Annotated in this window: 36 protein-coding genes, 1 tRNA gene, 1 pseudogene and 1 CRISPR repeat array (1 of these 39 cut by a window edge); of the genes and pseudogenes, 22 read left to right on the top strand and 16 right to left on the bottom strand. The window is 41.8% G+C overall.

Annotation, left to right across the window (positions count from 1 at the left end; all coding sequences use genetic code 11):
* Positions 1–122: 122 nt before the first annotated feature.
* Positions 123–3,883: a CRISPR direct-repeat array (repeat unit 46 nt; unit sequence GTTGTGGTAAATATCAGTAATTCAAAGAATGAAAGCAAATCACAAC).
* Between the two features lie 245 nt (positions 3,884–4,128).
* Positions 4,129–4,398, bottom strand: a pseudogene (locus V5804_RS07950) (hypothetical protein); the annotation flags it as partial.
* A gap of 463 nt (positions 4,399–4,861) precedes the next feature.
* Between V5804_RS07950 and V5804_RS07945 the strand changes: the two are divergent.
* Positions 4,862–5,080 carry a hypothetical protein gene (locus V5804_RS07945; RefSeq protein ID WP_369590849.1) on the top strand — a complete coding sequence of 73 codons (219 nt, stop codon included), beginning with the start codon at positions 4,862–4,864 and terminating at the stop codon, positions 5,078–5,080.
* A 31-nt stretch (positions 5,081–5,111) separates the two neighbouring features.
* Here the strand turns inward: V5804_RS07945 and V5804_RS07940 are convergent, their stop codons facing one another.
* The 3 genes from V5804_RS07940 to V5804_RS07930 all read right to left on the bottom strand — a co-directional run bounded on the left by V5804_RS07940 (position 5,112) and on the right by V5804_RS07930 (position 7,474).
* Positions 5,112–5,948: a sugar phosphate isomerase/epimerase family protein gene (locus tag V5804_RS07940; protein ID WP_369590848.1), complete on the bottom strand. Its 837-nt coding sequence runs from the start codon at positions 5,946–5,948 to the stop codon at positions 5,112–5,114.
* A gap of 235 nt (positions 5,949–6,183) precedes the next feature.
* Complete coding sequence (locus V5804_RS07935) at positions 6,184–6,654, bottom strand: CYTH domain-containing protein (protein ID WP_369590847.1); 471 nt, start codon at positions 6,652–6,654, stop codon at positions 6,184–6,186.
* Between the two features lie 10 nt (positions 6,655–6,664).
* A complete protein-coding gene (locus V5804_RS07930) occupies positions 6,665–7,474 on the bottom strand; it encodes a CHAD domain-containing protein (protein ID WP_369590846.1) in 810 nt (269 codons plus the stop codon).
* Between the two features lie 213 nt (positions 7,475–7,687).
* Here V5804_RS07930 and V5804_RS07925 point away from each other — a divergent pair, with 213 nt between their 5' ends.
* Together V5804_RS07925 and V5804_RS07920 are read left to right on the top strand one after the other, a co-directional pair.
* The gene (locus V5804_RS07925) at positions 7,688–9,670 is read left to right on the top strand and encodes a DUF1800 domain-containing protein (RefSeq protein ID WP_369590845.1); all 1,983 of its coding nucleotides are present in this window, start codon (positions 7,688–7,690) and stop codon (positions 9,668–9,670) included.
* A gap of 32 nt (positions 9,671–9,702) precedes the next feature.
* Positions 9,703–10,971: a DUF1501 domain-containing protein gene (locus tag V5804_RS07920; protein WP_369590844.1), complete on the top strand. Its 1,269-nt coding sequence runs from the start codon at positions 9,703–9,705 to the stop codon at positions 10,969–10,971.
* Positions 10,972–10,998: 27 nt separating this feature from the next.
* Here the strand turns inward: V5804_RS07920 and V5804_RS07915 are convergent, their stop codons facing one another.
* Both V5804_RS07915 and V5804_RS07910 read right to left on the bottom strand, forming a co-directional pair.
* Positions 10,999–11,691 carry a nucleotidyl transferase AbiEii/AbiGii toxin family protein gene (locus V5804_RS07915; RefSeq protein WP_369590843.1) on the bottom strand — a complete coding sequence of 231 codons (693 nt, stop codon included), beginning with the start codon at positions 11,689–11,691 and terminating at the stop codon, positions 10,999–11,001.
* A complete protein-coding gene (locus V5804_RS07910; RefSeq protein WP_369590842.1) occupies positions 11,681–12,205 on the bottom strand; it encodes a hypothetical protein in 525 nt (174 codons plus the stop codon). Before V5804_RS07910 ends, V5804_RS07915 begins: the two co-directional genes overlap by 11 nt.
* A gap of 267 nt (positions 12,206–12,472) precedes the next feature.
* On the opposite strand from V5804_RS07910, the gene V5804_RS07905 reads away from it, so the two are divergent.
* Positions 12,473–12,850, top strand: a complete 378-nt coding sequence (locus V5804_RS07905; protein ID WP_369590841.1) for a transmembrane 220 family protein — start codon at positions 12,473–12,475, stop codon at positions 12,848–12,850.
* Between the two features lie 72 nt (positions 12,851–12,922).
* On the opposite strand, the gene V5804_RS07900 is transcribed toward V5804_RS07905, so the two are convergent.
* Entirely contained in the window at positions 12,923–14,752 is a 1,830-nt protein-coding gene (locus V5804_RS07900; protein ID WP_369590840.1) for an ABC transporter ATP-binding protein, read from the bottom strand.
* A gap of 444 nt (positions 14,753–15,196) precedes the next feature.
* Positions 15,197–17,032 (bottom strand): ABC transporter ATP-binding protein, encoded by a 1,836-nt coding sequence (locus V5804_RS07895; RefSeq protein ID WP_369590839.1) that lies wholly within the window; start codon positions 17,030–17,032, stop codon positions 15,197–15,199.
* A 242-nt stretch (positions 17,033–17,274) separates the two neighbouring features.
* Here V5804_RS07895 and V5804_RS07890 point away from each other — a divergent pair, with 242 nt between their 5' ends.
* The 3 genes from V5804_RS07890 (at position 17,275) to V5804_RS07880 (ending at position 20,158) form a co-directional block, all read left to right on the top strand.
* On the top strand, positions 17,275–18,897 hold the full coding sequence (locus V5804_RS07890; protein WP_369590838.1) for a catalase: 1,623 nt from the start codon (positions 17,275–17,277) through the stop codon (positions 18,895–18,897).
* Between the two features lie 112 nt (positions 18,898–19,009).
* Positions 19,010–19,486: an ankyrin repeat domain-containing protein gene (locus V5804_RS07885; RefSeq protein WP_369590837.1), complete on the top strand. Its 477-nt coding sequence runs from the start codon at positions 19,010–19,012 to the stop codon at positions 19,484–19,486.
* 126 nt (positions 19,487–19,612) lie between these two features.
* Positions 19,613–20,158 (top strand): transposase, encoded by a 546-nt coding sequence (locus V5804_RS07880; RefSeq protein WP_369590836.1) that lies wholly within the window; start codon positions 19,613–19,615, stop codon positions 20,156–20,158.
* 339 nt (positions 20,159–20,497) lie between these two features.
* Here V5804_RS07880 and V5804_RS07875 read toward each other — a convergent pair whose 3' ends face one another.
* Positions 20,498–21,076, bottom strand: coding sequence for a hypothetical protein (locus V5804_RS07875; RefSeq protein ID WP_369590835.1), 579 nt, complete (start codon positions 21,074–21,076; stop codon positions 20,498–20,500).
* 707 nt (positions 21,077–21,783) lie between these two features.
* A complete protein-coding gene (locus tag V5804_RS07870; protein WP_369590834.1) occupies positions 21,784–24,951 on the bottom strand; it encodes a DUF2723 domain-containing protein in 3,168 nt (1,055 codons plus the stop codon).
* A gap of 215 nt (positions 24,952–25,166) precedes the next feature.
* Between V5804_RS07870 and V5804_RS07865 the strand changes: the two genes are divergently transcribed.
* The 4 genes from V5804_RS07865 (at position 25,167) to pth (ending at position 27,604) form a co-directional block, all read left to right on the top strand.
* Positions 25,167–25,237, top strand: a tRNA-Gln gene (locus tag V5804_RS07865).
* 77 nt (positions 25,238–25,314) lie between these two features.
* Positions 25,315–26,259 (top strand): ribose-phosphate pyrophosphokinase, encoded by a 945-nt coding sequence (locus V5804_RS07860; RefSeq protein ID WP_369590833.1) that lies wholly within the window; start codon positions 25,315–25,317, stop codon positions 26,257–26,259.
* A gap of 108 nt (positions 26,260–26,367) precedes the next feature.
* Positions 26,368–26,955, top strand: a complete 588-nt coding sequence (locus V5804_RS07855; protein ID WP_369590832.1) for a 50S ribosomal protein L25/general stress protein Ctc — start codon at positions 26,368–26,370, stop codon at positions 26,953–26,955.
* Positions 26,956–27,043: 88 nt separating this feature from the next.
* A complete protein-coding gene (gene pth / locus V5804_RS07850) occupies positions 27,044–27,604 on the top strand; it encodes an aminoacyl-tRNA hydrolase (protein ID WP_369590831.1) in 561 nt (186 codons plus the stop codon).
* Positions 27,605–27,758: 154 nt separating this feature from the next.
* On the opposite strand, the gene V5804_RS07845 is transcribed toward pth, so the two are convergent.
* Positions 27,759–28,685: an NADP-dependent oxidoreductase gene (locus V5804_RS07845; RefSeq protein ID WP_369590830.1), complete on the bottom strand. Its 927-nt coding sequence runs from the start codon at positions 28,683–28,685 to the stop codon at positions 27,759–27,761.
* 364 nt (positions 28,686–29,049) lie between these two features.
* Here V5804_RS07845 and V5804_RS07840 point away from each other — a divergent pair, with 364 nt between their 5' ends.
* From V5804_RS07840 to V5804_RS07825, 4 genes are all read left to right on the top strand, one after another.
* A complete protein-coding gene (locus V5804_RS07840; RefSeq protein WP_369590829.1) occupies positions 29,050–30,915 on the top strand; it encodes a CocE/NonD family hydrolase in 1,866 nt (621 codons plus the stop codon).
* A 4-nt stretch (positions 30,916–30,919) separates the two neighbouring features.
* Positions 30,920–32,581: a M1 family metallopeptidase gene (locus V5804_RS07835; RefSeq protein WP_369590828.1), complete on the top strand. Its 1,662-nt coding sequence runs from the start codon at positions 30,920–30,922 to the stop codon at positions 32,579–32,581.
* Positions 32,582–32,640: 59 nt separating this feature from the next.
* On the top strand, positions 32,641–33,384 hold the full coding sequence (locus V5804_RS07830) for a head GIN domain-containing protein (protein WP_369590827.1): 744 nt from the start codon (positions 32,641–32,643) through the stop codon (positions 33,382–33,384).
* 212 nt (positions 33,385–33,596) lie between these two features.
* On the top strand, positions 33,597–35,024 hold the full coding sequence (locus V5804_RS07825; RefSeq protein WP_369590826.1) for a caspase family protein: 1,428 nt from the start codon (positions 33,597–33,599) through the stop codon (positions 35,022–35,024).
* A gap of 40 nt (positions 35,025–35,064) precedes the next feature.
* Here the strand turns inward: V5804_RS07825 and V5804_RS07820 are convergent, their stop codons facing one another.
* From V5804_RS07820 to V5804_RS07810, 3 genes are all read right to left on the bottom strand, one after another.
* On the bottom strand, positions 35,065–36,102 hold the full coding sequence (locus V5804_RS07820) for a hypothetical protein (RefSeq protein WP_369590825.1): 1,038 nt from the start codon (positions 36,100–36,102) through the stop codon (positions 35,065–35,067).
* Between the two features lie 6 nt (positions 36,103–36,108).
* On the bottom strand, positions 36,109–37,812 hold the full coding sequence (locus V5804_RS07815; protein WP_369590824.1) for an ArnT family glycosyltransferase: 1,704 nt from the start codon (positions 37,810–37,812) through the stop codon (positions 36,109–36,111).
* Positions 37,813–37,898: 86 nt separating this feature from the next.
* Positions 37,899–39,104, bottom strand: coding sequence for a proline dehydrogenase family protein (locus tag V5804_RS07810; RefSeq protein WP_369590823.1), 1,206 nt, complete (start codon positions 39,102–39,104; stop codon positions 37,899–37,901).
* A gap of 68 nt (positions 39,105–39,172) precedes the next feature.
* Between V5804_RS07810 and V5804_RS07805 the strand changes: the two genes are divergently transcribed.
* Genes V5804_RS07805 through V5804_RS07795 form a run of 3 tightly spaced genes read left to right on the top strand, consistent with a single transcriptional unit; the run spans position 39,173 to position 41,353 of the window.
* On the top strand, positions 39,173–39,379 hold the full coding sequence (locus V5804_RS07805) for an RNA-binding S4 domain-containing protein (protein WP_369590822.1): 207 nt from the start codon (positions 39,173–39,175) through the stop codon (positions 39,377–39,379).
* A gap of 2 nt (positions 39,380–39,381) precedes the next feature.
* Positions 39,382–40,464: a 3-dehydroquinate synthase gene (gene aroB / locus V5804_RS07800; RefSeq protein ID WP_369590821.1), complete on the top strand. Its 1,083-nt coding sequence runs from the start codon at positions 39,382–39,384 to the stop codon at positions 40,462–40,464.
* Positions 40,439–41,353 carry a sterol desaturase family protein gene (locus V5804_RS07795; protein WP_369590820.1) on the top strand — a complete coding sequence of 305 codons (915 nt, stop codon included), beginning with the start codon at positions 40,439–40,441 and terminating at the stop codon, positions 41,351–41,353. The genes aroB and V5804_RS07795 overlap by 26 nt, the downstream gene beginning before the upstream one ends.
* A gap of 35 nt (positions 41,354–41,388) precedes the next feature.
* Here V5804_RS07795 and V5804_RS07790 read toward each other — a convergent pair whose 3' ends face one another.
* The gene (locus tag V5804_RS07790; RefSeq protein ID WP_369590819.1) at positions 41,389–41,679 is read right to left on the bottom strand and encodes a HigA family addiction module antitoxin; all 291 of its coding nucleotides are present in this window, start codon (positions 41,677–41,679) and stop codon (positions 41,389–41,391) included.
* 98 nt (positions 41,680–41,777) lie between these two features.
* Between V5804_RS07790 and V5804_RS07785 the strand changes: the two genes are divergently transcribed.
* Entirely contained in the window at positions 41,778–42,698 is a 921-nt protein-coding gene (locus V5804_RS07785; protein ID WP_369590818.1) for a hypothetical protein, read from the top strand.
* Here V5804_RS07785 and V5804_RS07780 read toward each other — a convergent pair.
* Complete coding sequence (locus V5804_RS07780; protein ID WP_369590817.1) at positions 42,695–43,000, bottom strand: hypothetical protein; 306 nt, start codon at positions 42,998–43,000, stop codon at positions 42,695–42,697. The two genes, V5804_RS07785 and V5804_RS07780, sit on opposite strands and share 4 nt — an antisense overlap.
* Positions 43,001–43,289: 289 nt before the next feature.
* On the opposite strand from V5804_RS07780, the gene V5804_RS07775 reads away from it, so the two are divergent.
* The 3 genes in view from V5804_RS07775 to aroA are tightly spaced (at most 55 nt apart) and all read left to right on the top strand, a layout consistent with a single transcriptional unit that may run on beyond the window.
* Positions 43,290–44,120, top strand: coding sequence for a prephenate dehydratase (locus V5804_RS07775; protein ID WP_369590816.1), 831 nt, complete (start codon positions 43,290–43,292; stop codon positions 44,118–44,120).
* Between the two features lie 55 nt (positions 44,121–44,175).
* Entirely contained in the window at positions 44,176–45,282 is a 1,107-nt protein-coding gene (locus tag V5804_RS07770; RefSeq protein ID WP_369590815.1) for a chorismate mutase, read from the top strand.
* Positions 45,283–46,292, top strand: partial view of a 3-phosphoshikimate 1-carboxyvinyltransferase gene (aroA, locus tag V5804_RS07765; protein ID WP_369590814.1) — the 5' portion only. Its footprint extends 313 nt past the window's final position; the window shows 1,010 of its 1,323 coding nt (coding positions 1–1,010); the start codon lies at positions 45,283–45,285; its stop codon lies off the right edge, out of view.

Genomic DNA, 46,292 nt, shown 5'->3' with positions numbered 1-46,292 from the left:
GAAAGCAAATCACAACGCATTGACCCGCCTGACCTTTTTCCAACCAGTTGTGGTAAATATCAGTAATTCAAAGAATGAAAGCAAATCACAACGTGCAGGGCAAAGCCCCCGTGGAACAAGAAGTTGTGGTAAATATCAGTAATTCAAAGAATGAAAGCAAATCACAACCGTAGATCAGCCAGATACCGCCCCGTTCCGGTTGTGGTAAATATCAGTAATTCAAAGAATGAAAGCAAATCACAACCCTTTTTGAGTGTTAAACCACTTTACTTTGTTGTGGTAAATATCAGTAATTCAAAGAATGAAAGCAAATCACAACAAACCGTGGCATAGCCCCAATCGTCCTGCGTTGTGGTAAATATCAGTAATTCAAAGAATGAAAGCAAATCACAACGTAGAACCTTTAACAGTTAAAATGTCTTTAGTTGTGGTAAATATCAGTAATTCAAAGAATGAAAGCAAATCACAACTTATTCAGGATATTAAAAACAGGTCGCATGGTTGTGGTAAATATCAGTAATTCAAAGAATGAAAGCAAATCACAACAACACACCCAACGGCAGACCGTTTCTATTCGTTGTGGTAAATATCAGTAATTCAAAGAATGAAAGCAAATCACAACGGTCTCTTGCTTCTTCTGCGCGTTCCTCCTGTTGTGGTAAATATCAGTAATTCAAAGAATGAAAGCAAATCACAACAGTGCAAATTGGTGTTTGCCGGTAATTTAGTTGTGGTAAATATCAGTAATTCAAAGAATGAAAGCAAATCACAACGTTTTGCAACAATGCCTGTGTGTAAGAATCGTTGTGGTAAATATCAGTAATTCAAAGAATGAAAGCAAATCACAACAAAAAGGGACAGTTCTAAAATTGGCACATAGTTGTGGTAAATATCAGTAATTCAAAGAATGAAAGCAAATCACAACCCACTGAGGGTTCTGTAATTTTTCTGAATAGTTGTGGTAAATATCAGTAATTCAAAGAATGAAAGCAAATCACAACAATTATCTAATCGTAAGAATTTTTGTTTATGTTGTGGTAAATATCAGTAATTCAAAGAATGAAAGCAAATCACAACGCCAAACTGGCCGTAAGGTAATCCATCTTTGTTGTGGTAAATATCAGTAATTCAAAGAATGAAAGCAAATCACAACCGTGCTTTGCGAAGCTTTCCAAAGCCACTTGTTGTGGTAAATATCAGTAATTCAAAGAATGAAAGCAAATCACAACAAACTGGCGGAGGCCTTAGAACAAGAAGGAGTTGTGGTAAATATCAGTAATTCAAAGAATGAAAGCAAATCACAACACGGAGGGCAGGGTGCCTACGATTGCGCGAGTTGTGGTAAATATCAGTAATTCAAAGAATGAAAGCAAATCACAACCGCACCGAAAATCAGGTACTGATGGCCGCGGTTGTGGTAAATATCAGTAATTCAAAGAATGAAAGCAAATCACAACTAGTAACTTATACCTACGTCTCCTGCGTTGTTGTGGTAAATATCAGTAATTCAAAGAATGAAAGCAAATCACAACAGAGCGCATTGTACAAAAAAGTGCCAAACGTTGTGGTAAATATCAGTAATTCAAAGAATGAAAGCAAATCACAACTAATGACGATGTACATTACGCCGGTCTCGAGTTGTGGTAAATATCAGTAATTCAAAGAATGAAAGCAAATCACAACGTGTCCACAGGCGGCCTTGCACGTTGTAGAGTTGTGGTAAATATCAGTAATTCAAAGAATGAAAGCAAATCACAACTCAAAACGCGTTCCAATATCAATGCCTCTTGTTGTGGTAAATATCAGTAATTCAAAGAATGAAAGCAAATCACAACAGCGTGGCAGTCGCATTCCTCCCATTCACAGTTGTGGTAAATATCAGTAATTCAAAGAATGAAAGCAAATCACAACTGCTAATGGTTGTTGCGGGTGGCGTGTTGTGTTGTGGTAAATATCAGTAATTCAAAGAATGAAAGCAAATCACAACTGGCCAGCTTTGTAAGGTTGGCAAATATGGTTGTGGTAAATATCAGTAATTCAAAGAATGAAAGCAAATCACAACGGGCGTACCAAAAAACATTTGTTAAGGAAGTTGTGGTAAATATCAGTAATTCAAAGAATGAAAGCAAATCACAACGATACCGATGTTGTTATTCAGGATAACAGCGTTGTGGTAAATATCAGTAATTCAAAGAATGAAAGCAAATCACAACTTAGCATCTTATTAAAAGAAGCTTCCGGCAGTTGTGGTAAATATCAGTAATTCAAAGAATGAAAGCAAATCACAACAAATTCTACACGCGGCGTAAATGATTTGTTGTTGTGGTAAATATCAGTAATTCAAAGAATGAAAGCAAATCACAACCAAAAAGGCCGGTAGTTATTTTTCACACTAGTTGTGGTAAATATCAGTAATTCAAAGAATGAAAGCAAATCACAACAGAATCTATTTCGAACACAATAAACCTTTGTTGTGGTAAATATCAGTAATTCAAAGAATGAAAGCAAATCACAACAACTGGGAACGGAACGTAAACGCGCACCTCGTTGTGGTAAATATCAGTAATTCAAAGAATGAAAGCAAATCACAACAACCACCCCAAAAAGGTGCATTAAAATAAAGTTGTGGTAAATATCAGTAATTCAAAGAATGAAAGCAAATCACAACAGCTTTTCCCAAATCGCAAACTTCATTATTGTTGTGGTAAATATCAGTAATTCAAAGAATGAAAGCAAATCACAACAAGTTCTCTTAAATGCCTGCGCAGGGGCTTTGTTGTGGTAAATATCAGTAATTCAAAGAATGAAAGCAAATCACAACCGTTTGTTTTAAACGTTGTAGGTGCATTTGTTGTGGTAAATATCAGTAATTCAAAGAATGAAAGCAAATCACAACAGGTTAATGATTGTTGAGCGGTTAAAGTTTGTTGTGGTAAATATCAGTAATTCAAAGAATGAAAGCAAATCACAACTAACCCATGTTGGGAGCAAACTGCGGTTTAGTTGTGGTAAATATCAGTAATTCAAAGAATGAAAGCAAATCACAACTACCGCCGTTTATTTGTACATCAAACATTTGTTGTGGTAAATATCAGTAATTCAAAGAATGAAAGCAAATCACAACGAAAACGCGTTAGCGGGACAGTTGATACTGTTGTGGTAAATATCAGTAATTCAAAGAATGAAAGCAAATCACAACAAAGCCTTGATGTCAAGTTCGTTGCCCCAAGTTGTGGTAAATATCAGTAATTCAAAGAATGAAAGCAAATCACAACAAAAATGTTTACATTATACAAGGAAGAAAAGTTGTGGTAAATATCAGTAATTCAAAGAATGAAAGCAAATCACAACAGCTTTTGACCACTCCAATTCACCTTTATCGTTGTGGTAAATATCAGTAATTCAAAGAATGAAAGCAAATCACAACAGAATCTTGTAAAATCCTTTGATATCGATGGTTGTGGTAAATATCAGTAATTCAAAGAATGAAAGCAAATCACAACTGCCTGGTTTTCGTTGCACCATTTCAGTTGGTTGTGGTAAATATCAGTAATTCAAAGAATGAAAGCAAATCACAACGTAAGCATTTATGGCATGAACGATAAAGTTGTTGTGGTAAATATCAGTAATTCAAAGAATGAAAGCAAATCACAACATAACCGATATCATAATGCCAACCCGCATTGTTGTGGTAAATATCAGTAATTCAAAGAATGAAAGCAAATCACAACTTATGGTTTCCTCATGCGGAACAATGCAAAGTTGTGGTAAATATCAGTAATTCAAAGAATGAAAGCAAATCACAACTTTCAGATCTTCTTCTTTTAAATAGGCGATGTTGTGGTAAATATCAGTAATTCAAAGAATGAAAGCAAATCACAACTACTTCCAAACCTCAACCAACCCATCACCCTGTTTCCCCAAAAACGGATCAGTACCCGGAACCGGCAACGCCGCAATCCGTTCATCTGCTTTTGGCCTGTCGCCGGGTTGGCCGCGCATGATGTCCCAGCTTCTGCCATCCGGATACGCGCCAACCACACCGAAATCCTGACTGCTGCCTAAATTTTTATGGCCAACGCCAGCCGGGATCACGATGATGTCTCCGGCTTTTACTTCCACTTTTTGCCCTTTTTCTCCGCCTAAAAACAGCAAAGCCGAACCGCTGTAGATGCCCAAAACTTCGTGCGAAGTGCTGTGGTAATGGTGGAAAGGGTAAACGCCGTTGCGCCAGGAATTTGTCCAGTTGTTTTTGGCAAAATGCTGCTCCAGCCAATCCGCGCCCGAAGAACCGCTTTGTGTAAAAGCCTTTTGGTAATGCAGCAACGGATATTTGCTGTTTGGGATAATGCCATCATCTTTAAAATGAAGCAGGGTTGGTTGTACTGTTTTTGCCATTGCTTTTTTGTTGAAAAAGGTGAAAGAAGACAAACCAAGCAGGGCTAAAAATTGTGTCCGGTTCATGGCCATATTAATTGGATGAATGCTTAAATTTTAAGAATACTCTTTTTGGCAATAGTTTTTTGTTTTAAGGATTCAGCACTAAATAAACCATCGGCAAAAAACTACATCAACCTTTTTAAAAATACCCTTACAAAATTAGCAGTAATTAAATTGAACGCATTACCAATTTTTACCCGGTAAAAGAAGCATCGCCACATCTTCAACCATTCCAAACCCTATTGTACCGTGGCAGCGCGGTTCCAATCTGTATTCTTCCTGTTCTACAAATAATTTTTTATGGCTGTCGTTTTTTAAGTTTCGCTTCCATTTTTTAGATAATATTTTTTGAACGAACTATGCCAAAAAGATCATAAAAAACATAAAACATAATTATATTTGCCGCAGTTAAAACACTGTTATGAAAATTTTAGGCCTTCTTGTTGGATTTCTTGGTATCCTGATCCTTGCTTGTACTGTAATTTTAACACCTGCCCATTCTTTTAACCCTGCGGATTCTACCAACGGAACTTCAGCCAATGCAGCAATATTTTTTGGCGGCCTGATTGTTTTTGGGGCCGGTGTAGTGCTGTATGCCAACGCTATAGAAAAAAAGGCGCACGAAAAAAAGGTAAATTAATTTTACCAATTTTTATACGGTAAAAGAAGCATTACAACTTCTTCAAATACGCCAGATCATATTGCACCGCGACCAGTGGTGCCATGCTATATTCTTCCTGTTCTACAAAATAATTTTTCATGCCTGCTTTTTTGGCTTGCGCCAGCAATGCTTTCAGGTCAATGTCGCCTTTGCCAAACTCGGTGCTGTGTTTGGCGGTTTTGTCCATGTCTTTTAAATGCCAAAGCGGGAAACGGCCCGGAAATTTGTTAAAATACGTGGTGGCATCCTGGCCCGAAACGATAAGCCAGCCCAAATCCAGCTCGAACTTTACCTTGGCGGGATCGGTGTGTGTCAGCAAAATATCGTACAAAACCTTGCCGTTTTCCTGCTCAAATTCGTATTCGTGGTTGTGGTAGCCAAAAGTAAGGTTGGATTTGTTCGCCACCTCGGCCGATTTATTAAAAATATCCGCACAATGCTGGTAGTTGCTCACGGTTTGGCCGTTGGAAGGCATGGTCGAACAGATCAGATATGTTTGTCCGGCTTCGGCAGCTTCGTCCACCGTTTTTTGCCAGTCAGTACCGATGTGCACGTGTCCGCTCAATACAGTCATTCCCAAATCCGAAGCGATCTTTTTCATTTCTTTTGGTTTTAAACCGTAGTAACTGCCTTTTTCGCTGCCGGCCGATTCTAAGTTTTTATAACCGATTGCGGCCAGCTTTTTCAGCGTTCCGGTGGCATCGGCCAGCATATCTTTTCGCACAGAATACAGTTGCAGGCCGATATTTTGCACCGGCATGGCAACGGCCGGGAAAGAGGCCAACGCCGCACTGGCAGTAAACAGGGCAGTGGTTTTGATAAAATCTCGTCGGGTTTGCACTTTCATTATAAAGGGCTTAAAATTGAATTGGTATTGCAAGATGCTGTTTTTATGCTGATAAAAACAGTATGCTTGGATTTTGTTGTGAGGTATTTATAGTTTGTAAAAGGACACACCCCTGCCCCTCTCGAGAGGGGAATGCACAGTTTGCTAACCCCCTGACCCCCTCAAGGGGGAAAGCAGAGTTCGCTAATTTTCTACCGTTCACCTTTCAACCTTTAACCTTTCACCCTGCAACCTTTCACCCCCACAAAGAAAACGGATGCGTAGCCAGATTAGAATTGTAATACCGTGGGTCATCGGTTACTTCTTCCGCTAAAAAATCAGGTTTTTCAAAAGTGTCGTTTTCGCTTTTCAGTTCAATTTCGGCCACAATCAAGCCTAAATTTTCGCCTTTAAATTCATCCACTTCAAAAACTTTTCCGGCAACCGGAATGCGGTAACGCGTTTTTGCAGTGCCCTGCAAAGCAAAACTTTCCAGCAGTTCCTGCCCGTCTTGCAGCGGGATTTCGTATTCGTATTCCTTCCGCGTAAAACCCGTTGTTGCCCCTTTTATGGTGATAAAAGCCTTGCTGCCGGCAATGCGCACACGGATAGTTTTGCCTTTTTCGTTCACCAGATAACCTTGTTGGTAAGGCGTGCCTTGTGGTTTGGCAAAAGCTTTCCATTTTTCGGGATTCACCAAAAACTTGCGTTCAATTTCTAAGCCCATATTTTTTTGTTTAAACTACGGTTTCCGGAACAATTTTTATGGCCGCATCTTCCGGCGCAGTTACTTTTTCGCGGAAGTTGGCCGACTGTTCCAAAATCTCCAATTCCAAAGCCGCGTTGCTGTTTTTTAGGTTGATGATGGCCTGATTGTCCGGCTGGTTCATGGCCGATAACACTTCCATCGTCAACAAATGGTCGTGCCACTGGCCAATCTTGTCCTGCAACTGGTTCAAATAATTGGTGTTGACCTGCAATTTCCCATGCAAAGCCCCAGCACTTGCTTTTTGGTTGTAAATCAACAGCTTGCTGTTTTTTCGCGCCGTGTGCATTTCTTCGTCAAAAGTTGGCGCGGCAAAAAAAACAGCAATCCGGTTCAGCTTTTCCTTGTAAAAATTGCGGATGGTTTTGCCTTGCAGCTTGTGCAAATTGTTTTGCAAAGCGATGTGTGCTTTTTTTAACCGCTTTAAATAACTTTTGCCCTGGCTTTTAAACCGCGCTGTGCCTTGCTGCAAAATTTGCTGCTGGTGTTGGTCAAAGTTTTCATCCTGAAGCTGGTGTTTTTCGCCCAGTTGCAGGTTGATGTACGCGTTTCGGATTTCGCCCGCGGCTTTAAATACTGTTTTTACCGGCTTAAATTCGTGCAGCAAACCTTTGTTTTCCTGTTCGCTGGCGTAAAGCGTGAGCAGTGCCTTCAGCTTTTTAATGTGGACGCGAAACTGGTGCAGGTCGTCCTGGCTGTTGGTTTCCAAAAAAGTTTTTAAATGTAATTTCATTCCTTTCCACAGCTTGTTTAACTGTTTCATTGCTTTCTTTTTTTTCATACAAAGCCTTTTTATTTCAACTACCCGGCAACAATAATACCATCTACAATACAAACGAATTTAATTATTGATTAAGCTAATGCTTCTTTTATCAGGCAAAATTTGGGCTTGCAAAAATGTATCCTATTCATGTTACACAACAGCGTGTTAAACTTCAGCTACTTTATCCAGTCAGTAATTAAGTTCTGATACTTCTTCAAAAATTCAACAACCATGAAATTTTCGATCCGGTTTTTAAGTTTCACCTTTTTAATGGCCGTTTTTGGTTTGCTGTTTTCTTCTTTTTTGAATGAAGACCAGGCTAAATCTGCTGCTTTTAAATTTCCGTACAAATACGCGCAACTTACCGAACGCCAGGCCGCGGCGCATTTGCTCAACCGTTTTACGTTTGGCGCAACGCCGGGCGCGATTGATGCGGTGGTAAAAATCGGCCCCGAAAAATGGTTTAAACAGCAACTGGAGGCCAACCTGCCCGATGATTCGCTGAACCAGATTTTAAACCAGTACGATGCGATGAAGTTGAGCAATACAGAAATTGCAGCCATCTACCCAAAAAACGGGCAAATTGTGCGGATGGCGGTAAAAGATGGTGTGATTAATAAAGATTCGGTGAATAAAACGGATTCCAAAGCGTACAAAGATCAGCTTGCGGCCTACATGCAGCAAAAAGGTTTGCGGCAGCCACAAGACCTTTATAAACAGTTGATCAACCAAAAAATAATGCGCGCCGCCTACACGCAAAACCAGTTGCAGGAAGTGCTTACGGATTTTTGGTTTAACCATTTTAATGTTTCAATTACGAAGAATGATTGTGCCGATTTTATCCCGGTTTACGAGCGCGATGCCATCCGCGCCAACGCTTTGGGCAAGTTTGACCAATTGCTGCTGGCCACGGCAAAATCTCCGGCGATGTTGTATTATTTGGATAATTTTAGCAGTTCGGGCGTTAACACCAAGGCCAACCCGCCACGGGCAAATATGGTACGTTTTGCCAGTCAGCAAACGCCTGCCGCGGGCGATTCTGCCATGCGCCAAACTCAAATGCTCAACAAAATAAAGCAGGCAAAAAAAGCACAGGGTTTAAACGAAAACTACGCCCGCGAAGTGATGGAACTGCATACGCTTGGCGTTGACGGCGGCTACACGCAGCATGATGTTACCGAAGCTGCACGCGTTTTAACCGGTTGGGCCGTTAGCCCGATGGAAAATAAAGCCGACGGCAACATGGCGCAAAAACTAATGAATAAGGATAGCGAAGATAAATTGGCACAGCGCGGTTTTGTACACGATGGCGATTTTCTGTTCAACCCAAACCGGCACGATAACGGTGAAAAAACAGTTTTAGGCCATCATTTCGGCCCCGACGGCGGCTACGATGAGGGCGTGCAATTGCTGGAAATGCTGGCGCACCATCCTTCAACCGCGCAGTTTATCTGCCGCAAATTGGCGGTTCGTTTTGTAAGCGATAACCCACCGAAATCACTGGTTGATAAAATGGCCAAAACGTTTTTGAAGGAAGACGGCGACATTAAAAAAGTTTTGACCACGATGGTTTCCTCGCCCGAATTTTGGAGTAAAAATGCCTTGCGCGAGAAAACAAAATCGCCTTTCGAGCTGGCCATCAGTTCGGTAAGGAGTTTGGATGCCACCATCAGCCAACCTTATCAATTATATAATTGGATCACCAAAATGGGGCAGAAAATGTATTATTACCAGGCACCAACGGGTTTCCCTGACAAAGGCCAATATTGGATCAACACCGGTGCTTTGCTAAACCGCATGAACTTTGGCCTGGCTTTGGCGGCCAACCGTATTCCGGGAATCCAGGTTGATCTGGCCGCTTTAAACAACCACCACGAACCCGAAAGTGCGCAGGCTGCTTTGGTTACGTACAGCAATTTGATTATGCCCGAACGCGACCTTAGCCAAACCATTAAAAGGTTAACGCCGATGCTGGAAGACCCCAACCTCAGCAAAAAAGTGGAAGCTGCCACGAGCAAAACGGCACCGGTAAAACCCGTGGAAGCCACACAGCAGCAAATGGTTTTTGCCGATGAAGCCAAAAAAAACACCGATAAAAACAGTATGCCGGCCAACAAAACGTATGTGGCGATGCAAAGCCGGCCAAACAACAATTCGATGCTGGCACAAGTGGTGGGCGTAATTGTGGGTTCGCCGGAATTTCAAAGACGTTAATTTTATATCACGCATTTTAATTTTTTCTGATCATGGTATCAAGAAGAGGGTTTATCAAAGCAGGCGGACTGGCGCTTTTTGGCATCGGTTTGGGCGGCATCCCGGCTTTTGTGGCCGAAGCAGCAGCCAGTGTAAAAAAGCAGGAACTGTACAAAAAGAAAAAAGTGCTGGTCTGCATTTTTCAGCGCGGCGCGATGGACGGCTTAATGGCCGTTACTCCTTTTACCGATACTTTTTTGCAGGCTGCCCGGCCAACTTTGTTTATGTCGGCAGCCAAAAGCAGCAGCAATAAACCGCTGATTGATTTGGACGGCAAGTTTGGCCTGCACCCTTCCATGAACGCTTTCGAGCCTTTATTTAGGGAAAAACGGCTGGCCATTGTGCACGGCATCGGTTCGCCAAACAACACGCGTTCGCATTTTGATGCGCAGGATTATATGGAATCGGGCACGCCGTTTAACAAAGGCACGGCCAGCGGCTGGCTCGACCGTGCCATTGGTTTGCTTGGCCACGATGCGGTTTCGCCTTTCCAGGGTGTCAGCCTAACTTCGGCCATGCCACGTTCTTTTTATGGCGATAATCCTTCCGTCGCCATCAGCAATTTGCAGGATTTTGCCATCCAAATGCGCGGCAACCCAAACGGTGCCAATTTGGCTGCGCGTAGTTTTGAGGATTTGTATGACCAGACTTCTTCTTCGCTATTAAAACAAACCGGAAAAGAAAGTTTTGATGCCGTAAAAATGCTGCAAAAAACGGATGTCAAAAATTATCAGCCTGCCAATAATGCCGTTTACCCGAACACTGCTCTCGGCACTGCCTTGAAACAAATTGCGCAATTGGTGAAGATGGATGTGGGCATGGAAGTGGCTTTTGCCGAATCGGGCGGTTGGGATACGCACTTTAACCAAGGCACCGAAAACGGCATTTTTGCCCGCAACGTAGCTGATTTAAGTGGCAGCATTGTTGCTTTTTGGACCGATTTGGGAACTTATCAGGACGATGTTACGCTGATGACCATGACCGAGTTTGGACGTACCGTGCACCAAAACGGAACCGGCGGAACCGACCACGGCCGCGCCTCCTGTAATTTTATTTTGGGGAACGATGTGAACGGCGGCATCGTTCATGGCGACATCAAACCTTTAGCAGTAGAAAACCTGGAAGACGGCCGCGACCTGGCCGTTACCACCGATTTCAGAAGTGTTTTTAGCGAAGTGGCCGATAAACATTTAAAGATCAACAACGACCAAATTCTTTTCCCGGATTGGAAAGGCGGCAAAATCGGCGTGATGCGGACATAAAATTTGGGGTGGTAAAAACAGTATTGCTTAAGTTGAAATATCCAAAGCTTCTTTTAGCTTAAATAATACACCGTTAGCATCAATATTGGTGTAGCCGCCTTGCATATGTGCATACAAGCCTTCCTTAAAATCGGGTGTATCAATTATTTTCAAAAATTCTTCCTGCAAATAATTAAATAAGTGTGCTGGTGCTTTGTTTAACTGATTTTGCAGGTCATCAACATTTTCAAACAGATAAACCAAATCCTCAAAGTCTTTGCTTGTGCGGTAATCGCCTTTGCCCCGGCCTTTATAAGCTTCCCATTTGCTGGCCATAAAATAAGGAAAGGAAAATATTTTGACTGCTGTTTTTTCATCTAATGGCACAGTTACCGCATTTTTAAAACCCTCGGGATACCACTTGTTGCTAAATCCGATCGCAGTATCATTGGTCGGCATCACATCAACAATTATCCCTTGAATTTTGTACCTACAATAAACTCCGGATTCTATATCATTTACAAAACCAACAGCACGTAATTTTTCTTCCAATTGGGTAAAACCCGAATAGCCGGCTATCTCAACAACCACATCAATATCTTCAGTCGGCCTCACTTCGTTAGCTAAACTTGCATCCGTTGCATACAAAGAGACCGTTGCACCTCCAACAAAAACAAATGCTTCTTTTAGATTAGATAAAACTTGTGCAACCGCTTTTAGCCTAACAATGTTAATGTGCATATTCCTGGTTAAAAATTTGAGTCAACTTGTCAATTGCAATTTCACGTTCCCGTACTTTTCCAAGCCGCAGTGCATCTACCAGTGCCAAAACATCGTACAGCTTTTCGTCTTTTTGCACTGCTAAAACTGCATTTGGGTACAAGGGTTGCACGGCCTGCCCTTTTTTTGGGCCGTTGGCACATGGCCAAACAAAAACTTCTTCGGCAATTAATTCATTTTTAAAAACCGGTGCCGAATGTGCCGTTGGTATCCCTCTTGCCATTGCACCTGCCTGTACCGGAAAAACGTAGGCCAGCCCTTGCGTTAAAAAATCGAGCAGGTTATTTTTAAAAACTGTTCTTTTTTCAGCATCAATTAAGCCGGCAATTTTAGAGCGGTTTAAAGATTCAGAAATTTCTGAAGTACTGATGTATAAGCTGTTAGCCAGATCTTTATTTAACCAGTTATCCTTTGTTACCAATATTTTTAATAACACGGCAATATCATGTGGACGCATGCCATTGTGCTGTTTCATTTGACAAAGATAACGTTTGATCCTCAATTTGCAAATTGAGGATTAAACCTGAAAGAGTAAAAATAATACTTCTTTTATCATCATTTTTTTTGTTAACAATAACAACAACCAAATTCTTTTCCCGGATTGGAAAGGCAGCAAAATCGGCGTGATGCGGACATAGAATTTTAGGTGGTAAAAACAGTATACAGCAAATCCTGATTTTTTCTATTGCTTTTGCTTAACTATTTTGGCTGATAATTTCACCAAAAAATACCATCTTTAAACATGTTCCTCATTATCCTTAACATTGTTTTTTGCCTGGCTTTTATCGGTTTTGCCTACGTCAACTTAAATGATCCGGATGCCTGGCTTTGGGTCGGTATTTATTTGGCGGTAACGGTTTGCTGCGGGCTTTTTGTTTTCAAACTGTATTATCCAAAAATCTACCTCGGTTTGATGGCGTTTTATTTAATCTACGCCGTTATCCTTTTCTTTGGAAAAGATGGCGTTTTGGATTGGATCACGAAATACAAAACGCCAAGCATTGTAGAAACCATGCAGGCCGAAAAACCATACATCGAAAAAACGAGGGAATTTTTTGGCTTGCTGATTATTACGTCTGCTTTAACGATTGATTTTTTTGCCGTAAAATTTTGGCTTTAAATTTACCCGATAAAAGAAGCATCTCGTTTTTGAGATGCTTCTTTTATGCCACCTTTTTTGGTGCCGGTCTTCTTAATTCAAAGAAATGTCCGAAGCCTGCTTCTGCTGATGGCTCCACAATTTGTTAAACATTTCGCCATGTTGCAATAAAAATTCCAGCGAACCTTCTTCTACAATGCGGCCTTTATCCAGCACGTAGATGTAATCAAAATGCTGCAGCAAATGCAAACGGTGCAAGGTAGAAATCACGGTTTTGCCTTGAAATTCGTTGAAAAGGTTGAGGTAGATTTCCTGTTCGGTTTTCGGGTCCATGCTGCTGGTTGGTTCGTCCAGCAAAATAATACTGCTGGTTTGTGCTGCCAAAACACCTCGCGCCAAAGCCAAACGCTGTTTTTGTCCGCCCGAAAGGTTCACGCCTTTTTCCTGGATCATAGAATGCACGCCGTCTTCCAAATTTTCCAATACCGGCGATAGTCGTGTAATTTCGGATACTCTTTTTACCTCCTCATTTTCAAAAGGCAAACCCAGCGTGATGTTGTATTCAAAAGTAGCTTCAAAAATTTCAGGTTCCTGCGGGAAGAGCGTTACCGAATTGCCAATATCACTGAAATTTTTCCCGTTATCGCCATCAACCTCCAAAGTAGAATTTAGTCCAGGTTCATACAGCCCACGCAATAATGTAAGTAACGTACTTTTTCCGCAACCGCTTTCGCCAATCAAAGCAATGCGCTGACCGCGGTGGATATCCAAATTCATTTCTTTCAGGCCGTAAGATTTTTTCCAACCGGGAATCGGACTTAAAAAACCTTGTGCATTTACGTTTGCTTGTTCCTGGCCTTTTTTAGGGTGATTATAGTTCAAATCGCGAATGGCTAAGTTCTGCCAATTTTGCGGCAAATGGCTTTCGTTTAACGCGCGGTGTTCTTTTTCAAAAGCCGTTTCAATCACTTTTGCGGTTTCCACATCAGTATGAAACTGAACAATTTGTGTGTATTGCTGCGCGAAATCGTTAAAAACGCTGGTGAACTGGTTGACAAAACCCAGCAGCGTAACCAGACCGCCCAGCATAAAAACTTTGCCGGGCTGGTTGTGCTGGTAAATGTAGCCGACAACCATCACCACATAAATTAAGGCCACCAGCATTTGCGCGGTAAACCATTTCCACTCGTTTATCACCACGTTCTTTTTGAACGGTGGAAAAACAGCGTGCAATTTCTCCATCAAACTGGCGTGAACGCGTTTTTCCAGGCGTAAAGTAATCACGGTTAGGATGTTGGAAAGGCTGTCGAACAAGTTGGAAGAAACTTTATGTTCGGCTTCGTTTACTTCTTTTAAGGAAGCGATGAACGGTTTGTCAAACTTTAGGATTACCCAAAACGTGGCAAAACCCAAAACGATGGCCACCGCGCCAAACAGCGGCGAAAAGTAGAACATCACCAAAAACGAAATGACGAATTTCAGAAGTGATTGTATGTACAAAAAGCCCGACTGGAAGAAATCGCGCAGCGCGGCATAAGCTTTACGCAAACGGTTGATGGTGGAACCGCTGTGGTGGTCTTTGTGCCAGCCAATTGGAAGATGGACGAGCTGCTGGTAAAGTTCGTCTAAATAATTTTGGGAGATTTTGAAAGCCAGTTTGCGTTCCTGCACACGTGCCGGACCGTGAAAAGCCCATTCAGTCAGGCGCAAAGCCATAAAACCCAAGGCATACAACCAAACGGAAGAAATAATATGGAAACCATTTTTTTGGATGGAATTGACAAACCAGCCATAAAAAAAAGGATTTAGCGCAGCCACCAAATTTGCACCGATAAACAAAGCATAAGTTAAAAGATAAATTTTACGGTCGTTTTTGGCGTAACGCCAGGCGGTGGAAAGCAAAGAAAAATACGGGTTTTGCATAAATAAATAAACCAGGCGGAAAAACCTTTTGCAAAACGGTTACGGCAATAGCATAGAAAAGATTCGGAAAATAAATAATTGCAGGAAGCTTATTTGAAAAATTAACAGAAGAAAAATTAATACTTCTTTTAGGGTATAAAAATTGGTGTTTGCATTTATTTAAACAAAAACCAATTAAAGCCGATCACGAGGGATGCCGAAAAAATTTCGGCATGACAAAAAACTAAAAGGCAACGATTTTATACCGATAAAAGAAGCATTGCCATCAGTCATCCTGAAATTTTTTCAAGATCCCTCTGCCAAGGTCGGAACCTTTCTGATGGGATGCCGAAAAGATTTCGGCATGACAAAAACCTAAAGGCAATGATTTTTAGGCGGTAAAAGAAGCATTGAAAATATATTGAACAAATTTTAAACAGGCTCTTAAACAGGCCCTTAAAGTTTTTATTTATAGCCCGCGGCCTGCAAATTAAACAATTCGGCGTAGCGGCCGCCTTTGGCCAGCAGTTCTTCATGGCTGCCGATTTCGGCCATTTCGCCTTTTTCCAAAACCAAAATACGGTTAGCCATACGCACGGTAGAAAAACGGTGCGAAATCAAAACGGCCGAACGTCCTTTGGTGAGTTCGGTAAAACGCTCAAAAACTTCAAATTCTGCACGTGCATCCAAAGCCGAAGTTGGCTCGTCCAAAATCAGCAGTTGGGCGTTGCGCATATATGCGCGGGCAATCGCTACTTTTTGCCATTCGCCGCCGGAAAGTTCTACGCCTTCAAAAAAGCGTTTGCCCAGCATTTGCTCGTAACCGCCGGGCAGGCGTTGCGCCAGTTCATCGGCCATGCTTTGTTTAGCGGCACTTTTTATATGTTCGGTATTTTCTTTTTGGCTGATGTTTCCGGTGGCAATGTTTTGCGAAAACGTCATCTGGTAGCGCAAATAATCCTGGAAAATGATGCCGATGTTTAACCGCAGATCGGCCAGGTCGTATTCTTTTAAATCGTAGCCGTCCAGCAAAATCCGGCCTTCTGTCGGGTCGTACAAACGCGCCAAAAGTTTGACCAGCGTTGTTTTTCCGGCACCGTTCTCTCCTACCAAAGCCAATTTTTCGCCGGGGTTTAGGGTGAACGATAAGTGCCGGTTTGCCCAACGTTCGGAATGGATATAGCGGAAACCAACATCTTCAAAAGTAAAACCCTGGCGGATCGGTTTTGGAAACGGACGCGGGTTTTTAGCCAATTTAATTTTAGGCTGAATCTCGAAAAACTCAAAAAAATCGCGTAAATAAATGGCGCCTTGCGAAACGGTGGTAAAACGCGTTAGGATATTTTCCAGCAAAGAACGCAACTGCCGGAAAGAACCGGCCAGAAAAGTAAGTTCGCCCAGAGAAATGCTGCCGGAAATAGTCCGCGCAATGATAAAAACGTAAGCGCCGTAATAACCGATGCTGCCCAATAGGGCAAACAGCGTTCCCCAAACCGAACGCTGAACGACAATACTTCGGTTATCTTTGTAAAACTTGTCCGACAGTTGCTTAAACCGTTCGATGATAAAAGCCGACAGATCAAAAATCTTGACTTCTTTGGCCGTTTCATCGCTTGCGCCGAGGTAACGCAAATAATCCAGTTCGCGGCGTTGCGGCGTTTGGCTTCGGGTTAAAGCATAAGTTTGGTCATTGAAATAGGATTCGCCCAAAAACGCAGGTAGAATGGCAACTAATAAAAGCAGGATCAGCCAGGGGTTAAACGCCATCAAACCAACGGCGAGAAAGCCCATCGTAATCAAATCCTGCACCTGGCTCATCACTTGCGAAAGCAAAACGGTACGGCCAACGGTTTGCTGGCGGGCGCGTTCTAATTTATCGTAAAAAACGGCATCTTCAAACTGGTCCAAATCCAAAATGGCCGCATGGTTCATGATTTTGACCGAAGTGTGGTTGGAGAACAAATCGCCCAGCAAACTATCCATTAACGTAATGGCTCGGCTCAAACTATCACTTAAAATGGCCAAACCAAACTCCAGCGCAACCAATTTCCACAAATACAAATGCGGCAATGCGCCTTTTGCATGGCTCAATAAAACCACCTGGTCTATGATGAGTTTGCCGACATACAAGATCAGCAGTGGCAAAGCTGAACGAACAAAACGCAGCAGGATATTGGCAAGTGCCATTTTCGGGCTTACTTCCCAAACTAATTTAAAAAAAGCGGGCAGGTTGCGCAGTGCAGCCAGGCGTTCTTTAAAGGTTAAAGGCGTAACTTGAGTTGGGGCAGGACGTGCTTTCAATTTATTTTATAAGTAGGATGTTCGGGCAATTTGCAGTGTTGATTGCTATTCACGATGATCTATCAACCATAACCTATCAACATTCCTCAATCCCAACTTACCAATTTTTATGCGATAAAAGAAGCATGGCCAACAGATATGACTTTCATCATACAGTTATTTGATACGATTATTTGATGCAAATTTTTAAACCGCTACCTTTAATTATTGTTATTCCTTAAATCATTCTAAAAATTCCTGCTATGATTGAACCGCAAAAAAACCAGTTTGCAAAGGATGCCAATGGCAATCCTGCAAACGCCGAAAACGATACGCTTACCACGCGCCAGGGACATCCGGTTTATGATAACCAAAACCTGCGCACAATAGGAAACCGCGGACCGGCAACTTTAGAAAACTACCATTTTCTGGAAAAGCTGTCTCATTTTGACCGCGAGCGCATCCCGGAACGCGTGGTACATGCACGCGGCGCTGGTGCACATGGTATTTTTGAAGCTTACGGAACGGTGGGCAATGATCCTGCTTCAAAATATACACGCGCCCATTTATTTCAGGAAAAAGGAAGGGAAACGCCTTTGTTTGTGCGCTTTTCTTCGGTGATCCATGGCGGCCATTCGCCCGAAACTTTGCGCGACCCACGCGGTTTTGCCGTAAAATTTTATACCGAAGAAGGCAACTGGGATTTGGTAGGCAACAATTTAAAAGTGTTTTTTATCCGTGATGCCTTAAAATTCCCGGATCTGGTTCACGCTTTTAAACCAGACCCCGTAACTAACCGCCAGGATGGCCAGCGTATTTTTGATTTTATCAGCAATACGCCGGAAGCCATGCAAATGATTACCTTTCTGTTTTCGCCCTGGGGCATTCCGGCCAACTACCGGCAAATGCAAGGTTCGGGCGTAAACACGTACAAATGGGTAAACAAAGATGGCGTTGCGGTTTTGGTGAAATACCATTGGGAACCGCTGCAAGGCATCCGCAATTTAACGCAGGAAAAGGCAGAAGAAATCCAGGGCAAAAACTTTAACCACGCCACGCAGGATTTGTACGATGCCATCGAAAAAGGTGAGTTTCCGGCTTGGGAATTATTTGTTCAAATCCTGAGCGATGACGAACACCCGGAACTGGATTTTGATCCGCTGGACGATACCAAACTTTGGCCGAAAGAGCAGTTTCCGTGGTTGCCCGTTGGTAAAATGACGCTGAACCGTAACCCGACAAACTATTTTGCCGAAGTAGAACAAGTTGCTTTTGGAACCGGTGTTTTGGTTGATGGACTGGATTTTTCCGACGATAAAATGTTGCAAGGAAGAACGTTTTCTTACTCCGATACGCAGCGTTACCGGGTTGGCACAAATTACCTGCAATTGCCTATCAATGCGCCGCTTAAAAAAGCTGCCACCAACCAGCGCGACGGGCAAATGGCTTACCACCAGGATTTAACGCCGGGCTTAAACCCGCATGTAAATTACGAACCTTCTACTTTGGGCGGCTTAAACGAAGCACCTAAAAAAGGCAAAGATTACACGCCGCATTACAACGCTGCTTTGATCCGGGAAAAAATCAGCCGTCAAAATAATTTTAGCCAGGCCGGTGATACTTACCGCAACTTTGAGGATTGGGAAAAACAAGATCTGATCAATAACTTAGTAAGCACGCTGGCCCCGGTAAAGCAACATATCCAGGAAAAAATGATTGATCTTTTCACCCAATGCGATGCCGAATACGGACAACGGGTTGCAGATGGTTTAAAACAATTTAAACAAACCAACGCTACGCCAGGCGGAAACCATACTGAAGCCATGCAAAAAGACGAAGCGGTGGCACAAGCCAAAGAAGAATCGTTAGAAGCAAAAGCTTATTAGAAGCTTCTAAAGTTTTTCTGCTGATTAATCACGATACTGTTTTTACCAGGGTAAAAACAGTATCGTTTTTTTATGTGTTATCTTACCGTTTTTAAATTCCTATTTATCATTTATGGACACCAATTACCAATTGATCAATGCTTCCCGAATGGGCGATCTGGCTCAAATAAAAGATTTGCTTCGTCAGGGCACCGACATAAATTTCCAGGACGAACGCGGCTACACACCTTTGATCATCGCCAGTTACAACGAACAATTGGAAGCCGTAAAAATTTTGTTAGCCGCAAAAGCCGATGTAAACGCACAGGATTTTGGCGGGAACACTGCTTTGATGGGCGTTTGCTTTAAAGGCTATCCCGAAATTGCCGAACTGCTGATTGCAAACGGTGCCGACCTCAACCTGCAACACGGCAATGGCGGCACGGCCTTGATGTTTGCCGCCATGTTTGGCCGGAACAAGCTGGTAAAAATCGTATTGGAACACGGTGCCGATCAGTCCATCGCTGAAAACCGTGGTTTAACTGCTGCGGATTTGGCCGTGCAACAAGGCAATGTGGAGGCTTTGGAGTTGATGGAGCAGTATTCGTAATGCGTTTTTTATCTGGAGATATCATCGTTATTGATACCTCTTTTGCCTTTTTTAAACTACTGGTCGGGATTTGTAATCCCGATCATTGAGCCACGGATTTTAAATCCGTTTTTATAAATCTAAAACATGGGTTTTAAATACAAAGTCAGCAACGACGGCATTTATTTTCTCACTACTACCGTTGTTGACTGGATCGATGTTTTTACACGCAAAGAATTGGCCGAAATTATAATCGAAAGTTTAAAGTATTGCCAAAAAGAAAAAGGCTTAGTTTTATATGCCTGGTGTTTGATGCCAAGCCACTTACATTTGATTGCTTCGACAGCGGAAAGCAAAAGCCTTTCTGACGTGATGCGCTATTTTAAAAAGTTTACTTCTAAAAGCATTGTTGCCGCCGTTAAAGAAATCAACGAAAGCCGGAGGGAATGGCTGCTGGATAAATTTGGGTTTGCCGGACGGACAAACTTTAAAAACAAGGAGTACAAGTTTTGGCAGGACGGCTTTTTTCCGATAGAGTTAGATACTACTTCTTTTATGCAACAAAAATTGGATTACCTGCACAACAACCCTGTTGCAGCCGGTATTGTTTACGAACCTGAACATTACGTTTTCAGTTCGGCTATCAATTATACCGGACAGATGGGGTTGATTGATGTTTTGTTGATAGAATAGATAGGATTAAAAATCCTTAGCTCGAAGGTCGGGATTGCAAATCCCAACCAGTAGGAGTGAAAAATTGGTGAAACATATTTAAAAAGGCTTCTGAAATTTGAAGAAAACCTGAACACCAATTTTTACCTGCTAAAAGAAGCATTTTCAAAAACATAAAACTTGCTCGAAACCATCTGCCTAAATCAACTTGATCATTTTCAATTTAACCCGAAAGTTTAAACAAAAGGAGGCAGTTTCCCGCCTCCTTCTGAATCAAGTAAAAATTAAAACTGCCTGGTTTTTATGATCGAATTATTGGTTTGGAATTAAATATTTTTTTGCGGGAAGCCTGATCTGTTGTTACATTTTTACATAAGTCAGTTTGGCCGTGTTGGTTGTGGCGGCCACATCCGGGTTTTCCGGAGCGTAGTAGGCAGAAAAAGTCAGGATGTCGGTTTGTTTCAACAGCCCGTTTAGTACTGCTGTTGCGGTTGTGGCATTATCATACGCTTTTTGGTAAGTGAAAGTACGGACAATATGTTTTTTCACATAAATGCGGTTGTTCACCAGCGTGTCTTTGCTGCTTTGGATGACCACGTTGTTCAAATTATCGTCAACCCAATTGGTTGCGTTTACGCCTCCTTTGGTCATCGAGTGGTAATCATAATCGTTCAATTTTGTTGCGCCTAAATCTTCTTTCAGGTGTACCTCCCGAAATTTTGCCAAAACTTTGGAATCTAAAATCAGCGTTACGTCTTCATTATAAACCATCGTCAACTGGTTGCCGGCCACTTTCATTTTTACAACTTGCGGGCCTGATTTGATGTTTAAAGCATTGTATTCCGTGGCAACGGGAAGGGAATCAGGGCCATTGCTGTTGGTTTTTTTGCAGCTAATTAGTGCCAGTGCGGCGAAAGCGAACAGTAACAATTTTTTCATGGCAGTTTTTATTTTTTATTGATTCGGTGATGCTTAACCAATAAAAATGCCAGCCGGAAACCAGCTAAACCAATGCTTCTTTTACCACATAAAAATTGGTGCGAAAACTGAAATACAATTTCATTTTGCGAAAAAAATCAACCCAAACTTTCTTTCGGCTTTTCCAAGTTTTGTTTAAGCAGAGGTTTGTTGCACCAAAAGAAAATTGAACTTTTAAATCAACCCAAACAAAAAAATAAATAAAAATAAAACGTGCTGCCCAGAAATCAAAACAAAACCATCAACAACAACCGTTGTAGAATTTCGGGGAAGAAAAACACTTCAAACCAAAACCCCACAATTCCACAAGTTGTGGAAACCAGGATCATTGAATGCTGTTTTTACCTGCCTAAATTTCAGCTAAAACCTGTTTAACCAATCCGCACAAAAAACAAAAAGGCGATTTCCGGGAAATAAAGTTTAAACAAATCAGCACGATAATGCAGCTCCGATTGCCGCGGCTTTAGGCCGTGGGACAAAAACAAACCATTTCCGGCTTTAGCCAAACCCAAATTACAGGCCACTAAGTTTTATGCCATAAAAGAAGCATCCAAACTATTTGGAAAATTTATAGAAAGCCTGCAATTGATAAAACTTCCCAAACAACAAAGCCGGCTCCAAACCGGCTTTTGTTTTTTATCGGGATGCTTCTTTTACCGGTATAATTTTTATTGTGGCTGCTGCTGGAACATCCCGCCAAACTTGGCCTGGTAAGTATTGAGCAAACCTGTCAGTTTCTTGTTCAAAACTGGTTCGTTATTGTCCTTGGTGAGTTTCACCATTCCATTAATTACCGACATACACAATTGAATGTCGCGGCCACTCATGCGCTGGTTGTTGTCATCCATGGAAGCAAAATAACTTAGCTGGCCTGATGTGTAGTCGGTGATTTGGTTTACAATCTTCTCCCCTAACTTTCTTTCCCCTAACTGATAAGCTATATCCGCCAAATAAAATTTCCGGGCAGCAACATCGACGAAAGGATTAAGATTGGGCATTACCTCATCATAACGGTGCAAAACTTTTTTGGCCAAATCCGGGTGGCCTTCTTTGTACAGGTTTTCGGTTAGCGTTAAAAAAGTCCTTAAAATTACCGGGTAAAACATCATACGTGATTCGTGGTCGAGGTAAGTTGCATTTTTCATGTTGCCCCACCTAAATTTGGTCATCACATTATTGTACATCAGCATGGTATTGCTTCGTTCTGCACCATCAGCACTGGCCGCAGTATCCGGTTTAAGGGGTAGCAAACGATAAGCAAAACCTTCGTTGTACATGTATTTATCCAAACCCATCATATTATCATTGCCAACGGTGATGGCAAAATAAACCGGGCGTTTCCAATTGTTGTGCGAAAGGATGTCCATCATTACCAAATTATCTTTGGTAACATAATTACTTGGATATTTCCAATCTATTTCCGGCAAAATCCTTCCTTTTTCCGAAGCCGGAACAGTACCTGTTTTCACAACTTCATCCGGATTAACCGTCCACTTTAGGTTTTTAGTGGGAAGATAATTCATGCTTTGTCCGTTCTCATATTCTACTTTGGCGCGAGGGTCATCGGAAGTCATAAAATCGAACACATCTTTTAACTCTACGTTTCCCGGAAGTTTAGAATCATTGTAATAAGTCATATCACGCACACCAGCTTCAAATTTTTCGTTCGGCATAGTAATTGGAAGAGGTGCAGATTTGTTCATTTTTTGCTTCATTTGACGCGTGTACCAATCGGTCCCCAGCAAACTTAAATTCACAATTCGCACATCCGGCCGCACATTTTCCACTTCTTGGATGTACCACAACGGGTAAGTATCGTTATCGCCATAAGTGAACAAAATGGCATTTGGCGCACAGGAATTGAGGTAATTGTAGGCCATGTCGCGCGGCGTGGTTTTGGTAGAGCGGTCGTGGTCGTTCCATTCCTGCGAGGCCATCAAAACCGGCGCAGCCAATAAACAAACCACCGTTGCACCAATTGCGGCGGTTTGCGGGTTGGCATACTTTCGCAGTTTTTCGGCGATAAACAAAGTACCTATACCAATCCAAATCGCAAAAGCGTAAAACGAACCGGCGTAGGCATAATCCCGTTCGCGCGGCTGCAAAGGGTCTTGGTTAAGGTAAAGCAAAATGGCAAAACCGGTAAAAAAGAACAGCAGGCCAACCACGCCGGCATCTTTCTGGTTTTTTTTAAAATGATAAAAAGCACCGATTAAACCCAGGATCAGCGGTAAAAAGAATAGGCGGTTGTAGGATTTATCCAAAGTGATGGAAGGCGGCAAAGCGCTCTGGTTTCCCAAACGCATCGCATCAATCGGTTTGATACCGCTAAGCCAGTTGCCATCGGTGGCGTTGTTGCTTTGCCCGTCGGCATCGTTTTGCCTTCCCACAAAGTTCCACAACAAATAGCGCGTGTACATTTGGTTTACCTGCCAGCTAAAAAAGAAGCCCAGGTCATCGGCAAAAGTCGGGCTTTGGCCTTCGCCAATGTGCATCCAATCTTTGTAAAAACCAATATGGTCCGGTTTATCGCTAAACATCCGTGGAAACAACGTATTGCGGTCGTAAACCAGGTTTTGCTTCTTCCCGGCAACTTCGTATTTCTCTTTTCCTTTTCGGTAAATGGTTGCGCCTTCGGTCTGGTCAACCGCTTTTGAATCGTAATATTGGCCGTATAACAATGGCGTATCTCCGTACTGATCACGGTTTAAATAACTCAACAAAGCAAAGGCATTGTCCGGTTCGCTGTTGTTTAAGTTGGTGTGTGCTTTGGCGCGGATGATCAGCATGGCAAAAGAACTGTAACCGAAAAGGATAAAAACAGTGCAGGTGAGGATCATATTCAAGGCAAAACGTTTCTCCCTGATCTTGACCACATATTCTAAAAAAGCAACGATACCAATTCCAATCAGCCCGCCAATAAAACCACCGCTAACGGTAAGCGCCAAAACAAAAGCAATGGCCGCAATCAAAATGGTGGTTTTGACCGGTTTAAGGGTATAAATAATCCCGGCTGTCATGGTAATCACGATCAGGATAAAGAAAACGGTTGCGCCGCTCCAAAAACCGAAATTAAAGGTGTTTACAAAAAGCAAATCCGCATAAGCCGCGCCTTTCACCACGTATTGGATAATCCCCCATAAAACCGCTGCCACGATAATGACACCTACAATCAGCGCGGTAATGGTTCCCCTTGCCGTTGCGTTTGGTGTCCTGCGGAAGTAATAAACGCAGGCAATTGCCGGAATGGCCAGCAAGTTTAACAAGTGGATGCCGATGGAAAGGCCCATCACATAAGCAATAAATACGATCCATTTATCGGCACCAGGCTCATCGGCGTGTGCGTCCCATTTCATAATTGCCCAGAAAACGATGGCCGTACACAAAGAAGATTGCGCATAAACTTCAGACTCAACAGCGGAAAACCAAAACGTGTCCGACCAGGCATAAGCCAAGGCGCCAACCAAACCGGCGCCAATAATCAGGATGGTTTGACTTAGGCTGATCTCTGATGCTGTTTTTACCACTATTTTTTTGGCGAGTGCCGTGATCGTCCAGAACAAAAACATAATAGTGGCCGCACTGGACAAGGCCGAACTCATGTTGATCATATAAGCCACCTTTGTTTTATCGGCAGCGAGCAAAGAAAACACCTTGCCGATCATCGTAAACAACGGTGCTCCCGGCTGGTGCGCAACCTGCAACCGATAAGCACAGGCAATAAACTCGCCGCAGTCCCAAAAACTGGCGTAAGGTTCTAAAGTTAAAATATAGGTAACGGCGGCAATTAAAAAAGCAAGCCAGCCAAACAAATTATTGATTTTAGGATACTTCATGGAGGGTATTGTTTCTGTCATAATTTTGTGGTGCCGAAATTAACAAACTATAATGAAGTTTATGGCCTTTGGCCAATTGTTTAACAGGTTTTAACAAATGGCGGCCTGATGCTTCTTTTACCACATAAAAAATATAAAAATTGAATTTGACATTTTAATTTATCGTCCTATATTTGCATTCCTTTTCGGGAAGTACTTACCAACGAAGAGCAGATTGCCCGATAGTATAAAGGTAGTACGACGGTTTTTGGTACCGTTTGTCTAGGTTCGAATCCTGGTCGGGCAACTTAAAAAAAGCAGACACGCTTGAGTAATGGCTGTCTGCTTTTTACTTTAAAGGCAGTTTAACATTTTTTACTCACCATGCCGATACAGTTCAACCCCATCAAATTATTTTCAGGATCAGCCACACTGGAACTTTCGCGCAAAGTTGCAGAAGCTTACGGAAAAGAATTGGGCGAGGTAATCTTATCGCGTTTCAGCGATGGCGAGTTCCAGCCTTATTTTAATGAATCTGTACGCGGATCAGATGTTTTTTTGATTCAGTCCACCAACCCGCCAACCGATAATTTAATGGAACTGCTGATGATGATTGATGCCGCACGGCGCGCATCGGCACATTATGTTACGGCCGTTATCCCTTATTTTGGTTTGGCCCGGCAAGATAGGAAAGACAAGCCGCGCGTGGCCATCGGCGCAAAATTGGTTGCCAATTTATTGACTGCTGCCGGCATCAACCGCATCATGACGATGGATTTGCATGCCGCACAAATTCAAGGTTTTTTTGATATTCCGGTTGATCACCTGGATGCTTCCGTTATTTTCGTTCCTTACATCAAAGGTTTAAACCTACCGAAATTAACGATTGCCTCGCCGGATATGGGCGGCTCTTATCGCGCGCGCAGTTTCGCCAAGTTTTTTAATGCGGAAGTGGTAATTTGCGATAAACAACGTAAACGCGCCAACGAGATTGAATCTATGACGGTAATTGGCGATGTTACCAACCAGCACATTGTTTTGATTGACGATATGTGCGATACGGCACGCACCTTGGCCAAAGCCGCCGGATTGATTATGGACCGGGGCGCTTTGAGTGTAAGGGCAGTTTGCACGCATCCGATTCTGTCCGGCGATGCTTACAACACGATTGAAAACTCTGCTTTAACCGAACTGATCGTTACTGATACCATTCCATTAAAACAACAAAGCAGCAAAATACGCGTACTTTCGGCAGCAAAATTATTTGCCAGTGCCATTGCGAATGTAAACGAACATGGATCTATCAGTCAGCTTTTTAATGTGGATTAGCAAATAGTTAATGGTTAATGGTTCATTGCCATAGCGAATTTGCAGGCACCATTAACTATTAACCATCAACAATGAACAAACAATTAACAAATACATAAACAAACAACAATGAAATCAATTGCTATTAGCGGTTCTCCCAGAGAGAACGTAGGGAAAAGAGACGCGAAAGAGCTGCGTTACCAGGGCTTGGTGCCGGCAGTTCTTTATGGTGGGGGCACGCAAACCCACTTTGCTGTGTCTGCAGCTGATTTGAAACCGGTGATCTACACACCAGAGGTTCATTTCATAGATTTAGATGTTGCCGGCACCAAAAGCCAGGCGATCATCCAGGCCACACAATTTCATCCGGTTACCGATCAGTTGATCCACATTGACTTTTTATTGCTGAACGAAAGCAAACCGATCACCATGGAACTTCCGATCCGCCTGACCGGAACTTCGCCGGGTGTAAAAACAGGTGGCAAACTGGTACAAAAACTGCGTAAACTGCGCGTAAAAGGTTTTCCGAAAGACCTTTTGGACACCATTGACGTTAGCATCGAAACACTGGAAGTTGGCAAATCGGTTAAAGTGAGCGAAATCAAATTGCCAAACTTAACCATCACCAACGCGCCCGAAGATACCATCGTTTCTGTAACTACTTCGCGTGCATTGCGCCAAGCCGAGCAGGAAACCGCAACTCCGGGCAAAAAATAAGCAATGCTTCTTTTACCGCATAAAAGTCTTCAGCCTAAAAACTGAAGGCTTTTTTTATGCAGGTAAAAACAGTATTACCTTTGAAGGGATGAAATATTTAATTGTTGGCTTAGGAAACATCGGCCCAGAATATGCGGATACGCGCCACAACATTGGTTTTATGGTTTTGGACGAACTGGCCAAACAGGAATCGGCCAGGTTTTATAATATGAAGTTGGCTTATTATTCGGAAGTAAATTACAAAGCGCGCACGCTCCACCTTATCAAACCAACAACGTATATGAATTTGAGCGGGAAGGCTATGAACCACTGGATGAAAGAATTGAAAATCCCGATCGAAAATGTGTTGGTAATTGTGGATGATTTGGCTTTGCCTTTGGGAACTTTACGCTTAAAACCAAAAGGAAGCGCGGCTGGCCACAACGGTTTAAAACATATCGAACTTACTTTGGGAAACAACAATTATGCGCGTTTGCGTTTTGGCATCGGCGACAATTACCCCAAAGGCCGGCAAATAGATTATGTTTTAGGCGGGTTTGATGACGATGAAAAATCGGAACTGCCCGCTTTGATTGACCGTTCCATTGAGATGGTTAAAAGCTTTGTTACGGTTGGAACGGAGTTGACGATGACCAAATTTAACCGGTAAAAACAGTATTGCGGCAAGTTTCCTGCTATTGATTTTTCCAAAAACGTGATTTTGCTTTTATAGACCCAAATTAAAAAAACAGATTGGGCAGGTTGCCTTTTGCCCAATCCAAAATAAGTATGGTAAAAACAGCATTGCAATTTTTAAGGACAAACTAAATTACTTTGATCGCAATTTTGCCGCGGGTATGTCCTTCTTCGCTTACTTTTTGTGCTTTGGCAATTTCCTCGAGTGAAAAAACCTGGTCAATAACAGGTTTTAATTTTCCGGAATCAATCAAATCAGCCATTTGCTTTAGCTGTTCCGGGTAGGATTGCGCCATATAATGACATGCTTGTATGTTTTTTGCTTTAAAAATTTCCTCGTCTTGCACACCAACGGTAGTCACCAATATTCCGCCTGTTTTTAAAACTTCTACTGATTTTTTCTGCGTTTCGCCGCCAATGGTATCAAACACTACATCAATGTCTTTCAGTTCTTTTTCAAATTGCTGATGTTTGTAATCAATCACCTCGTCTGCGCCAAGCTCCTTTAAAAAATCAATGTTGTTTTCTGAAGCTGTTCCGATTACATAAGCACCTTTCCACTTTGCCAACTGCACCGCAAGCGTGCCTACGCCTCCTGATGCGCCATGGATCAGGATTTTCTGTCCGGGTTCTAATTTTCCATGGTCAAAAATACCTTGCCAGGCCGTTAACCCGGCCAAAGGGATCGAAGCGGCTTCGAGGTGAGAAATTGAATGCGGTTTTTCGGCGATAATACCTGCTTTTACGGCTACGTATTCTGCATAAGTCCCGTTTCTGGTCAAGTCCGGCCGGCTATAAACTTCCTGGCCAACTTCAAAATTTTTCACGCCACTTCCTGTTTCGGTAATCACGCCTGAAACATCCCAGCCTAATATCAAAGGAAATGTGAATTTGATCTGCTTCATTTCGCCTTCCCGCACTTTCCAGTCAACCGGGTTGATACTGGTTGCAAATACTTTGATCAGTACATCGTCCGGGTTGATCTTTGGTAGTTCGGCATCTTCATATTTTAATTCTCCTAGGCCGCCAAATTGATGAATTTGAATTGCTTTCATAATGCTAAATTTTCCTTTATCAACAAAAATTAGTTCTGATTGATTGCTTAAAAGAATATTTAACACAAATTTTATATGGTAAAAGAAGCATCGTTAAAAAGTATATTTTGATTTGATCCAATACTTCTTTTACCACCCTAAAATCAGTGTAATCAATTCTAAAAATCTTTTAATCCTGATGAAATAAGCATTAAAATCAAACAACAATTTGTCAGGCCATACTTTTTTTACCACACAAAAATCAGTGTAATCAATCCTAAAAAATCTTTTAATCCCGATAAATCCTGATAAAAGAAGCACGTAACAAGCAGATTACTTTTCTGCTGTCGATATTTTTTTAAATTAGCAGTTCAAATCTTCGCTAATGAAAAAAATATACCTTTTCCTGCTGCTTACCGTACTTTTTATTGATTTCGCCTCGGCACAAAGCAATTATGCCAGCGATAATTACACCAAAAAAGATGCATACATCACGATGCGCGACGGCATCAAATTGTTTACTTCCATTTATACGCCCAAAGATGCTTCCGCGCAAAAAAAATACCCGATGATCATGCAGCGCACCTGCTACAGCGTTGCGCCTTACGGGGCCGGAAAATTTCCGCGGGTTTTAGGCCCTTCAGAAACGATGATGAAAGAAGGCTATATTGTTGTGTATCAGGATGTGCGCGGCCGTTACAAAAGCGAAGGCACCTGGACGAACATGACGCCGGTGATTGACCATAAAAAAAGCAAAAAAGATGTGGACGAAGGTTCTGATACGTACGACACGATAGATTGGCTGGTAAAAAATGTTGCCAATAACAATGGAAAAGTTGGACAATGGGGAATTTCTTATCCCGGTTTTTATACGGCGGCAGGTATTTTGAGCAACCATCCGGCTTTAAAAGCTTCTTCTCCGCAGGCGCCCATTTCCGATTTCTTTTTTGATGATTTCCACCACAATGGTGCTTTGTTGGAATCTTACTTTTTTACATATCCTGTTTTTGGTGTGCAAAAAACAGATACGACAAGCAAAGCCTGGTATAATGCTCAGAATATAAAAACCGGTACACAAGATGGTTATCAGTTTTTATTAGATATGGGTCCGCTTGCAAATGCCGATAAATATTACAAAGACAATTTTTTTTGGCAGGAAACCATCAACCATCCAAATTACGATGAGTTTTGGCAGAAAAGAAGTTTGCCGCGCCATTTTAACAAAGTAAAACCTGCCGTGATGTTTGTAGGCGGCTGGTTTGATGCAGAAGATTTATCAGGGCCGTTGGATATGTTTAAAAAAATCCACAAAACCGATCCAAGTGCTTACAATACAATTGTGATGGGGCCTTTTGGGCACGGCAGATGGTCGCGCGAAACCGGGCATACTTTCCATTCCAATGTTTATTTTGGCGACAGCATTGCCACTTTCTATCAAAAAAATATTGAAGCCAAATTTTTCAACCACTTTTTAAAAGGCAACGGCGATAAAAACTCCGGTTTGCCGGAAGCTTATATGTTTGATACCGGCAAAAAAGAGTGGGAAAAGTTTCCGCAATGGCCGGCCGCAAATGCCACACACCAGAGATTATATTTGAATGCCGATGGCAAAATTACGATGACTGCGCCTGCTTCAACCGGTTCAATGTCGTACGTAAGCGATCCGGCAAAACCGGTTCCTTATACCGAAGACAATACCACCACAATGGGCTTTACGCCGCACAATTACATGAGCGAAGACCAGCGTTTTGCAGGCCGCCGTCCGGATGTATTAGTTTACCAAACCGATGTTTTGCAGGATGACATGACCTTGGGCGGAGAAATTTTATCGCACCTCAAAATTGCTTCGACCGGAACCGATGCCGATTTTGTGGTGAAACTGATTGACGTTTATCCGCCGGATGAGCCGAACAACCCGAACCAGCCCAACAAAAATATTTTGATGAGCAATTACGAGCAAATGGTACGGTCGGAAATAATGCCGGCCCGTTTCCGCAACAGTTTTGAAAAACCGGAAGCTTTGGTAGTAAACCAAAAAACAGAGGTTCCAGTACGTTTGCAGGATGTGCTGCACACGTTTAAAAAAGGCCACCGTTTAATGATTCAAGTTCAAAGTACGGCTTTCCCGCTGTTTGCCCGCAACCCGCAAAAGTTTGTCGAAAACCCGTACAAAGCTGCCGCAAGCGATTATGTGAAAGCTACAGAAACGGTTTTTAACGATAGTTTTATTGATGTGGAGGTGTTGAAATAAGCCGATGATCCGCAAAAAACTGATACTTCTTTTATCGGCATTTTTTTGTTGCTTCGGTTTTGCATCGGCACAACTGCTTCAACCTAAACAAACTTTTACCCGCGCCGATTCGTTGCGCGGCATGTTAACGCCGCTGCGTACCTGCTACGATATCAACTATTATCATTTGGATGTGAAAGTGGATATTGAACAGAAGTTTATCAGCGGCAGCAATGAGTTTAGGTTTACGGCAACGCAGGATTTTAAGCAATTACAGTTTGATCTGTTTGCAAATTTAAAAATAGAAAAAGTTAGCTTCCACGGAAAAAACCTGCCCTTTACCCGTGAGTTTAATGCGGTTTTCATCACCTTTCCCAACACCATAAAAAGGGGCATAAAAGAAGCATTCACGGTTTACTATTCCGGCAACCCTCGCGTAGCCAACAATGCGCCTTGGGACGGCGGTTTTGTTTTTACCAAAGATACCGAAGGCAAACCCTGGGTAGCTACTGCTTGCCAAGGTTTGGGCGCCAGCGTTTGGTGGCCGAACAAAGATCATTTAAGCGATGAAGTGGACAGCATGCTCATCAGCATCAGCGTGCCAAAAGGTTTAAAAGATGTTTCTAACGGAAGGTTAAGAAAAGTTACCAAGTTAAAAGATAATTATACGCGCTTTGACTGGATCGTAAAAAACCCGATCAATAATTATGATGTGGAAGCGAACATTGGCAATTACATTCATTTTGATGATGTTTTTCAGGGGGAAAAAGGCAAGTTGACGTTAGATTACTGGGTTCTTCCACAAAACCTCGACAAAGCCAAAAAGCAGTTTACAGAAAATGTAAAACCCATGCTTACCGCTTTTGAACATTGGTTTGGCCCTTACCCTTTTTACGAAGATGGTTATAAATTGATCGAAACGCCGTATTTGGGCATGGAACACCAGAGCGGCATCGCTTACGGCAACCATTACCAAAACGGTTATTTGGGCCGCGATCTTTCGGGAACCGGCTGGGGATTGAAATGGGATTTTATTATAATACACGAAAGCGGGCACGAATGGTTTGGCAACAATATCACGATGAAAGATGAAGCGGATATGTGGATCCATGAAAGTTTTACCAATTACTCCGAATCTCTTTTTGTGGAGCAGCAGTTTGGCAAGCAGGCCGGCCAGGAATATGTGCACGGGTTACGCCGCGCCATCCAAAACGACGAACCCATTATTGCCCCTTATAATGTGAACAAAGAAGGTTCGGGCGATATGTATTACAAAGGTGCAAACCTGCTGAACATGATCCGTACGATCATCAACAATGATGAAAAATGGCGCGGAATTTTGCGTGGTTTAAACAAAACCTTTTATCATCAAACGGTTACAACCGAACAAATTGTGGGCTATATCAACCAGCAGTCCGGCTTAAATTTAACCCCGGTTTTTGATCAATACCTTCGCTACAAAAACATTCCAACTTTAGAATTCCGCTTTCAAAACAACCAGCTTTTAGGAAGATGGATTGCAGATGTAAACGGGTTTACGATGCCGGTAAAAATAAAAGTAAAAGGCGGAGAATACCAATACTTTACTTTAAGTACTTCTTTTACCCCTATAAATTTGTCCGCTGCAACCAAAGACAATATAGAGGTTGATACTTTTAATTATTACATTGGTGTGCTGGTAGATTAAATTTTAGTTTTACTGTAACCATTTGGCATCAATCTGCATCTTACCTAAAAACTAAAACTATGAAACCAATCCTAAAACCTATTGCGCTTGCCTTTTTGCTTACCGCAACCGGCCCGTTAACTTTTGCAGGTTCCGTTAAAATCCCTGTAAAACATAGCAGTATCGAAACACAAGACCGCAAACTTTCCGGCTTTCATGCCCTTGCTTCTTCCGGTTCTTTTGACGTGGTGTTGAGCCAGGGAAACACCGAATCTGTGCGTGTGAAAGCTGATGCGGACGTGATCAACGAAGTGGTTACCGAAGTTAAAAACGGAACGCTGATGATCCATGCCAAAAACAACCACAACTGGGGCATGGGCAACTTTTGGAACAACAAAACGGTTACCATTTATGTAACTGCCAAGGATTTGAACAGCATTGGCGTGAGCGGTTCTGGCGATTTAAAAATCGAAAACGCGTTTAACACCAACACTTTAGCGTTAAGGTTAAGCGGATCCGGGGATTTTTCGGGGAAAGTAAACGTAAAAACTTTGGAAGCGGCCATTTCCGGCTCCGGTGATTTTAAAATTGCTGGCCGGGCAGATGATTCCAACGTAGCCATTTCCGGCTCCGGTAATTTTGAAGCTGGAGATTTGATCACAAAAACAACCGTGATAAGAATTGCAGGTTCTGGCGACGCCCATATTTATGCCAGCGAAAAACTGGATGCTTCGGTTTCCGGTTCCGGCGACGTGCGTTACAGCGGCCACCCGAAAAGCGTTTCTAAAGTGGTGCATGGGTCCGGCGATGTTTCGGGTTCATAAACGGATGCTTCTTTTATCGGTATAAAAGTGGTGAGGTGTAATTGGGTCATCAATTCTTTGTTCCAACAAGATTAAATTTTAAACATTAGAGAAATAGTCATACATTGTTATTGCTACAGATAATAACTATCTTAATTTGTGTGAAATTAGATTTCAATTTAACTTAAAAGCTAAGATTATATTAATAAATTAGATTATAATATAACCATTATATGAATGTAGCAATAGTAATAGGAGTAAGCGAATATACTGATATTCAAAATAATTTACCTGGATGTAAAAAGGATGCAGAAATTATACATAACATTCTTATCAAGACAGGGAAATATGACTCAATTCTATATATAAATGAAAAGTTATCAAGTGCAAAAGTCAAAGAGAAACCAACTAATTTTATATCAGAAAATAAAGGGAATGAAATCAATGAACTAATTTTTTACTTCACAGGTCATGGAGAATTTCAAAACAACGAGTTCTATTACATTCTTTCTGACTTTAATGATGCAAAACGGAAACAAACATCATTACAAAATGATGAAGTCGATAGTCTAATTAAAACCTTAAACCCAGATCTTGTAGTAAAAATAATTGACGCTTGTCAATCAGGAAAAGCTTATATAAAGGAAGCGGATATTGTTGTAAAATATTTTAACAAAACACTAGACAAATTTAATAACTGTTACTTTTTAAATTCTTCGTTAAAAGACCAAAGCTCATTACAAACAGATATTATAAGTGATTTTACTTTAAGTTTTATAAAATCAATTAAAGAACATGATTCAAGTGAAATTAGATATAAAGATATAATCGATTATATATCTGATGAATTTGAAAATAATCCCATCCAAACACCCTTTTTTGTCAGTCAAGCAGATTATACTGAAAAATTTTGTGTGCTGAATTTGGGATTAAAAGAATACCTTGTTAGTCTTGATTTTACAAATAAAAACGATATTATACAGAAATCAGAAAGCCTTACTATTATTGAAAAGATACGAAAACAAGCCGCGGAATATTATTCCAAAGAACAAGCAATTGAATTAATCAACGAAATTAAAAAAGAAGTAAGTTCTTTCACTTGTTCTGAGGATTTAAAAGATATTTACAATTTGGAAATAATATTTTCTGAAAACTATGATGAAATTATAGATGCAAATGCCATTGGAAAATGGTTAGATGAAAATCCTCATGATTTTTTCGCTAAATCAATATTTTCTAGAGTTAGAAAAGATAGACATACTAATCCATTTGGAATTTTAGCCTCATCCATATTTACGCAAAATGATGTAGAATACGAATCTATAAGAGCTGGTTTTGATCTAGAAATAGAAGTTCCATATAAAACTATTATTTTCGATTTAGATTCTAATTTTCCAAATATTGATTCAAATACCTGTAGAATAATATACCTTCTTTCAAAAAGACAAATCAGATTTTTCTACTTTATTACAAACTTTGAAACAAAAAATTGGGACGAGCGCACAATCAACAAAAGAATAGAATGGTTTTATTCAGAACACTTAATTAATGATACAACTGGTATAATTGACGGTGTCAAAAAAATATATAATTTGTTAGAAACTAAATCAAGAAAAGAGATAGATGAAAAATTTAATAAACAAGAAATGCCAAAACAATAACTAATTTTATAACTGGCAAAGGAATATTTTAACCTTTTCTCTAATCCTTAAACCGCACCAAATTCTTCCGCCCAATATCATAAGTTAACCTAAACGCCTGCTGGCTGTCGCCCAAATTCCCGGGCGACTGGTGCAAACTCAAAATAAAACTTCCTCTGATATTATTGTAGATAAAAGGCGTATAAATTATATCCAAACGGTTGTACATTTTCTTGCTGTAAAAGTAGTCGCCGTAAGTAAGGTGGTGGCCTTGCCCGGCGTAAAAATTATCCCGCAAACCAAAACGTTTATGGTTTAAAAACAGCTCGGCCACAAAACCTTTTGGTGTTTGGAGGCCGGTAATGCCGCGCTCCCTTTCCAATGAAATCATCCCTCCGGCTTCAATGGTTAAAGAATCTAAAAAGGTTTTGTGGCTGAAATCCAAACCAACGCGCAACTGGCCGCCGCCGTTGTCGCGGATGTAATCGTTTGGCAGCAAAATTCCGGCACCGGCATCGTGCAGCAACATAAAATAATGCGACAAAAAGAACGGGCCAGTCGGATTGGGCAAGTATTTTCCGGAAGCGCCAAAGATGAACTGCTCGCGGTCAGTTTGCGTTTGCCGGCTCACCCAGTCAATCCAAATCGTTTCCTTTCCCCAGGGGCTTTGGTAGCTGGTGAGCAAACCCTGGATGTTCGGCCGGTAATAAAGTAAAGTATCGTTGAGCAGGGCAATCGGATAATCGGTGATCAAACCTTCGCGCGGAAAAGAACCGATATCAAACGTCCAGCCTTTTTTACCGGTAAAATTATAGTAGATGACGGGGTCGGCTTTCAAAAAAAACGGATTGGCGCCAAACTCGTGGATGCCATTCACCCCGAAACGAAAATGGTTCACCGAATCCAGGTTCACGCCCAAATCCAAAGCTACACGTGCGCCCGAATACGTGTGCGAACGGTCTTCAAAAGCACGGTATTCGCGGTTGTCCATAAAACCAAACCCGTTAAAATGGATGTCGAGGTTTTGGGCAGCACAATTTTTAGTGCCTAAAAGAAGCATCAGGGCAAAAAATAAACAGGAACGTAAAGTTGTATTCATGGCAAATTATTGAACGTGGATTTGGATAAACGGACTGCTGCGCGGACCGGCAAACGGAGGCGTGATAACAGAAAACAAAAGTGTGTAATTTCCTTTTTGCAAAGGCAATTTTAAATCAAAAGGTAAAAATTTACTTTCGCCGGGTTTTAGCTGGATTTGGTTGAAGTTTGATGGAGCCAACTGGTTGCTCAAAACCGAATCTTCCTGCATCAAATAAGCGCGTAAAACCACTTTGTGCTGCTGGCTGGCGTTGCTAAAATTAACCGGTTTGGTGTAAGGGTTTGTAATTTTTAAGTTGAGATGAATCGTTTTTCCTGGAAAAGTTTGAATTTCCTTGACGTTTGCTTCGACCAAAATTTTTTGATATGTGCGCAACTGGTCAATCCAGGCACCATAAAAAACGCCTTTTGCCGTGTTTAAAGTATCGTTTTTAATTTGTTGTAAAGGTTGGTCGGTTACGTAATAAACCCGTTTTTGCTGCAAACTGTCTTCCAGCGGCCAAATGTCAAATTGTGTGCGGCGGTAAAAACGCGAATCGTAAGCAAAACCTCGAAGCGAGTTGCTGTAATAACTGTACCAGGACGGGTTTTGAAAATTATCCGGGAAAATAACCGGCGCGTTCCCGGCTTTTTTTCGGATGGTTTCCGTCCATTCCGGGTTTCCAAAATAGCTTTTTACCACGCCAATTTTCATGCTGACTGGGTTTTTCACCATCAAGCCCAAACGCATCAACAGTAAAAGCAACAGGTTAATATACAAAAGCGGTTGCAGCCACTTTGGTTTCGGTTTGTTTTGAAGGGAAATGGAAACCAATAGCACAAAGGGCAGAAACCCGATCAGCGTCCAATGCGGCTGTACGGCAACTTTTAAAGTATTGGCCAGAAAAAAAAGCAAGGTTCCTACAAAATTAAACAGCAGTGTCCGGGTAAAAATATCGGTTGAACGGAAACGTGCAATCTGCTTGTACCAAAACCAGCTTACCAATGGGCCGGCCATAAACAATTGCCCGATCAAAAATAAACCTGTAAACTCAAATCGGTAATGTGTGGCCGAACGTTCAAACAAATGGTATTTCACCGAAGGAAAACCGTGGCTGATTTGCCAAAAAACATGTGGTAAAAACAGTATCAGCGTAAGCGCGGCAACCAGCCAGAAAGATTTCCGGCGGAACAGTTTTGGGTTGGCCATCAGCGTAAAAACCACCAACAAAACGGCGTGGTATTTACTGTACAAGGCACCGGCCAACGACAAACTAAGCAGAATGGCAAAAAGCGGTTTGTCTTTTTCTAAATATTGCTGGTAAAAGAAGTAGAACAAGGTGCTGAAAAAGAACAGCGGCGCATCCGGCGTGGTGGTAAAACCGAAGATGTGAAAGATGGAAACGGAGCTGACAACCAGCACAAACCACCTGGCTTCTACCTGATATTTTTTAACAATCTGCCACAAAAGCCACCACGAAAAAGTGCTGCTAAAAACAGTAAGCAAACGCAAACTAAGTTCGTTATGAAACAAGGAATCGCCGGTGCGGATAAACAGCGCAACCATCGGCGGATGATCAAAATAGCCCCAATCCAAAAAACGCGAGTAAAGCCAGTAGTAAGCTTCGTCCGGGTGCAATTCGGTAAAATAGCTTTGCACGAGGTTGGCCAGGCCCCAAACCAGCAAAAAATACAGGACGGTTTTATCCGAAGAAGTTTTTCTCTCCGTCATCAAATCCTTCATTTAACCTGCGGAATGAGCATCGCCAAAGATAATTATTTACGCCACAGATTTTTTGCCGGTAAAAACAGTATCGCCTAAATCCTTCTTCGTTTTTTCTCTTTGCTGATCAAACCCAACTCGCGGCTGGTTTGCCCGGCAATGGCCGTGTTTTCCTGCGCCCGGCGGAACAAGTACGGCAATACGGCTTTTACCGGCCCAAAAGGCACGTACTTGGCCACGTTGTAACCGGCGTGAGAAAGGTTAAAACTTAAATTATCGCTCATGCCCAGCAGTTGCGAAAAATAAACATGCGGATGGTTGTGGCCAATCTGGTGTTCGTTCAGCAAATCGGCCAGCAGTTTACAGCTTTGCTCGTTGTGCGTGCCGGCAACAAAAGCAATCCGGTCAATATTTTTCACACAAAAACGTACCGCCAAATCATAATCACGGTCGGTAGCTGCTTTGTTAGGTTGAATTAGTGTTGGATAACCTTTTTCTACGGCCCGGCGGTTTTCTTTTTCCATATAAGCGCCGCGCACCAATTTCGCGCCCAGCAAAAAACCTTCTTTTAAAGCATCGGCATAATCTGCCTGCAACGACACCAATTTATCGTGCCGGTAAAGCTGGTACGTGTTGTAAACGATCAACTTTTTTTGGTTGTACTGCCGCATCATATTCAGTGCCAGCAAATCAATCGTACGTTGGATCCAGGTTTCTTCGGCATCAATCATCACCGGAACATCCAGGTCAAAAGCGGTTTTGCAGATCAAATCCACGCGGTCAAAAACACGTTGCCAGGCGATTTCTTCCTCCGCAGAAAAAGTTAAACCGGCATCCGCTTTTTCCAACAATTCAAAACTGCCCACGCCGGTAACTTTAAAAACCGTTAACGGGATTGCTGCATCGCCTTTTGCCCTTTTTATCGTGGCGATAATCTGGTCGCGCGTTTCATCAAAAACGGCTTCTTCATTTTCGCCTTCCACCGAATAATCGAGAATTGTCCCCACGTTTCCTGATTGCAAATTTCGGATTGCCGGTTCACACTCGGCAATGGTTTCCCCGCCGCAAAACTGTTTAAAGATGGTTGCTTTTACGATGGGTTTAATGGGCAAACCGATGCGAAAAGCGAAGTTGGTCAACGGCGGGCCAATCTTTACCAAAAAATTTAAATTGATGATTTTGAACAGCCAGTACGCACGTTTCAAATCGGCATTATCCGCGTGGCGAAAAGCAATTGCGGTATTTTCGAAAGATAAAGGCGTACTTTTAAGCGTTGTTTGGTGCGGCGCGGGAATTTCCATAACACAAAATTAAGGTTTGAACAACAGAATAACGTTGGCTGGCAGCAATTTTATATTTTTGCAGGCTTATGATCGAATTTAAATTACAGGGCGAATTTATCCCGCTGATCCAATTGTTAAAAGCCACCAACTTAGTGCAAAGCGGCGGCGAAGCACAAATCGTGGTTTCCGAAGGTTTGGTGAAGTATAATGGCGAGGTTGATTTTCGGAAGCGTTTAAAGATAAAAGTTGGCGACCATGTGGAATTCGACGGCAAAAAAATCGTAGTAAAATAAACATGGAAACCATACAAAGCATCTCCTACCCAATTGTTTTTAATGATGATTTTGCCGCGTTGAACCAGTTTATCCAGCAGGGAAACTACAGCAAAGTATTTTTTTTGGTGGACGAACAAACCGAAAAACATTGCCTGCCGCTGTTGATCAGTCAGTTGCAGATTTCGGAATATGATTTGATCGAGATTACCTCCGGCGAAATCAACAAAACGATTGATTTTTGCATCGGTATTTGGCGCATGCTGATTGATTTTGGTGCCGACCGCAACAGCTTGCTCATCAATGTTGGCGGCGGCGTGATTACGGACATTGGCGGTTTTGCGGCATCCACTTTTAAACGAGGGATTGATTTTGTGCAGATCCCGACCACGTTGCTTGCGCAAGTGGATGCTTCTGTGGGCGGCAAAACCGGCATTGATATGGACCACCTTAAAAACATCATTGGCACGTTTGCTCAACCGAATGCTGTTTTTATCGATACTTTTTTCCTGCGCACGTTGCCGAAACGCCAGCTCATTTCCGGTTTTGCCGAAATGCTGAAACACGGCTTGATTTCCGACCGCGCTTATTTTGACCTGCTAAAAGAAGCATCGCCGGAAACGATTGACCCTGAGTTAATTTACCATTCCATCACCATCAAAAACGAAGTGGTGAAGCAAGACCCGGAAGAAAAAGGCTTGCGCAAGATTCTGAATTTTGGCCATACCGTTGGCCATGCCATCGAAAGTTATTCTTTACAACACGATGCGATGCCGCTCACACACGGCGAAGCCATTGCCATTGGCATGGTTTGCGAAGCGTTTTTATCGGTCGAAAAAACAGAACTGACTGCCGCCGAACTGGTCGAAATTATGGAAACTTTGGGCCGGTTTTATGAAAAATATACGATAAAAGAAGTATCCGTTCCAGCTTTGATTGAACTGATGAAAAGCGATAAAAAGAACAATTCGGGGAAAATCAACTGCTCATTATTGACGCAGATTGGACAATGCGCTATTGATTGTTTCTGCAACGAAGAGGAACTTTGCAGAAGTTTATTTGCTTACCAGAAATCTTATCATGCCAAACTTGGGTTTAGACCTTAAAAATGGAGCTGCCGCCGGTTTATTTGCCCTGCTGATCGTTTTAACGCTGGTTGAAATGTATTTCAGCTACCGCGAAGACCGCAAACTGTACGAAAAACGCGATACCTGGACCAATATTTATTTAACCACGCTTACGTTTTTTATCAACCTGATTGTAAAAGGCGCTACGTTTTTTGTGCTGAATTACTTTTACCAGTTCCGCTTTTTCGAGATTAAAAACGTGTTTTTGTACTGGTTTGTGCTGGTGGCAACGCAGGATTTTTTGTACTGGGTTTTGCATTATGTGGGCCATTATTGCCGCCTGTTTTGGGCGATGCACGTAACGCACCATTCCTCCGAACATTTTAACCTGACCACCGGTTTCCGCTCCACCGTTTTTGAACCTTTTTATCGCGTTTTCTTTTATTTGCCGCTCGCGCTAATGGGTTTTTCGGCCATAGATATTTTGTATGCTTATTTACTCACGCAGCTTTACGGTAATTTAGTGCATACGCAAGTCGAAATTAACTTCCCGAAATGGTACAGCTTGATTTTTGTAACGCCGGCACACCACCGCATCCATCATGCTTCCAACGTACCTTATTTGGATAAAAACATGGGCATGATGTTTATCATCTGGGATCGGCTGTTTGGCACTTTTCAGGAAAATTTGCCCGAACCTATCAAATACGGTTTAACCACACAACCGGAAGATATGGGCGCGGTAAACATCATCTTTCACGAATGGAAAGCTTTAATTATTGATGTAAAAAAAGCACCCACTTTTACATCTAAAATTAAATATTTGGTGATGCCTCCAGGCTGGAGCCACGATGGCAGCACGCAAATTGCCAAGGTGATGCAAAAGGAGTATTATGCGGGGGTTGAAGCAGGCGGAGTAAATTTATAGCGATAAAAGAAGCATTATTAGAACTGTTCAAATAATCAGGCACTTTCCAATTCACGCGCTGATGCCAAATCATAAGTTGACTGCAGGCCCAACCAATATTCTGCACTTACGTCCAACGCTTTTTCCAACCTTATGGCTAAACGTGCATTGATATTACGTTTACCTTTAAACAATTCGCTTAAATGGCCAGGAAGCAAGCCTATCGTACGTGCAAAATCGGCTTTTTTAAGTTTCCGTTCTTCTATCTCTTCCAATAAAAACTCTCCCGGATGAAAAGCAGTAGGCGTTTTTAGCTCGTTGCCTTCTTTGTCAAAAACGTTTCCCATAAAAATTTCTATGAATAATGATTGTTAAGTTCTTCAATATAATTATTAGTTAAATTTAAATAAGATTTTCAGTATATTGGAAGAAATTAAAACCATTTATGAGTATAAAATTATTTAAACAAGCTTATGCAACTCAAATTGACTTAGAACCAAAAATGTTTTTAACAGAGTTGCACATGGAAGCTTTTCTAATAGAAAATCCTGATATTTTAAGTATTAGTGATATTAATTCAAAAGTCGAGGTTATTCAAACTCAAATACACATTAAAGGAGCAAGAAATGACTCTAATAGTGATGGCAGGTTAGATATGCTTATCTATATTAAAGGAGACAAACCTGATGAAGAGTTTTTAGCAGTTGTTGAATTGAAAAAAGGTAAGCTTGGAGAAGAACATTTATCCCAATTGCATGATTATTTGAGGTCATTAAATATTTTTGAAAATAAAAAAGAAATTTTTAGAGTAAATAATGTTGGTGAAAAATATTTAAGTAAAAAAATGATCGGAATTCTGATCGGCAGCGATATTGATTCTGATCTTAAAGCTAAATTTTTAGCAGGTGATACAATTATTGACGATGTAGAAACTTTCGCTAAAAAAGCATCGTCTTTCAATAGGGTTCGTTTTTCTTCTTGGGATGAATATGAAAAACAACAAAGAGGTAATGGGATACCTGATAAAATACTATTTATTGCAAAGTATGTACATGATTATTTTAAGTATGAGCTAGATTTAAATGATAAGGATATTAAATATACCAGTCGAGATTTTTCTCTTAATAATCCAAATGGTAAAAGAGTAAAAGTTTTTGCTTATTGCACTTTTAGTCAATCTTCACTAAAAATTTATTTTACATATTTAGGTGCTTTTCCAAATTTCCCTAATGTCAAATCTCATTATGAACGCTATCCTAATCAATATTTTGTAGAACTTAAAAAAGACGAAGACTTTAATAATGATATAAAATTGCTAATCAAGAAATCATATAACGACATTCTTGTTAGAACGATAGAAAATTAAAAAGGCAAAAGGTCATCATCACTAATTGCATTGATGTTTTTTAAAGTCTGATATTTCTCATCAATAAAAGTCATTATTTCAATCAAATGTTGCACATTCTGATCTGATAAGTTTTTAAAATCATCAAATTTAAAATTTACAATTTCACCGTTTTTAAATAGATCATTAACTTCTTTTAACTCGCCTTGCATGGCCAAATTCAAAATCAAATTATAAATACTGCTATTAAGATCTTCAAGCTTGTTTATAGCTTCAACAAGTAAAGCTTTGTATTTTGTGTCTGTTGTATCTGGGTTATGCATATTGAACTGACGTAATTTTATTACTAAATATACAATAATTCGCTGGTATATCTTGTTTATCATTCTCCTGAATTAGAAAATAATTGAAAAAATTCTTGACATTCTCCTTTTTCCGTGTACATTTGAAAACGCAATACAACAATGACTTTTAACAACACATTCTTTTTCGGCTTTTTTTACTTTTACTTTAGCGGTAAAGGCCGGGTTTGATATGTAAATCTTCATAAAGAAACAAAATATCAAAAAGTCCCGGCCAAAAAGCCGGGACTTTTTGCATTGTAAAAACAGCATGAACAAACCACGCGTTGCCATACAAGGGATCAAAGCTTCTTTCCACCAGGAAGCGGCCGTTAAGTTTTTTGGCGAAAACATTGAACTGGTAGAATGTACTTCGTTTAAGCAAACATTTGAGGCTCTGAACCGCAAAGAAGCCGATTACGTGGTGATGGCCATCGAAAACAGCATTGCCGGCAGTTTGCTGCCCAACTATTCGCTGATGATGAACTACAATTTCCCGGTGGTTGGCGAGGTTTCATTGCGCATCCAATTACATTTGCTGGCTTATCCGGGCGTTAAGTTTGAAGATGTAAAATATGCCATTTCGCACCCGATTGCATTGCGCCAATGTGTGGACTTTATGGAAGAATATCCGCAGATTAAAGTGATCGAAAGTACCGATACGGCCGCTTGCGCCAAACGTGTCCGCGATGAAAAACTGTTGGACACCGTTGCCATCGCCAACACCATGGCGGCTGAATTATACGAGTTGAACGCGCTCGAAAAACGCATCGAATCCAACAAAAAAAATTTTACCCGTTTTTTAATCCTGGCCGATAAACAAAACGGCGCGGTTGCCAATCCCAACAAAGCTTCTTTGTGTTTTCAGGCCGGGAATGAAGTTGGGTCGCTGGCCAAAGTGCTGAATATTTTTGCCGAGCACGAAGTGAACCTCAGCAAAATACAATCAATGCCGGTTTTGGGCAAACCAAACGAGTATAATTTTTACGCCGATGTAGAATGGCAGCAGGCCTCGCAATACGATTCGGCCATTAAAAAAGTGCTGAAACATGCGCACAACTTTAACATTTTGGGTGAGTACCGCAAAAACGACAAAATCTGACATACTTCTTTTAGCACATAAATTTCATCAAACTCCATCTCAAATCTCCATCATTATGAAACTCGATCTTAAAATACAACCGCTTAGTTCGTGGATGAAAATCGGCCACGAGCCTTTACTCATTGCCGGCCCGTGCAGTGCCGAAACCGAAGAACAACTGGTTGCAACGGCACATTTAATTGCCAAAACCGGAAAAGCAAGCGTTTTGCGCGCCGGCATCTGGAAACCACGGACACGCCCCGGCGAGTTTGAAGGTATCGGAAGCATTGGTTTGGAATGGCTGAAACGCGCCAAAGCAGAAACCGGTTTGCCAACGGCGGTGGAAGTGGCCAACGCCAAACACGTGGAAGAAGCTTTGGCTGCGGGCGTTGATATTTTATGGATCGGTGCGCGTTCTACCGTTAACCCGTTTACCGTGCAGGAAATTGCGGATGCTTTAAAAGGCGTTGACGTGCCGGTGATGGTTAAAAATCCGGTAAACCCTGATTTGTCTTTGTGGATCGGCGCTTTGGAACGGATTAATGCAGCCGGAATTACCAAACTGGCTGCTATTCATCGCGGGTTTTCTTCTTTTGAAAAAACCGCTTTCCGCAACGAACCGCACTGGGATTTGGCCATTAGCCTGAAAACCTTAGCGCCGGAATTACCAATGATTAACGACCCGAGCCATATTTGCGGCAACCGCGAACTGATCCCTTACATCGCGCAAAAAGCGTTGGATATGGATATGCAGGGTTTGATGATTGAATCGCACTTAGATCCTTCTGTTGCCTGGACGGATGCCAAACAGCAGTTAACGCCATCTGCTTTAAGTGATTTGATGGATCATTTAACACAACGCAAACCGGAAGTAAAAGATGCGGCCGTAAAAGATAAAATGGCCGAATTGCGTGCCCAGATTGATAAGATTGACGATCAAATCATTTCTAAAATGGCCGAAAGGATGCAGGTTGTCGAAAAAATTGGCGCATACAAAAGAGACAACAACGTTACCATTTTGCAGGTAAACCGTTGGGACGAGATTTTGCACAAACGCACTTCTTACGCCAAAGCTTTAAAACTAAGCACCGATTTTACCGAGAAATTGCTGGAACTGATGCACCACGAATCCATCCGCAAGCAAACCGAAATTATGAACCACACCACGGTTGCCGAAGCTTAAATGGAAGCTGGAAATTTGATTTTAAGCAAGCCCGACCGAACGGTTAACACCACGATCAAACTGACGGGTTCTAAAAGCGAATGCAACCGCGCTTTGGTGATTGCCGCATTAAGCAAAGGAAAGGTTAAGGTCGAAAATTTATCGGAAGCAGCAGATACGGTTACGCTGGCGGGAGTTTTGGAGCGGAGACCAGAGAGCGGAGAGCGGGAAACAGGACAAGTCCTCGCACCTCGCACCTCGCTCGTCGCACCCGAAATCAATATCGGCCCCGCAGGTACAGCCATGCGTTTTTTAACGGCATTTTTTACCTTGCAAAAACAGCATCAGGTGGTTTTGACGGGAACGGAACGCATGAAACAACGCCCAATCGGTATTCTGGTTGATGCATTGCGAACGTTAGGCGCGGAGATTGCTTACGAAGAAAAAGAAGGTTTCCCGCCCATCAAAATAACCTGCGGGTTTGAACAGCAAACGGCAGAAATTTCAATCAAAGGCGATATCAGCAGCCAATACATTACCGCTTTGTTGTTGATTGCTTCACAATTGCCGTTAGGTTTAAACTTACATATTGAAGGAGAATTAACGTCGAAACCTTATGTGGAAATGACGCTTTCGATGTTGCAGCAATGCGGCATTCAACATCAATGGAACGGTAGTGTTATCTCCATTCAAAACCAACCTTTTCAACCTGCAACAATTTATGTGGAACCGGATTGGAGCGCGGCTTCTTACTGGTACGCCATTGCGGCTTTGTGTGATCAGGCAGAGATTGTCCTCCCGGGTTTAACGGCCTACAGCTTACAAGGCGATAGTGTGATCACAGAAATTATGGCAAATTTTGGCATCACGTCGCAGTTTAAAAACAGTGGCGTTTGGCTGAAGAAAGAACCAAAAACCGTAGTCCGTAAAATTTTTGATTTTAAAACCTGTCCGGATCTGGCGCAAACGGTTATCGTGGTTTGTGCAGCTTTGGGCCACGATGCTTCTTTTACCGGCCTGGAAACGTTAAA

Source organism: Mucilaginibacter sp. (assembly GCF_041088075.1).
GTDB lineage: Bacteria > Bacteroidota > Bacteroidia > Sphingobacteriales > Sphingobacteriaceae > Mucilaginibacter_A.
Note: the sequence above shows the minus strand (reverse complement) of the source record. Positions and strands in the feature narration are given on the sequence as shown.

What these genes read in the sequence shown, in the direction of transcription:
- pth (WP_369590831.1), top strand. Translation starts at nt 27,044, where the DNA reads ATGAAATATTTAATTGTTGGCTTAGGAAACATCGGCCCAGAATATGCG.
- V5804_RS07920 (WP_369590844.1), top strand. Translation starts at nt 9,703, where the DNA reads ATGGTATCAAGAAGAGGGTTTATCAAAGCAGGCGGACTGGCGCTTTTT.
- V5804_RS07915 (WP_369590843.1), bottom strand. Translation starts at nt 11,691, where the DNA reads ATGCACATTAACATTGTTAGGCTAAAAGCGGTTGCACAAGTTTTATCT.
- V5804_RS07875 (WP_369590835.1), bottom strand. Translation starts at nt 21,076, where the DNA reads ATGAAAAAATTGTTACTGTTCGCTTTCGCCGCACTGGCACTAATTAGC.
- V5804_RS07885 (WP_369590837.1), top strand. Translation starts at nt 19,010, where the DNA reads ATGGACACCAATTACCAATTGATCAATGCTTCCCGAATGGGCGATCTG.
- V5804_RS07935 (WP_369590847.1), bottom strand. Translation starts at nt 6,654, where the DNA reads ATGGGCTTAGAAATTGAACGCAAGTTTTTGGTGAATCCCGAAAAATGG.
- V5804_RS07805 (WP_369590822.1), top strand. Translation starts at nt 39,173, where the DNA reads ATGATCGAATTTAAATTACAGGGCGAATTTATCCCGCTGATCCAATTG.
- V5804_RS07905 (WP_369590841.1), top strand. Translation starts at nt 12,473, where the DNA reads ATGTTCCTCATTATCCTTAACATTGTTTTTTGCCTGGCTTTTATCGGT.
- V5804_RS07900 (WP_369590840.1), bottom strand. Translation starts at nt 14,752, where the DNA reads ATGCAAAACCCGTATTTTTCTTTGCTTTCCACCGCCTGGCGTTACGCC.
- V5804_RS07910 (WP_369590842.1), bottom strand. Translation starts at nt 12,205, where the DNA reads ATGAAACAGCACAATGGCATGCGTCCACATGATATTGCCGTGTTATTA.
- V5804_RS07820 (WP_369590825.1), bottom strand. Translation starts at nt 36,102, where the DNA reads ATGAATACAACTTTACGTTCCTGTTTATTTTTTGCCCTGATGCTTCTT.
- V5804_RS07930 (WP_369590846.1), bottom strand. Translation starts at nt 7,474, where the DNA reads ATGAAAAAAAAGAAAGCAATGAAACAGTTAAACAAGCTGTGGAAAGGA.
- V5804_RS07945 (WP_369590849.1), top strand. Translation starts at nt 4,862, where the DNA reads ATGAAAATTTTAGGCCTTCTTGTTGGATTTCTTGGTATCCTGATCCTT.
- V5804_RS07825 (WP_369590826.1), top strand. Translation starts at nt 33,597, where the DNA reads ATGAATGTAGCAATAGTAATAGGAGTAAGCGAATATACTGATATTCAA.
- V5804_RS07845 (WP_369590830.1), bottom strand. Translation starts at nt 28,685, where the DNA reads ATGAAAGCAATTCAAATTCATCAATTTGGCGGCCTAGGAGAATTAAAA.
- V5804_RS07770 (WP_369590815.1), top strand. Translation starts at nt 44,176, where the DNA reads ATGAAACTCGATCTTAAAATACAACCGCTTAGTTCGTGGATGAAAATC.
- V5804_RS07785 (WP_369590818.1), top strand. Translation starts at nt 41,778, where the DNA reads ATGAGTATAAAATTATTTAAACAAGCTTATGCAACTCAAATTGACTTA.
- V5804_RS07940 (WP_369590848.1), bottom strand. Translation starts at nt 5,948, where the DNA reads ATGAAAGTGCAAACCCGACGAGATTTTATCAAAACCACTGCCCTGTTT.
- V5804_RS07830 (WP_369590827.1), top strand. Translation starts at nt 32,641, where the DNA reads ATGAAACCAATCCTAAAACCTATTGCGCTTGCCTTTTTGCTTACCGCA.
- V5804_RS07890 (WP_369590838.1), top strand. Translation starts at nt 17,275, where the DNA reads ATGATTGAACCGCAAAAAAACCAGTTTGCAAAGGATGCCAATGGCAAT.
- V5804_RS07810 (WP_369590823.1), bottom strand. Translation starts at nt 39,104, where the DNA reads ATGGAAATTCCCGCGCCGCACCAAACAACGCTTAAAAGTACGCCTTTA.
- V5804_RS07795 (WP_369590820.1), top strand. Translation starts at nt 40,439, where the DNA reads ATGCCAAACTTGGGTTTAGACCTTAAAAATGGAGCTGCCGCCGGTTTA.
- V5804_RS07925 (WP_369590845.1), top strand. Translation starts at nt 7,688, where the DNA reads ATGAAATTTTCGATCCGGTTTTTAAGTTTCACCTTTTTAATGGCCGTT.
- V5804_RS07860 (WP_369590833.1), top strand. Translation starts at nt 25,315, where the DNA reads ATGCCGATACAGTTCAACCCCATCAAATTATTTTCAGGATCAGCCACA.
- V5804_RS07855 (WP_369590832.1), top strand. Translation starts at nt 26,368, where the DNA reads ATGAAATCAATTGCTATTAGCGGTTCTCCCAGAGAGAACGTAGGGAAA.
- aroB (WP_369590821.1), top strand. Translation starts at nt 39,382, where the DNA reads ATGGAAACCATACAAAGCATCTCCTACCCAATTGTTTTTAATGATGAT.
- V5804_RS07880 (WP_369590836.1), top strand. Translation starts at nt 19,613, where the DNA reads ATGGGTTTTAAATACAAAGTCAGCAACGACGGCATTTATTTTCTCACT.
- V5804_RS07840 (WP_369590829.1), top strand. Translation starts at nt 29,050, where the DNA reads ATGAAAAAAATATACCTTTTCCTGCTGCTTACCGTACTTTTTATTGAT.
- V5804_RS07870 (WP_369590834.1), bottom strand. Translation starts at nt 24,951, where the DNA reads ATGAAGTATCCTAAAATCAATAATTTGTTTGGCTGGCTTGCTTTTTTA.
- V5804_RS07790 (WP_369590819.1), bottom strand. Translation starts at nt 41,679, where the DNA reads ATGGGAAACGTTTTTGACAAAGAAGGCAACGAGCTAAAAACGCCTACT.
- V5804_RS07815 (WP_369590824.1), bottom strand. Translation starts at nt 37,812, where the DNA reads ATGACGGAGAGAAAAACTTCTTCGGATAAAACCGTCCTGTATTTTTTG.
- V5804_RS07780 (WP_369590817.1), bottom strand. Translation starts at nt 43,000, where the DNA reads ATGCATAACCCAGATACAACAGACACAAAATACAAAGCTTTACTTGTT.
- V5804_RS07775 (WP_369590816.1), top strand. Translation starts at nt 43,290, where the DNA reads ATGAACAAACCACGCGTTGCCATACAAGGGATCAAAGCTTCTTTCCAC.
- V5804_RS07835 (WP_369590828.1), top strand. Translation starts at nt 30,920, where the DNA reads ATGATCCGCAAAAAACTGATACTTCTTTTATCGGCATTTTTTTGTTGC.